Below are 57,358 nucleotides of genomic sequence, written 5' to 3' on the forward strand. Positions count from 1 at the left end.
GGCGGGCGCGGGCGCCCTCCAGCCAGTGGCGGCACACCTTCGCCAGCTCCTCGCCCCGCTCCCACAGCGCCAGCGACTCCTCGAGCGTCGTGCCGCCCGCCTCCAGGCGGCGTACGACCTCGATCAGCTCGTCGCGCGCCTGCTCGTATCCGAGTGCCGCCTCGGTCGCGCCCGCGCCCGCGCCGGCTCCCGAGTCCGCGCCGGGGCCCGTACCGGTGTCCGTGTCCGTCGTGTTGGCTGCCATGCGCACCACCCTAAGGGCGGGGTACGACACCGTCGGCGGTCACGCGCACGGCGAACTCGCCCTCCGCCACGCGCGCCCGCAGCTCCTCCTCCGGCGCGACCTCCTCCGGCGAGCGCACCACCGCGCCGTCCGCGCGCTGGAGCACGGCGTACCCCCGCTCCAGGGTCGCCGCCGGCGAAAGCGCCACCACGCGCGCGCGGGTGTGCGACAGCTCGGAGTCGGCCCGGTCCAGCAGGTGCCCCAGCACCCGGCGGCTGCGCGCCACCAGGGCGTCGACCTCCGCCGCCCGCTCGTCCACCATCCGCTGGGGGTGCTCCATCACCGGCCGGTGCAGCGCGTGCGCCAGGCCCCGCTCCTCGCGGTCCAGCAGGCCCCGCACCGTCCGCAGGGCCCGCTCCCGCAGCGCGTGCACGCGCTCCAGCTCCTCGCCGACGTCCGGCACGACCTTCTTGGCGGCGTCCGTCGGCGTGGACGCCCGCAGGTCCGCGACCAGGTCCAGCAGCGGCGAGTCCGGCTCGTGCCCGATCGCCGACACCACCGGCGTACGGCACGCGGCGACCGCCCGCACGAGCTGCTCGTCGGAGAACGGCAGCAGGTCCTCCACGCTGCCGCCGCCGCGCGCGACGACGATCACGTCGACGTCCGGCAGCCCGTCCAGCTCCTGGACCGCCTGGACGACCTGCGGCACCGCGTGCCCGCCCTGCACGGCGACGTTCCGCACCTCGAAGCGGACCGCCGGCCAGCGCCGCCGCGCGACCTCCAGCACGTCGCGCTCGGCCGCCGAGGCCCGGCCGCACACCAGCCCGATCAGCTGCGGCAGGAACGGCAGCGGCTTCTTCCGCTCCACCGCGAACAGCCCCTCCGCCCCCAGGGACCGCTTCAGCATCTCCAGCCGCGCGAGCAGCTCCCCGATCCCGACGGGCCTTATCTCCGCGGCCCGCAGCGACAGCTGCCCCCGCGGCGCGTACCACTCCGGCTTAGCGTGCACGACGACCCGCGCGCCCTCGGCGACGACATCCGCGACCGCGTCGAACACCTGCCGGTAGCAGGTCACGCTCACGGAGATGTCGTACGACGGGTCGCGCAGGGTCATGAACACGACCCCCGCGCCCGGCCGCCGCGACAACTGCGTGATCTGCCCCTCCACCCACACGGCGCCGAGCCGGTCGATCCACCCCCCGATGAGCCGCGACACCTCACCGACGGGCAGCGGAGCTTCGGCAGACGTATTCAGACCCATGCGAGCGAGCGTACGCGCCCGCACGGACAGCGCCGCGGCCACCGACGTCCGGAATCCGGGCCGCCGTTGACAGGTACACCGTCCTTCCGTGAAGCTCTGGCCTCATGCAGGCTTCCCGTGACCGCGCGGTCACGCTCGTGGAGCGCCGCCACGTCGACCTGGTCCGTGTCGCGAGCGCCATCTGTCGCCGCGCCCTCGTGCGCGCCTGACGCACCGCCGTCCCACCCTTCGCCTGCCGCCGGTATGAGGCGGTCGCCCTGCTGACGGCGCGCTGAATCCTCCCTCTCACCCTTTTCCAGCCCTTCCCGGGGCTGTCCCTCGCCGTGCGCCGCAGCGCCCTGTCATGCGCTGCGGACGCACCGCCGTGCCTGGAGACCCCATGACGTCCTCACCCACGCCGTCGCCCTCACCCACGCCCTCGCCCTCGCCCTCACCCTCGCCCTCCCTCTCACCCGGCCGCCCGAGCCTGTCCCGCCGCGCCCTCGGCGCCGCCGCCGCAGCCGCCGCGGCCGTCACCGTCGCCGGCCCGGCCGCGGGTGAGGCCGCGGGCGCGGAGCACACGCGCGAGCGGCCCTTCCGCGCCGCTGCCGGGAGGCGCTCCCCGCGCCCCAACATCCTCTTCATCCTGGGCGACGACCTCGGCTGGGCCGACCTGTCCTCGTACGGCGCCCGGCACATCAGGACACCGCACCTGGACCGGCTGGCCGCCCAGGGGCTGCGCTTCACCCACGCGTACGCCGGATCGTCCACCTGCTCGCCGACCCGCTTCAGCCTCTACACGGGCCGCTACCCGGGGCGTACGAAGGGCGGCCTCGCCGAGCCCATCGCGGACAGGTCCCAGGGCCTGGAGCCGACCCACCCGACGCTGGCGTCCCTGCTGCGCGCCGCCGGGTACCGCACCGCCCTCATCGGCAAATGGCACTGCGGCTACCTGCCCGACTACAGCCCCGTCCGCTCCGGCTGGGAGGAGTTCTTCGGGAACTTCGGCGGTGCCCTGGAGTACTACTCCAAGCTGGGCCTCGGCGGCGAGTACGACCTCTACGAAGGGGACGCGCAGTACAAGGACCTGCGCTACTACACCCGCATCCTGACGGAGCGGGCCGCCGAGTACGTCCTGCGGCCGGACCACGACCGGCCCTGGCTGCTCAACCTGAACTACACCACCCCCCACTGGCCCTGGATCGCCGACGGCGACACCGAGGCGAGCGCGGACCTCGTGCGGCGCATCAGGTCCGGGGACACCCGGGCCCTGTGGCACGCGGACGGCGGCTCGGTCGAGAAGTACGCGCAGATGGTGGAGGACCTCGACCGCTCCATAGGCACGGTCCTCGACGCGCTCCGGCGCTCCGGACAGGAGCGGGACACCCTCGTCGTCTTCGCCAGCGACAACGGCGGGGAGCGCTTCTCCTACACCTGGCCGCTGTCCGGCACCAAGGGCTCCCTCCAGGAGGGCGGCATCCGCGTCCCGACCCTCGTGCGCTGGCCGGCCCGTATCGACCCGCACCAGGTCACCGACGAGCCGGTCTTCTCCCCGGACTGGACGGCCACCCTACTGGAGGTCGCGGGTGCCCGCCCCCACCCCGCGTACCCCCTGGACGGGACGAGCCTCGCCGGCCACCTCCTGCACGGGCGGGAACTCCCGGAGCGGTCGCTGTTCTGGCGCGTACGGGGTGAACGGGCGCTGCGGCGGGGCGACTGGAAGTACCACCGCGGCAAGGACGGGCGGGACCGGCTTTTCCACCTCCCTTCGGACCAGCGGGAACAGGCGGACAGGGCGGCCGCCGAGCCCGCGCTCCTGGCCGACCTGCGGGCCCGGTGGGAGCGGATCGACGCGGGGCTCCTGCCGTACGCGCCCGCAAGCTGAACCGGGCGGCCCCGGGGCCCGGGCCACGGCCGCGAGGCCCTGGGCCCCGGGCCCGGGGGTGACTCCGGTCCCGAGACCCGGTCCCGGGACCCGGTCCCGAGGGCGGCCCCGGGGCCGCCCTCTACGCCGTCCTGTCCCGCCGCCCCCACTGCACCGCCAGCACCACCAGCCCCACCGCCAGCCACAACGCCCCCACCACCAGCGCCGACGTCGCCGCCTCCGCGATCACCGCCACCAGGATCGCGGCACCGACCACCGGCAGCACGACGTGTTTCAGCCAGTGCGGCGGCCGCCCCGTACCGCCCCTGCGTACCGCGAACCAGCCCACCACGCTCGCGTGCAGCAGGACGAACGCCGTCAGCGCCCCGATGTCCACCACCGACACCAGGTGGTCCATCCCGTCGTCCCGCCGCGCCGCCCACACCGCCGCCACCATCGTGACCACGGCCGCCACCGCCAGCGCCACCCGCGGCACCCCGCCGTCCGTACGCGCCAGCACCCGCGGCAGGCGCCGGTCGCGCGCCATCGCGAACAGCAGTCGGCCCGCCGCCGCCTGCCCCGCGAGCGCCGCGAAGGCCGCGCCGATCGCCTTGCTCGTCGCCACCAGGTCGTGCAGCCAGCCGCCCACCGACGCCTGCACGGCGTCGTAGAACGCCGACCCCTGCCGCCCGGGCTCCGCCGCCAGCCGCGCCGACGGCACCGGCTCCAGCAGCGCCACCAGGTACGTCTGCGCCACGAACAGCACGCCCGCCAGGGCCAGGCAGAACAGCACCGCGCGTGCCACCTTCCGCGAGCCCCCGGCCGCCTCCTCCGCGAACGACGCGATCGCGTCGAAACCCAGGTACGACAGCACCGCCACGGACACCGCCCCCAGCACCGCCGCCATCGAGAACCCCGCGTCCCCCGTCAGCGGCGACAGCCAGCCGCGCCGCGCCCCGTCCCGTACGAGCACCGCCACCGCCGCCACCACGAAGACGCCCAGCACCGCGATCTCCAGCGCCAGCACCGCGAAGCCCACGCGCGCGGCCGCCCGCACGCCCCACAGGTTGAGCAGCGTCGTGATCACCACGGCGAGCGCCGTCCACACCCACCGGTTCACGGACGGCACCAGCGCCTCCATCGCGATGCCCGCGAAGAGGTACGCGACCGCCGGGATCAGCACGTAGTCGAGCGCCGCCATCCACCCGGCGACGAACCCCGGCCCTTCCCCCAGGCCCTTGCGCGCGTACGTGAAGACCGACCCCGCCTGGGGCGCGACCCGCACCATCTGGGCGTAGCTGAACGCGGTGAACGCCATCGCGACCGTCGCCACGACGTAGACCAGCGCGACCGCTCCGCCCGACTTCGCGTCCAGGGTGCCGAAGACGCCGACCGGGGCCATGGGCGCGATGAAGAGCAGCCCGTAGACCACGAGGTCCCGGAACCCGAGCGTCCGCCGCAGCCCGCCGCCGCCGTGCCGCGGCTCCGCCTCCTGCGTACTGGTGCCGACCATGCCACCCAGTCTCCGTACGCGGCGGATCATGCGCCTGTCCGACGCGCCCTTACGATGGGACGCATGACTGCTGCTACGCCTGCCGCCCGCCGCGTCCTCCTCGCCGCCCCCCGCGGTTACTGCGCGGGCGTGGACCGCGCCGTGATCGCCGTCGAGAAGGCCCTGGAGCAGTACGGTGCGCCGATCTACGTACGGCACGAGATCGTGCACAACAAGTACGTGGTGCAGACCCTGGAGAAGAAGGGCGCCGTCTTCGTCGAGAAGACGGAGGAGGTCCCGCCCGGCTCGATCGTGATGTTCTCGGCGCACGGCGTGGCACCCGTCGTCCACGAGGAGGCGGCGGCCGGCCGGCTCGCCACCATCGACGCGACCTGCCCGCTGGTGACCAAGGTCCACAAGGAGGCCATCCGGTACGCGCAGGAGGACTTCGACATCCTCCTGATCGGCCACGAGGGCCACGAGGAGGTCATCGGCACGTCCGGCGAGGCGCCCGACCACATCACCCTGGTCGACGGCCCGGGCGACGTCGAGAAGGTCGAGGTCCGCGACCCGTCGAAGGTCGTCTGGCTCTCCCAGACCACCCTCTCCGTCGACGAGACGATGGAGACGGTGGACGCCCTGAAGGAGAAGTTCCCGCTGCTCGTCTCCCCGCCGAGCGACGACATCTGCTACGCGACGCAGAACCGCCAGCTCGCCGTGAAGCAGATGGGCGCCGAGGCGGACCTGGTCATCGTCGTCGGCTCGAAGAACTCCTCGAACTCCGTCCGCCTCGTCGAGGTCGCCCTCGGCGCGGGCGCGAAGGACGCCCACCTGGTGGACTTCGCCGACGAGATCGACGAGGCCTGGCTGGAGGGCGTCGGGACGGTCGGCGTCACCTCGGGCGCATCCGTCCCGGACGTCCTGGTCGAGGGCGTACTGGAGTGGCTGGCGCAGCGCGGCTTCGAGGACGTCGAGATCGTGAAGGCGGCCGAGGAGTCGATCACCTTCTCGCTGCCGAAGGAACTGCGGCGCGACCTGCGCGCCGAGGCGGCGGCGCTGGTGGCCGAGGCGGAGGCCCGCGCCGAGAAGCGGTGATTCGTGACGTGTCGGTGCCGCCCCGTAACGTTGAGTCCATGAACGTCTTCGGAGTGGACATCGGCGGGTCCGGGATCAAGGGCGCTCCCGTGGATCTGGAGCGCGGCGATCTGACCGAGGCCCGCCACAAAGTACTGACCCCGCAGCCCGCGACACCCGACGGTGTCGCGGGCTGCGTCGCCGAGGTGGTCGCCCACTTCGGGTGGTCGGGCCCGGTCGGCGTCACCTTCCCCGGCGTCGTCACCGGCTCGACGATCCGTACGGCGGCGAACGTCGACAAGGGCTGGATCGGCGTCGACGCGGCGGCCCTCATCCGCGAGCGGCTGGACGGCTCCCCGCCCGTGACGGTGCTCAACGACGCCGACGCGGCCGGCATCGCCGAGATGACCTTCGGGGCCGGGCGCGGCCGCAAGGGCACGGTGATCGTGCTGACCCTCGGCACGGGCATCGGCAGCGCGGTCTTCACGGACGGGCACCTGGTGCCCAACACGGAACTGGGCCACCTGGAGCTGGACGGCCACGAGGCGGAGAAGCGCGCCTCCACGAAGGTGAAGGACGACAAGGAGCTGAGCTGGGAGGAGTGGGCGCACCGGGTGCAGAAGTACCTGGCGCACGTGGAGATGCTCTTCTCACCCGAGCTCTTCATCCTGGGCGGCGGCGTGAGCCGCAAGGCGGAGAAGTTCCTGCCGCTGATCAAGCACGTCCGGGCGGAGCTGGTTCCCGCGCAGCTGCAGAACAACGCGGGCATCGTCGGCGCGGCGATGGCGGCCGCACAGCGCTGAGACGCAGGAGGCCCGGCGGGGAAGGCCCTCGCCGGGCCCGGTCCTCGCCGGGCCTGGTCCTCGCCGGGCCCGGCGTCGCCCGCGTCCGCCGCGGAGAGGTCCCGGGAGCCGGCTCTCCCGGGAGCCGGCTCGCCACCACCCGGGAGGGCGCCCGCCGCGGCCTGGCGCTACGGCGTGGTGCGGCGCTGCGCCATGCGCGCGGCGGCCGCCGCGCGCTGGCGCCGGCCCATCTCGCGCACCTTGCGCACGCAGGTGATGAGGCCCGCCACCAGCGTGCCGCCGTACAGCCACCCGGCGTGGACGGCGAGCGCGGTGACCACGGCCATGGTCCGGCCGCCGACGCCCCCGACGCCGCCCGCGATCGGTACGACGCCGACGGCGAAGGCGATGGGCACGCTGATCGGCGCCGTGACCAGGTCGGCCTCCCGTACCCACAGCGCGGTGAGCGCGCTGACGGGCAGGAAGAGGAGCCCGTACACCAGCGGCGAGCCGTCGAACAGCAGCCAGTCCAGACAGCCGACGACGAACATGGCCCCGGCGGCGAACAGCCCCGCGCCGAGCCCGGTCAGCCGTGGCCGGGGCAGCCGCCGCAGCGCGAGGACGAGGGGCGGCACCGGCCGGGGCCGGGTGCGGCGCACCGGCCCGCCGCGCGGCCGCTCCGGCCGGGCACCGGGACCGGGCCGTGGGCCCCGCCGTACCACCGGGCGGGGTGGCCCCTCGACGAGCGCACCCTGGGGCGGCGCGGCGACCGGGGGGCGCTGGCGCGGCCGCTGCCGGCGCCGAGGGGGACTGTTCCGTTGCTGCTCCACGTGGACAACGTAGGTCGCGAGCGGGCGGGAATCCGGCATCGGACACGCCGTTTATACGACCTTGGCCGAGAGTTCGCCCGGGCGACGCCCCCGCCGGCCGTCGCTGCCCGCCCCGGCGCGCCCGTAAACTGGGGGGTCGGCCCACCATCCACACTTCTAGGGAAGTCGCCAACGTGTCGCTCACGATCGGAATCGTCGGCCTGCCGAATGTCGGCAAGTCGACCCTGTTCAACGCCCTGACCAAGAACGACGTGCTGGCGGCCAACTACCCGTTCGCCACCATCGAGCCCAACGTCGGCGTCGTCGGTGTCCCGGACGCCCGCCTCACCAAGCTCGCCGAGATCTTCAACTCGCAGCGGGTCCTCCCGGCGACCGTCGACTTCGTCGACATCGCGGGCATCGTGCGCGGCGCGAGCGAGGGTGAGGGCCTGGGCAACAAGTTCCTGGCGAACATCCGCGAGTCCGACGCGATCTGCCAGGTCATCCGCGCCTTCAAGGACGAGAACGTCGTCCACGTCGACGGCAAGGTCTCGCCGAAGGACGACATCGAGACGATCAACACCGAGCTGATCCTCGCCGACCTCCAGACGATCGAGAAGGTCCTGCCGCGCCTCCAGAAGGAGTCCCGGATCAAGAAGGACGTCGCCCCCAAGGTGGCGGCGGTCGAGGCGGCCCAGGAGATCCTGGAGAAGGGCGACACGCTCTTCTCGCACGGCATCGTCCAGGGCTCCGAGAAGGCCGAGCTCCTCCACGACCTGCACCTCCTCACCACCAAGCCGTTCCTGTACGTCTTCAACGTCGACGAGGACGAGCTGGTCGACGAGGCCTTCAAGGAGGAGCAGCGCGCCCTGGTGGCCCCGGCCGAGGCGATCTTCCTCAACGCCAAGCTGGAGGCGGACCTCGCCGAGCTCGACGAGGAGGACGCCATGGAGCTCCTCCAGTCCGTCGGAGCCGAGGAGCCCGGCCTGGCGACCCTGGCCCGCGTCGGCTTCGACACCCTGGGCCTGCAGACCTACCTCACGGCGGGCCCGAAGGAGTCCCGCGCCTGGACCATCAAGAAGGGCGCGACGGCCCCCGAGGCGGCCGGTGTGATCCACACCGACTTCCAGAAGGGCTTCATCAAGGCCGAGGTCATCTCCTTCGACGACCTGGTCGCCACGGGCTCCGTCGCCGAGGCCCGCGCGGCGGGCAAGGCCCGCATGGAGGGCAAGGAGTACGTGATGCAGGACGGCGACGTGGTGGAGTTCCGCTTCAACGTGTGACGGGCTGACGCCATGATCGGCTGAGGTGCTGGTCAGACGGTGAAACCCCAGGTAAGGGGCCAGGTCTTAGGGTCTGGCCCCTTCCTTTTTCTCCGGCTGGATCAGTCTGTCTCCTGGCTGTGGGCATGGCTGCCGACCTGCGGGGGCCTGTCCAGGTCAGGTCAGGTGACGGGCGACGCGCACGCCATGAACCTGGCTTCGAGGACGGCCGCGCCCTGCGCTGATGAGTCGTACAGGGGGCGTTCATGGACGCGGACTCGTCCCGGCTGCCTCAGGGCGGTTGAATGCTCAGGTGGTGAACTGGGCACGGATGTACGACTGCTACGGGGACATCGATCGCGTCCCCGAGCTCCTGGCGCGCGTCGAGCGCGAGGACGACGCAGAGGCATGGGATGAGCTGGGTTACCGACTGGTCCTTGAGGGCGACTTGGTGTTCCCCGCCAGCTTCGCCGCACTGCCGCGTCTGGTGCGTCTCGCGTCGCGGAGCGCGCGGGCGCGCGGGCGCGCGGGCTGGCCGGGACGATCGTGCGGTGCGCGGCAGGGGGTCACGGGTGCGACGATCTGCTGGAGGGCTGCGCCGACGCGATCGCGGAGTTCCGTGAGCTGCTGGATCGGCACCTGCGGTCGCGGCCAGACGACTACGTCGCGACTTTCCTCTCCTTGCTCGCGGTGGAAGAGCAGTACCACTGGAGTGCGGTCCTGGGGGACTTCTCGGACGACTTCTACCAGGTCACCTGCCCTCACTGCGCTGCAGAGGTGACGATCGCCATCGGCGATTACGGGCGCTACTCAGCGATCCGGGATTGGCACCTCGGCGACGTGGACCGACGCGGACTCAGGCCGGCGTCCCCGGAAAGCCTTTCCGGCGTCGGTCGGCGGATGCGTGAGACTGCCGACCGCGATGGGGAAACCGTGCTCGCCGACGGGATCGCCCATCTCTTCGGCCATGCGGAATGTCCGCGCTGTGCCAGCGTCTTCAACATCGCGGATGAGTAAGCGTCTTCCCATCGCCCCGTCATGTGAGCGGTGCGTCGGGAGCGAGCGGCTCTCGGCGCGCACCCGGCCTCTGCCACTGCTTGGCCGCAGGGATTGGTCGAACTTCACGTGGCGCGACTTGCACAAGGCCCTCGTGAACGGCGTCCCGATCCACGAAGTGAGCCGCCGGCTCGGTCACCGGAACATCAAGACGATCGTCGACACCACGTCACTGACCTGACAGACATGCAGTCAGAAGGGGCCGGGAGACCCGGCCCTCCAGCAGGTTCCGGGCGGTCGGCACCCGCAGGGTGATCCCGGTGCGGCGTAGTTCTACCTCGAAGCCGCCGTCGGGCGAAGGCGGCGTGGCCTGGGCCGTCGGCTGGAAGCGTTCCAGGTGCAGCGCCCCCGGCGGCAGGAGGCGTTCGGTGCGGGTGCGTACCGCCTCCAGCAGGCCCTCGGGGCAGCAGCAGTAGACCACCGTGTCCGGCGGCAGGCCGGTCAGGGCCCGGTCCAGGTCCGGCAGGCCGTGGCTGTCCTGCGGCCACAGGATGACCTCTCCACCGCGCAGGGCGGCCAGCTCCGTGCGGAAGGCCATGGTGGAAACTGCCGCAACACCCGTAACGGCCAAGGCCACCGCACCCGGGCAGCGGGTGCGGTGGCCTTGGCCCGTCACGGCGAGAGGTCGGGGGCGTCAGCCCCAGATCGGCTCGTTGTTGTTGGTGGAGCCGGTGGAGTTGATGGAGGCGGTGGTCGCGAGCACCGGGCCGGTCTGCTGCTCCGCGGCGGCGGTCGTGCCGCCCAGAGCGACGAGGGCGAGGGCGGCAGCGGTGACGGTGGCGGCGACGGCGGCGCGAAGCATGCGGAATCCCTTATTCGCTAAGTGACGGGTCGTGACTGCCGGTGTTCCCCGGCGACACCGATACTGCCGTTGCGCCGGGCGCGCCGACAGGGAGATCGCCTGGCATGATCCGTCCAGGCACAACCGTGTCATCTGCGCCTCGTGGTCGGGCAGTTGGACCCGGGCCGCCGAGCTCAAGGCCGCGGTCGAGGCCGAGCGCGTACGAGCCGGGCGCCTCGCCTCGCGTCCCACCGGCGGACACTCAGCCCGCCCTCAACGCCGCGAGGAAGTCCAGCCTCGTCTCCAGCCGGGCCAGATCGCGGCCGGTGAGGTGCTCGATGCGGGCGATGCGGTGGCGCAGCGAGTTGACGTGCAGACGGAGGCGGGCGGCGCATTGGGTCCAGGACGCGTCGCAGTCGAGGAACGCCTCCAGCGTGGCCAGCAGGTCCGTTCGGTGGCGGCTGTCGTGGTCGCGCAGCGGGCCGAGGAGTCGGGTGGCGAAGGCGTGACGCGTCTCGGCCGGGATGAGGGGCAGCAGCGACAGGATGTGCGAGGTGAGGTCGTCGGGGCCGCGTACGGTCACGCGGTCCGGGCCGTCGGCGGCGACCCGCAGCGCGGTACGGGCCTGGTCGAGCGCGCGGCGGGCGTTCCCGGGGGCGGGCACCGGAGAGCTGACGCCGAGGGAGACGCTGCCCGTGGGGCCGAGCCAGCGGGTGAGCACCGCGGCGAGCTTCCGCTGCAGGGCGGCGCAGTCGAGGACCGGGTCGGGGGCCGCGCCCGGGCGCTCGGGCAACCGTACGAGGAGGACGGCCTGTTCGCCGTCGACGGTGCCGGCGACGTCCTCCGGCGGTACCAGCACCGGGCCGTCCTCGTGGATCAGGGCCTCCTCCAGCAGGACGCGCAGGGCGGCGGCGGGAACGGGGCGGACCGCGTCCCACTGCCCCTCGGCCACCACGAACTGGCTGCGCTGCCAGCGGTCGCGCCGGGTGACGACGCAGTGCGCGGTGCTGCGCAGCCGGATGGGCCACTCGTCGGGTGGGACGTCGCTGTACAGGAGGTCGAGGATGCGGCGGGCGAGGTCGCTGAGCACCGCCTTCTCCTGGTCGTGTACGGAGCGCGCGTCGGCGACCAGTTCGACGATCCGGTCGAGGAGTGCAGCGTCCGCCGCGGGCCACTGCGACGTGTCGGCGTCCACGACGAGCAGCCAGTCACCCAGCTCGGCGGCGTGCCCCTCGTCGGCCGATGGCGATGTCGATGCTGGTGCCGCCGACAGCGTCGCGGTGTCGCATACCGGCACGAGCGAGTAGAGCCGCTCGCCGAGCGCGACCCGATGGGGCGCCGCCTCGTGTGCGCGGCGCGCCGCGAGGTACCGGGAGGCCAGCGCCACCGCCGTCCTGGGCCGCAGCGCAGGGTGCGCCCCGGCGATCTGACGCCCGGTCGCGGACAGCACCCGCACGTCGAGGCCGAGGCTGGCGCGCAGGAGCTCCAGTACGGCGTCCGGGGCGCCCTGGTCGGTGAGGAGCCGGCGGTGGCGTTCGACCACGGAGGCGAGGTCGCCGCCGGGCCGGCGCTGCACACGGCGCAGGACGTGTTCGGTGATCGCGCCGAACGACGTCTCCGGTCGTACGGCGATGAGGGGAAGGCCGTGGCGCCGGCAGGCGCGTACGACGTCATCCGGTACGTACCCGTGTTCCACCTCGCCGGCGGCGAGAGCCGTGACGCCCGCGCGGTCGAGGATGCGTACGAAGGGCTCGGCGTCTCCGTCCGCCTGCCACCAGGCGAGCCCGGTGAGGACGAGTTCGCCGCCGGTGAGGAAGCGGCCGGGGTCGGCCAGGTCGATGGTCGGAACGGCGCGTATGGCTCGGTCGAGGACGCCGTCGTCGGCGTCCGGGCCCACGACGAGGAGCAGTCCCAGCTCCTCGATGCCCAGGAGTTCGCGTAGCCGCATGAGCGCCACTCTCTCATGCGGCGCTGCATGTCGGGCGGGAATCACCGCAGTTCACCGCGTTGAGACGGTGGGAAAGCACGGTCGTCCACAGGCGGCGGAGAAGTCGCTTCTGAGCGATCGGTGACTGCCTCCCCCCGGTCATCGCGCTGTCTACTTCTCCGCGTGCGGCCGACAGCGACTTCGGGCCCCCCTCTCGGGGCGGCGCCCGGACGAACGACTCGCCACGAACCACCCCAGAAGACCGACCAGGAGAGCCGCTCATGGAATTTCTTCGCCCCGCCGACTGGGCGGAGGCGCTCGCCGCGAAGGCCGAGCACCCCACGGCAGTACCGATCGCCGGTGGCACCGATGTGATGGTCGAGATCAACTTCGACCACCGCCGCCCCGAACACCTCCTGGACCTGGGCCGTATCGCCGAGCTCCGGGAATGGCACGTCGGCCGGGACACCGTCCAGTTGGGCGCCTCCGTGCCGTACACGCGGATCATGGAGGACCTCCGTGACGAGCTGCCGGGCCTGGCCCTGGCGTCCCACACCGTCGCCTCCCCGCAGATCCGCAACCGCGGCGGCGTCGGCGGCAACCTGGGCACCGCGTCCCCGGCCGGTGACGCCCACCCGGCGCTGCTGGCGGCGGGTGCCGAGGTGGAGGTGGAGTCCGTGCGCGGCTCCCGCTTCATCCCGATCGACGAGTTCTACACCGGTGTGAAGCGCAACGCGCTCGCCCCGGACGAGCTCATCAAGACGGTGCACATCAAGAAGGCCGACGGCCCGCAGCAGTACTCCAAGGTCGGCACGCGGAACGCCATGGTCATCGCGGTCTGCGCCTTCGGCCTGGCGCTGCACCCGGAGACCCGGACCGTGCGCACGGGCATCGGCTCCGCGGCTCCCACCCCGGTGCGGGCCAAGGCGGCCGAGGAGTTCCTGAACGCCGCGCTCGAAGAGGGCGGATTCTGGGACAACGGCAAGATCATCACCCCGTCGGTCGCCAAGCAGTTCGCGGAGCTCGCCTCCGCCGCCTGCAACCCGATCGACGACGTACGAGGCACCGCGAGCTACCGCCGTCACGCCGTCGGGATCATGGCCCGCCGCACGCTCGGCTGGACCTGGGAGCAGTACCGCAGCGGCACGGGCCGTGGCGTCGCGGAAGGAGTGGCGTAACCATGCGCGTCAATTTCACCGTCAACGGACGTCGGCAGGAGGCCGACGACGTCTGGGAGGGCGAGTCCCTCCTCTACCTCCTGCGCGAACGCGTGGGTCTGCCCGGTTCCAAGAACGCCTGCGAGCAGGGCGAGTGCGGTTCCTGCACGGTCCGCCTGGACGGTGTCCCGGTGTGTTCGTGCCTGGTCGCAGCCGGGCAGGTCGAGGGCCGCGAGGTCGTCACGGTCGAGGGCCTCGCCGACTACGCCGAACAGCGTGCCGCGCACGGGGGTCGCGGCACCCACCACGGCGAGGCGACCGAGGCGGTCACCGACGCGGCCACCGACACGCGGACCGGTTCCACCGGCGAGGGCAGTCCCTCCCCGCGTACGGCGCTCTCGCCGATCCAGCAGGCGTTCATCGACGCGGGCGCCGTCCAGTGCGGCTTCTGCACCCCGGGCCTGCTGGTCGCGGCCGACGAGATGCTGGAGCGCAACCCGTCCCCGACGGACGAGGACATCCGCGAAGGGCTCTCCGGCAACCTCTGCCGCTGCACCGGTTACGAGAAGATCCTCGACGCGGTCCGTCTGGCCGCGGCCCGCCGAGAAGGTCAAGGACTCCAGGAAGGCGTGGTCTGATCATGGCCGGCACCACCACGGGTATACCCACCAACGTCACCCAGCGCTCCCAGGCCAAGGGCGGTATCGGCGAGTCGACGCTCCGCCCCGACGGCACCCTCAAGGTCACCGGCGAGTTCGCCTACTCCTCGGACATGTGGCACGAGGACATGCTCTGGGGCCAGATCCTGCGGTCCACGGTCGCGCATGCCGAGATCGTGTCCATCGACACCTCCGAGGCCCTCGCGCAGGCCGGCGTCTACGCGGTGATGACGTACGACGACCTCCCGGCCCCGATGAAGTACTACGGCATGGAGTTCCAGGACACCCCGGTCCTCGCTCACGGCAAGGTCCGCCACCACGGTGAGCCGGTGGCCCTCGTGGCCGCCGACCACCCGGAGACGGCCCGCCGCGCCGCCGCGAAGATCAAGATCGAGTACCGGGAGCTGCCGCTCGTCACCGACGAGGCCTCGGCGACCGCTCCCGACGCCGTACTCGTCCACGAGAACCGCACCGACCACCACGCCGCGCACGTCCCGCACCCGAACATCGTGCACCGCCAGCCGATCATCCGCGGCAACGTGGAGGAGGCGCGCAAGCGCGCCGACGTGATCGTCGAGGGCGAGTACACCTTCGGCATGCAGGACCAGGCCTTCCTCGGCCCCGAGTCCGGTCTCGCCGTGCCCGCGGAGGACGGGGGCGTCGACCTGTACGTCGCCACCCAGTGGCTGCACTCGGACCTCAAGCAGATCGCCCCGGTCCTCGGCCTGCCCGAGGAGAAGGTGCGGATGACGATGGCCGGCGTCGGCGGCGCGTTCGGCGGCCGCGAGGACATCTCGATGCAGATCCACGCCTCCGTGCTCGCGCTCCGCACGGGCAAGCCGGTCAAGATCGTCTACAACCGCTACGAGTCGTTCTTCGGCCACGTCCACCGGCACCCGGCGAAGCTCTACTACGAGCACGGCGCCACCAAGGACGGCAAGCTCACGCACATGAAGTGCAAGATCGTGCTGGACGGCGGCGCCTACGCGTCGTCCACGGCCTCGGTCGTCGGCAACGCGTCGTCCCTCTCGGCCGGTCCGTACGTCATCGACGACGTCGAGATCGAGGCGATCGGCCTCTACACGAACAACCCGCCCTGCGGCGCGATGCGCGGCTTCGGCGCGGTCCAGGCGTGCTTCGCGTACGAGGCCCAGATGGACAAGCTCGCGGCGAAGCTGGGCATGGACCCGGTGGAGTTCCGCCAGCTTAACGCGATGGAGCAGGGCACGATCATGCCGACCGGCCAGCCGGTCGACTCGCCCGCCCCGGTCGCCGAACTGCTGCGGCGCGTCAAGGCCCGTCCGCTGCCGCCGGAGCGCCAGTGGGAGACCACGGCGGGCGCCGACGTCCGCGCGCTGCCCGGTGGTCTGTCGAACACCACGCACGGCGAGGGCGTCGTCCGCGGCGTCGGCTACGCGGTCGGCATCAAGAACGTCGGCTTCTCCGAGGGCTTCGACGACTACTCCACCGCCAAGGTGCGCATCGAGGTCATCAACGGCGAGGCCGTCGCCACCGTCCACACGGCCGCGGCGGAGGTCGGCCAGGGCGGTGTCACCATCCACGCCCAGATCGCCCGCACCGAACTCGGCGTCCAGCAGGTCACCATCCACCCCGCCGACACCCAGGTGGGCTCGGCCGGTTCGACCTCCGCGGCCCGCCAGACCTACATGACCGGCGGCGCCATCAAGAACTCCTGCGAGATCGTCCGCGAGAAGGTCCTGGAGATCGGCCGCCGCAAGTTCGGCACGTACCACCCCGCGTGGGCCACCGCCGAACTCCTCCTGGAGGGCGGCAAGGTCGTCACCGACGGCGGCGAGGTCCTCGCCACCCTGGTGGACGTCCTGGAGGACCAGGCCGTGGAGGTCGAGGAGGAGTGGCGTCACCGCCCGACCGAGGCGTTCGACCTGCGCACCGGCCAGGGCAACGGCCACGTCCAGTACTCCTTCGCCGCGCACCGCGCGGTCGTGGAGGTCGACACCGAGCTCGGCCTGGTCAAGGTCATCGAGCTCGCCTGCGCCCAGGACGTCGGCAAGGCCCTCAACCCGCTGTCCGTCGTCGGCCAGATCCAGGGCGGCACCACGCAGGGCCTGGGCGTGGCGGTCATGGAGGAGATCATCGTGGACCCGAAGACCGCGAAGGTGAGGAACCCCTCCTTCACGGACTACCTGATCCCCACCATCCTCGACACCCCGACCATCCCCGTCGACTACCTCGAACTGGCGGACCCGAACGCTCCGTACGGCGTCCGCGGCATCGGTGAGGCCCCGACCCTGTCGTCCACCCCGGCCGTCCTCGCGGCGATCCGGAACGCGACGGGCCTGGAGCTGAACAAGACGCCGGTCCGCCCCGAGCACCTCACCGGCACCCTGTAGAACCTCGGACAGCGAAGGGGGCCGGACTCACCCGAGTCCGGCCCCCTTTCCGCTACGTAACGTGAGCGCGGTCAGGAGCGCGCGGCCCGGGCGTGCTAGCCCTGCTTCTCCTGCTCCGCCTGCTTCGCCTTGAGGCGGGCGGCTTCCTTGCGGACCTCGGCCTGCGTGGCGCGCTCCTTCTGGAGCCACTCGGGGGACTCCTGCTTCAGCGCCTCGATCTGCTCCGTGGTGAGGGCCTCCGTCACTCCGCCGCGGGCCAGGCCCGAGATGGAGATGCCCAGCTTGGCGGCGACGACCGGGCGGGGGTGCGGGCCGTTGCGGCGCAGCTCGCGGAGCCATTCCGGGGGGTCGGTCTGGAGGGCGGTCAGCTCGTCGCGCGTGACGACACCCTCACGGAACTCGGCGGGGGTGGCCTCGAGGTACACACCCAGCTTCTTCGCCGCGGTAGCGGGCTTCATCGTCTGGGCGGTCTTGTGCGACGTCATGGGACCAAGGATATCGAGCATGCGCGCGACCGCCGACCACGCCCGGTAACCTGGCCGGGTGACAGGCTCGGAAGCACCTTCCCCGTTCCGGCTCGCGTACGTCCCGGGCGTGACCCCTGCCAAGTGGGTGCGGATCTGGCAGGAGCGCCTGCCCGACATCCCGCTGGAGCTCGTCGCGGTGCCGGCCGCCGAGGCCCCCGACGTACTGCGCCGGCGCGGCGCCGACGCCGGTTTCCTGCGGCTGCCGGTCGACGGGACGGATCTCAGCGCGATCCCGCTCTACACCGAGACGACGGTGGTCGTGGTGCCGAAGGACCACATCGTGGCGGCGGTCGAGGAGGTCTCCGCCGAGGAGCTGGCCGACGAGATCGTCTTCCACCCGCTCGACGACACCCTCGACTGGGAGCACCCCCCGGGCCGGCCCGCGATCGAGCGCCCCGCCACGACGGCGGACGCCATCGAGCTGGTGGCGGCGGGGGTGGGTCTGCTCTTCGTCCCGCAGTCGCTGGCGCGTCTGCACCACCGCAGGGACCTCACGTACCGGCCGGTCACCGGTGTTCCGCAGTCGCGCGTCGCCCTGTCGTGGCCGGAGGAGGCCACCACCGACAGGGTGGAGGACTTCATCGGGATCGTCCGCGGGCGGACCGTCAACAGCACGCGTGGTCGCGCCGCCGCCCCGGCCGCTCAGCCGAAGCAGCGCAAGCGCCCCGAGACGACGGGGGCCGGCGCACGGCGGAAGCCCACCCCCGGCAAGTCAACTGGAAAGTCGGCCGGAAAGGCGACGGGGAAGTCGGCCGGAAAGTCGGCCGGAAAGAGCGGCGCCAAGCGGGGCAAGCCCCGCCGCCGGCCGTAGCCGCTCGGGGGGAGCCGCCGGGGCGCCGGGGCGCAGGGGCGCTCAGACCGACAGCGGCACCTCGTGGATCTCGTCGGCCGCGTGGCCGGTCCGTTCGTGGATGCGCTTCACCGCGTCCGCCGAGGGGCCGGTGGACAGGCAGTAGACCGTGCCGGACTGCGGGTCGGCCCATGCCCTCTCGAAGTGGACGCCTTCCTCCTTCTCGATGGCGAGGTCCGCCTCGTGCGCCTCGCGCAGCTGCTCGGACGTGATGCCCTTCATTCCGCGGTGGACGTCCATGTACGTACCCATGGCTCCCGCACCTCCGGGGTCGTGGTTGTGGGCCTCACTTCCATGCTGCACCCGCAATCGGCCCCCTGCGCGCCGCGCCCGTGGGCTCGACAAGCAGGCTCGTTCGGCCACGTCTGGTTGCGCCGTACCAGGTCAGGGCCGAAGCGGGGGGCCGGACTCCGCATCGTGCACAGGCGTACGACCCCGGCGCGAGCACGCGTTCCGGTGTGGCGGCCGTATGGCGACCTTGTTACCGGCACGTCGGGACCCTTGTGCGATTCCTATGGATCAGCCAATCTTTCGCTCGGCGGTCAGGCACGGGACACACCCCGTACACGGCGGCGTTCATCCGTCACGTCGTTTGTCATGGGCACGTCCATGTCTGGGTGCCGCACCCCCACAGCAACGCACCACCCGATGAGGAGGACCCCTCACATGTCAGTGATGCGTACCTCGCGGCGAAGACTCGCCGCGGCCAGCGCCATAGCCGTCGCCTCCCTGGCGCTCGGCACCGCGTCCGCCCTGCCGTCCGCCGCGGCCGAGGTGGCACCGGAAGGCGTCATCCAGTACGCGGGCGCTCCCAACGCCGTCGCGGGCAGCTACATCGTCACCCTGGACGAGTCCGAGGCTCCCGCCGAATCCAAGGCGGGCCGCGCGGTCGCCGCGAAGTACGGCGCGAAGATCGAGAAGACGTTCACCTCGGCCCTCAACGGTTACGCCGTCGAGCTCTCCGAGGCCCAGGCGAAGAAGCTCGCCGCCGACCCGGCCGTCGACTCCGTCGTCCAGAACCGCGTCTTCAGCATCAACGGCACCCAGCCCTCGCCGCCCTCCTGGGGCCTGGACCGCATCGACCAGCGCGCCCTGCCGCTCAACCAGAGCTACACCTACCCCGAGCCGGCCGGGGAGGGCGTCACCGCGTACATCATCGACACCGGCGTACGCATCACCCACGGCGACTTCGGCGGGCGGGCCTCGTACGGCTTCGACGCCGTCGACAACGACAACACCGCGCAGGACGGCAACGGCCACGGCACGCACGTCGCCGGCACCGTCGCGGGCAACGCGTACGGCGTGGCCAAGAAGGCCAAGATCGTCGGCGTCCGCGTGCTCAACAACTCCGGCTCCGGCACCACCGCCCAGGTCGTCGCCGGCATCGACTGGGTGACCCGCAACGCCGTCAAGCCGGCCGTGGCCAACATGAGCCTCGGCGGCGGCGCCGACTCGGCGCTCGACACGGCCGTACGCAACTCCATCGCCTCGGGCGTCACCTACGCCATCGCGGCGGGCAACGACGGCCGCGATGCCTCCAGCACCTCGCCGGCCCGCGTCAGCGAGGCCATCACGGTCGGCTCCACCACCAACACCGACGCGCGGTCCAGCTTCTCCAACTACGGCTCCATCGTGGACATCTTCGCGCCGGGCTCCTCCATCACCTCCGCCTGGAACACCGGCGACACCGCCACCAACACCATCTCCGGTACGTCGATGGCCACCCCGCACGTCGCGGGCGCCGCCGCGCTGTACCTGGCCAACAACCGGACGGCGACCCCGTCCCAGGTCGCCTCGGCCCTGACCTCCGCCGCCACCACCGGCGTGGTCACCAACCCGGGCACCGGCTCCCCGAACCGCCTGCTGTACGTGGGTGACGGCGGTACGACGCCGCCGCCCGGCAAGCGGTTCGAGAACACCGCCGACTACGCGATCAACGACAACGCCACCGCGGAGTCGCCCGTCACCGTCTCCGGCGTCACGGGCAACGCCCCGGCCGCCCTCCAGGTGCCGGTGAACATCGTCCACACGTACATCGGTGACCTCCAGGTGCAGCTGATCGCGCCCGACGGCACCGCGTACACGCTGAAGGCGTACGGGACCGGCGGCAGCGCCGACAACATCAACACCACGTACACCGTCAACGCCTCCTCGGAGGTCGCGAACGGCACGTGGAAGCTGCGGGTGAGCGACAACGCGAACTACGACACCGGGAAGATCGACTCCTGGGCGCTGCAGTTCTGATGACCTGACGCTCCCGATCCACCGCACGTGAAGGGCACGTGAAGGGCGGCCGCCATCCCATGGCGGCCGCCCTTTCGTGCGTCGCGTCGCGTACGATGCCGCGCGCCCGATCACATGCTCGATTCCGTCCCCGATCCCGCCCCCGACAGGAGCACCGCACGCCGTGGAACCGTCCTCCCAGGGGTGGCCCCCGCCCCAGCAGCCCCACCCCGCCTACGGCATACCGGGTTACGGCCTCCCCGGGGCGCCCGGCCCGCTCCCGCCGCCCGTTCCCCCCATCAACGGGCTCTCCATCGCGTCCCTGGTCGTGGGCATCCTGTGCTGCATACCGCCGCTCGGCATGATCCTGGGGGCCATCGCCCTCGCCCGGATCAAGAAGAAGGGCGAACGGGGCAAGGGCCTGGCCATCGGCGGCATGATCATGTCCCTGGTCGGCACGCTGCTCGTGACGGCGGGGATCGCCAGCGGCGGCTTCCGCGAGGCCTACGACGGCTTCCGGAAGGGGGTGCGGGAGGCACAGAGCTCCCGCTCCACGTTCGACCTGCGCAAGGGGCAGTGCTTCGACCGGCCCGGCGGCGTGCGCGAGACCGAGGCGGCCGAGGTGCGGATCGTCGCGTGCTCCGAGCCGCACGACGGCGAGGTCTCCGGCTCCTTCACGCTCACCGGCTTCGGCAAGGAGTGGCCCGGCGAGAAGCGCATCGACGAGCAGGCCGAGGAGCGCTGCCAGCCGATCAGCGACGCGTACGCCATGGACTCCTGGGCGAGACCGGAGAACGCGTGGCTGTACTACTACCAGCCGAGCGAGGAGAGCTGGCGGTACGGCGACCGCGAGGTGACCTGCTCGGTCACCGCCGAGACCGGCAAGCTGACCGGGTCGGTCCGCGCGGACGCCACGACCCTCGACCCGCACCAGCTCGCGTACCTCCAGGCGCTGAACCCGATCGACACCGCCCTGATGGAGGAGCCGGAGGAGAGCGTCGAGGACGACCCGGAGGGGAACACCGCCTGGGCCGCCGACGTCGAGTCGACCCTGACGGAGTCGGTCGCCGCGCTGGAGAAGCACCAGTGGCCGGCCGCGGCCGACAAGGCCGTGACGGACCTCGTGGCGCAGCTGAAGACCGCCCGCGGGCACTGGAAGAAGGCGGCGGACACCTCGGACCCCGACGCCTTCTGGGAGTACTACACCGACGGGTACGACGCCCTTCCGTACGACCCGGGGCTCGAGGCGCGCACCGCGCTCGGGCTGGCGGACACCCCGCCGGACGCCCCCGACGAGGAGCCGGGGGACCCGGAGGGCTCCGACGAGCCCGGGGAGCCGGGGGAGTTGGAGGAATCGGAGGGATCGGCGCCGGGTTCCGGGGCGGGGACGGCCGTCTGAACGGCCGTCATCACTTTGGGTGAATCTCTGGCTCATGCTTGCGGCGCTCAACCGTCGGTTGCCACGCTGTAGCTGTCTGTCAAGCTGATGGGAGTGGCCCGTGACATTCGGTGAGCAGCCCGCCTATCTGCGCGTCGCGAGCGATCTTCGGGAGAAGATCGTCAACGGCTCGCTGCCGCCGCACACCCGGCTCCCCTCGCAGGCCCGCATCCGCGAGGAGTACGGGGTCTCGGACACCGTCGCGCTGGAGGCCCGCAAGGTGCTCATGGCCGAGGGCCTGGTGGAGGGCCGATCCGGCTCGGGGACGTACGTACGGGAGCGGCCCGTGCCGCGCCGGATCGCCCGCTCCGGCTATCGCCGGCCGTCCGGGGCCAGCCCCTTCCGGCAGGAGCAGGCGGACGAGGAGGCGCGCGGCACCTGGGAGTCCAGCAGCGAGCAGGAGCGCGCGAGCGCGGCCATCGCCGAGCGGCTCGGCATCGCGCCCGGCGAGCGCGTGATGCGCACGCGGTACGTCTTCCGGGAGGCCGGCGAGCCGATGATGCTCTCGACCTCCTGGGAGCCGCTCGCCGTCACCGGGCGCACGCCGGTCATGCTGCCGGAGGAGGGGCCGCTCGGCGGCTGCGGGGTCGTCGAGCGGATGGCCGCCATCGACGTCGTCGTGGACAACGTGGTGGAGGAGGTCGGCGCGCGGCCGGGGCTCGCGGAGGAGCTGCTGACCCTCGGCGGGGTGCCGGGGCACGTGGTGATGGTGGTGGAGCGGACGTACTTCGCGTCGGGGCGGGCCGTGGAGACGGCCGATGTGGTGGTGCCGGCCGACCGCTACCGGCTCTCGTACCACTTGCCCGTGCGCTAGACGGCCCGGTGTGCTGGCGGAGCGATGTGCTGACGGCCGGGCACCCTGACGGGCTTTCAGCCCTGGCGCAAGGGGCGCACTCAGCCGAGTGCGCCCCCTTTCTGTGTCGATTTCCTGGCCGGAACCGTATCTCTTTGTGAAAACCCGTATCCGCTGCGTAAAGGTCAGGCGTAGGCTCGGGCATATGCGGATTGCGGTTTCCTCGGCATTCTTGGAGATATGCCCGTCGGCGGGGGGAGAGGTGCGATGAGCGACAGCGGTGCGGTGCTCCCCTGGCTGGTCATTCGCCAGGACGACAACGGCAACCAGTACCGGGTGGGCAGGTGCGCCACCAGGGACGAGGCGCAGAAGCTCGCCGACAGCCTCGACCCGCGCGGGCGCGAGCAGATGTACTGGGTCGAGCGGGTGGGTCAGACGACGGTGTGACCACCTCACCACCCCCACCACCCCCTCAGCCCTCGGCCTGGCACGGGTTACGCTCCGGCGCATGACGGATCGTGTGGTCGTGGCCGGAGCCGTGTTCGACGAGGGGCGGCTGCTGGCCGCGCGCCGTAGCGCCCCTCCCGCGCTCGCCGGCCGCTGGGAGTTGCCCGGCGGCAAGCTGGAGCCGGGCGAGACGGCGCAGGAGGCGCTCGTACGGGAGCTGCGCGAGGAACTGGGCGTGGAGACCGAGCCCGTGGAGCGCGTGCCCGGCGAGTGGCCGCTGGCCCCGGGGTACGTCCTCCAGGTCTGGACGGCGCGGCTCCTCGCGGGGGAACCCCGGGCGCTCGAGGACCACGACGAGTTGCGGTGGCTGGGCCGCCATGAACTGGACAGTGTCGACTGGCTGGATCAGGACCGTCCCGCCGTCGCCGCGGCGGCGCGCCACTTCCCCGCGGAGAAGCCCTCCCGCCCCGGAGCCTGACACCCCGGCCCGCCCCGCGGCGGCGGCCCCCGCCCCGAACGGCTGACCGCCAAAGGCCCCCGCTGTACGCCGTTCGTGCCACCGTGCGCCCCCGGGAGCGATAGCGCGCCCCGAATATCGGGTATGTCCCGATTAACCCCCCAAAAATGGACGTGGGTCTGCCTCGCTCTGGGAAGTGGTCGGCGTGATCGACACCAAAGGCGAGTCCGTCGCCGAGTGGACCTTCCCGGCCGAGCTCGACGCCGTACGGACCGCCCGGCACGCCGTGCGCGAGACGCTGCGTGGCTGGGACCTGGAGGCGGCCGTCGGAGACGTGACGGTGCTGCTGGTGAGCGAGCTGGTGACCAATTCCATGCGGTACGCCGCCGGGCCCATCGGGGTCCGGCTGAGCCGGCCGCCGCACGGGGACGGGGCCCCCACCCTCACCGTGGAGGTCTCCGATCCGCTTCCGGATCCGCCCCTGACGCGGTCCGCCGGCCCCGACGAGGAAGGCGGCCGCGGGCTTCAGCTGGTGGCTTGTTCCGCCCGGCGCTGGGGGACCCGCCGCGGTCGCGCGGGCAAGACCGTGTGGTTCGAGCTGGCCCTGCCTGGTTAGAAGAGTGAAGGGACGATCACTTTTCGGGCAGGCTCAAAACGACCGAGACCACCCTGTGATCGTGAACGGCGTGCCGACGGGGGCCGTAGTGCTGAATACTGCGGGAATGGCCGGTCCGGTGCGGTGAGCTGGAGGGGACGGTCGCGTGAGCGAGATACCTGAGACGGCGAGCGGCGTCATGTGGCAGAGCAGCCCGCCCGGCTCGATCTACGACTACATCAGAGTCGCGTCCTTCTCGATAGGCCCCGACGGCCTGGTCGATCAGTGGAGCCTTCGCGCCGCCGAGCTGTTCGGCATCCCGGCCCGCGAGGTCAGGGGGAAGGACCCGGTCGAGGCCTTCATGCCCCCCGACCTGCGGGCACGCGGTCACCGCAAGGTCGCCGAGATCCTCGACGGCAAGGAGTGGACGGGTCTCGTCCCCTTCCGCATCCCCGGTGAGCGCGTCACGCGCGGCATAGCCGAGCTGTACGTGATGCCGAGCGAGACCGCGGACGGCGAGCGGGGCGCGCTGTGCATCGTCGTCGACGTCCGCGCCCTCCGACGGATCGAGACCGATCTCGCCGCGTCACAGGCGATTTTCGGTCAATCGCCTTTCGGGTTTCTCCTCTTCGGTACCGACCTGACGGTCCAGCGCGCCAACCGCCGCTTCGCCACCGTCTTCGGCGGCTCCGTCGACGACCACCGGGGCCGCACCGTCCACGACTACCTCCCGCGCCCCGAGGCGGAGCGGATGACCGCCGCGCTCAAGCGCGTCCTGCAGACCGGCGAGGCCGTCACCGACCTCCAGCTGACCGGCTCCGTGCCCGGCGGAAACGAGCACCGCCACTGGTCGATCAACCTCTACCGGGTGCACAGCGGCACCGGCCGCCCCATCGGGGTCGCCGGCCTCGGCACCGACGTCACCCGCCGCCAGATCGCCGCCCGCGAGGCCGCCAGCGCCCGCCGCAACCTCGCCCTCCTCAACGAGGCCAGCGCCCGCATCGGCAACAGCCTCGACCTGGAGACCACCGCCCGCGAGCTCCTCGACGTCGCCGTCCCCGGCTTCTGCGACCTCGCCTCCGTCGACCTCTACCAGGGGCTGCTCACCGGCGACGAGGCCCCGCCCGGCCGCGCCGCCGACGGGGGCGCCGACCTGCGTCGCGTCGCCTTCGCGAGCGCCGTCTCGGACACCCCGCTGGTCAGCCCGAGCGTCAACCCCGCCCAGGCACCCGGCTGCTGCGACACCGCGCCCATCGACGTCGGCGCCGTCCACCGCTACCCCTTCAACTCACCGTGCGCGACCGCCCTGCGCACCGGCCGCCCGCAGACCCTGCCGCCCGCCGACGGCAGCCTCGTCCAGTCCACCCTCGTGGTGCCGATGGTCGCGCACGACACCGTCGTCGGACTGGTCCAGTTCTCCCGTACGAAGGGCAGCGAGCCCTTCGGTGAACGCGACCGGGCCCTCGCCGTCGAGCTCGCCGCCCGCGCCGCCGTCTGCATCGACAACGCCCGGCTCTACCGCCGCGAGCACGAGCGCGCGCTGATCCTCCAGCGCAGCCTGCTGCCCCCCGGCGACCCCGAGGCCGCCGGCCTCGACATCGCCTGCCGTTACCTGCCCGGCAACACCGCCACCGAGGTCGGCGGCGACTGGTTCGACGTCATCGAACTGCCCGGGCACCGCACCGCGCTCGTCGTCGGCGACGTCATGGGCCGCGGACTGCGCGCCGCCGTCGCGATGGGCGAACTGCGCACGGCCGTGCGCACCCTGGCGCAGCTCGACCTGGAGCCGGCCGAGGTCCTCTCCCACCTCGACGAGATCGCCCGCGGCCTCGGCACCCCCACCGGTGCCGGCCGCGCCGGCCGCGGCACGGCGGAACGCTCCGAGGTCTACCTCGCCACCTGCGTGTACGCCGTGTACGACGCCGTCACCCGCCGCTGTACGTTCGCCAACGCCGGCCACCTCCCGCCGGTGCTGGTCGAACAGGGCGAGGAGGCGCTCCTCCTCGACGTACCGCCCGGCATGCCGCTGGGCGTCGGCGTCGGCGGCGAGCCCTTCGAGGAGGTCGAGATCGAGCTCCCCGAGGGCGCGCTGCTGGCCCTCTACACCGACGGGCTCGTCGAGTCCCGCGACCATCCGCTCGACGAGGGCCTGCGGGCCTTCCGCAGCGCGCTGACCGACCCGGAGCGCCCGCTGGAGGACGTCTGCGACCACGTCCTCACCACCCTGGACACCCGCCACGGCGAGGACGACATCGCCCTGCTCATGGCCCGCGTCCAGGGCCTGCCCGCCGAGGCGGTCGGCGACTGGCGCCTGCCGCGCGAGCCGCGCTCCGTCGGCCGCGCCCGCGAGCTGGCCCGCGCCCAGCTGACCGCCTGGGAGCTGGAGCCGCTCGTCGACACCGTGGAGCTGCTCGTCAGCGAGCTGGTCACCAACGCCCTGCGGTACGGCGAGGGCGAGATCCGCCTGCGCCTGCTGCGCGACCGCACCCTGGTGTGCGAGGTGTGGGACGCGGGTCTGGTCCAGCCGCGCCGCCGCCGCGCCCGCGACACCGACGAGGGCGGCCGGGGCCTCCAGCTCGTCGGCCTGCTCAGCACCTCCTGGGGCTCACGGCGCACACCGCGCGGCAAGACGGTCTGGTTCGACCTCCCGCTCCCGTCGGGCACGAGCCCCTCGGAACCGACGGTCGACCAGCTCCTGAGCATGTTCTGACCCGGGAAGGAGGCGTCAGGCCGCCGCCTTCAGCGCCGCCAGCCGCGCCTCGATCTCCGTGCGGCGGATGGCGAGGTCGGGCAGGTCCAGCCGTTCGAAGAGGCCGTCCAGGGACGACGCCGCGAGCTCCTGCTTGCCCAGCGCCTTGGCCTCCTCCCGGCGGACCTTGTCGTCGAAGCGGCTCAGCTCGCTCGTGGGGTCGAGGACGTCGATCGAGCGGACCACGTCCAGCTTCGGCGTACGGCTGACGGCGGTCGCGTCCGTCCGTACCCCTTCGAGCTCCGTCAGCTTCTGCCGCATCCGCTCCAGGCCGTCCCGCAGCGTCGCCACGAGCTCCCGCTGGGCCGTGATCGTCGGCTCGGCGGCCCGTGCGTCCTCCTCGGCCTGGAGCTGGTGGCCGAGGGCCACCTTCGCGAGGGTGTCGAACTTGTCCGCGAGGCCGCCGCGGTTCTCCCTGCGCAGGTCGTCCGCCTTGCGGCTCGCCTCGCGGGCCTTGACGCCCCACTCGTGGGCCGCCGTGACGTCCTCGCCGTGGTCCTGCTCCAGCAGCCGCAGGCCGTCGAGGGTGCTCTCCACCGCCCGCTCGGCCTCGGCGATGTGCGTGGAGTAGTCGCGGATCAGCTCGTCCAGCATCCGCCGCGGGTCCTCCGCCTGGTCCAGCAGGGCGTTGACGTCGGCCTTCGCCAGCTGGGCCACCCGGCCGAGGACGGTCTGCTTGGTGGTCATGGCACCTCTCCTCGATGACACCGGCCTCCCGTACGCGTACGGGAGGCCGGTACCCAGCGTCACACCTGTGAGGCTATGTCCCCTTCTGGGGCTTCGCGACCGGACGTCGGCCGATCTTGTTGCCGAGCCACACCAGCGGGTCGTACTTGCGGTCCACGGCCCGCTCCTTCAGCGGGATCAGGGCGTTGTCCGTGATCTTGATGCCCTCGGGGCAGACCTCGGTGCAGCACTTGGTGATGTTGCAGTAGCCCAGTCCGTGCTCGTCCTGCGCCGTCGCCTTGCGGTCCAGCCCGCTGTCGGCCGCCCCGTCCAGCGGGTGCATGTCGAGCTCCGCGATCCGCATCAGGAAGCGCGGCCCGGCGAAGGCCGTCTTGTTCTCCTCGTGGTCGCGCACCACATGGCAGGTGTCCTGGCACAGGAAGCACTCGATGCACTTGCGGAACTCCTGCGGACGGTCCACGTCCACCTGCTGCATCCGGTACTCGCCCGGCGCCAGCCCCTGCGGCGGCACGAACGACGGCACCTCGCGCGCCTTCTCGTAGTTGAAGGACACGTCCGTCACCAGGTCCCGCACCACGGGGAAGGCCCGCAGCGGCGTCACCGTGATCGTCTCGTCCTGCGAGAAGGTCGACATGCGCGTCATGCACATCAGCCGCGGACGTCCGTTGATCTCCGCACTGCACGAGCCGCACTTGCCCGCCTTGCAGTTCCACCGCACCGCCAGGTCCGGGGCCTGGGTGGCCTGGAGCCGGTGGATGATGTCGAGCACGACCTCGCCGTCGTTGACCTCGACGGTGAAGTCCTTCAGACCGCCGCCGGCCGTGTCGCCCCGCCACACCCGGAAGCTCGCGTCGTACGTGGTCACTCGTAGAGCTCCTCTTCGGCGAGGTACTTGACCAGCTCCTCCTTGTCGAAGAGGGCGAGCAGGTCGGTACGGATGGGCTCGGTCGTCGTGCGTTCCAGGGTGATCCGCCCGCGCGCGGAGTCCGGCGCCGCGAGCTTGCACAGCAGGTTGATCCGCCGCCACTCGCGGTCCATGCCCGGGCAGTCCTCCCGGGTGTGGCCGCCGCGGCTCTCCCGGCGCTCCAGCGCCGCGCGCGCCACGCACTCGCTGACCAGCAGCATGTTGCGCAGGTCCAGGGCGAGGTGCCAGCCGGGGTTGAACTGCCGGTGGCCCTCGACGACCGCCCGCCGGGCCCGCCGGTGCAGCTCGGCGAGGGTGCGCAGGGCCTGCGCCATCTCCTCCTCGCGGCGGATGATGCCGACGAGGTCGTTCATCGTCTGCTGGAGCTCCTGGTGGAGCGTGTACGGGTTCTCCGGCACCTCGCCGGGCTCCAGGCCCCCGGCGCCGGACTCGGTGCCGAACGGCCGCAGCGCCTCGGCCGCCGCCGCGTCCACCTGCGCGGTGTCCACCTGCGGGCGCTCGCCCAGGCCGGCCGCGTACTCCGCCGCGTACAGCCCGGCCCGGCGGCCGAAGACCAGCAGGTCGGAGAGGGAGTTCCCGCCGAGCCGGTTGGAGCCGTGCATGCCGCCCGCGACCTCGCCGGCGGCGAACAGGCCGGGGACGCCGACCGCCGCGGCCGTGTCCGAGTCGACGGCCACGCCGCCCATCACGTAGTGGCAGGTCGGGCCGACCTCCATCGGTTCGGCGGTGATGTCGACGTCCGCCAGCTCCTTGAACTGGTGGTACATCGACGGCAGCCGCCGCTTGATGGTCTCGGCCGGCATGCGCGTCGACACGTCGAGGAACACCCCGCCGTGCGGGGAGCCGCGCCCCGCCTTCACCTCGGCGTTGATCGCGCGGGCGACCTCGTCACGGGGGAGCAGCTCGGGCGGACGCCGGTTGTTGTCCGGGTCCTCGTACCAGCGGTCGCCCTCCTCCTCCGACTCGGCGTACTTCTCCTTGAAGACGTCCGGGACGTAGTCGAACATGAACCGCTTGCCGTCGCTGTTGCGCAGCACGCCGCCGTCGCCGCGTACGGACTCGGTGACGAGGATGCCCTTCACGGAGGGCGGCCAGACCATGCCGGTGGGGTGGAACTGGACGAACTCCATGTTCACCAGCGGCGCGCCCGCCAGCAGCGCCAGCGCGTGGCCGTCGCCGGTGTACTCCCAGGAGTTCGAGGTGACCTTGAAGGACTTGCCGATGCCGCCGGTCGCGAGGACCACGGACGGGGCCTCCAGGACGAAGAAGCGGCCGGACTCGCGCTCGTAACAGAACGCCCCGGAGACGCGGCCGTCCTCCTTGAGGACGCGGGTGACCGTGCACTCCTGGAAGACCTTCAGTCGTGCCTCGTAGTCCCCGAAGCGCTCCTTGTCCTCCTGCTGGAGGGAGACGATCTTCTGCTGGAGCGTACGGATGAGCTCCAGGCCGGTCCGGTCGCCGACGTGCGCGAGGCGCGGGTATTCGTGGCCGCCGAAGTTGCGCTGCGAGATCCGGCCGTCCTTGGTGCGGTCGAAGAGCGCGCCCCAGGTCTCCAGCTCCCACACCCGGTCGGGGGCCTCGCGCGCGTGCAGCTCGGCCATGCGCCACTGGTTGAGGAACTTGCCGCCGCGCATGGTGTCGCGGAAGTGCACCTGCCAGTTGTCACCGGCGTTGGCGTTGCCCATGGAGGCGGCGATGCCGCCCTCCGCCATCACGGTGTGGGCCTTGCCGAACAGCGACTTGCAGACCACGGCCGTACGGGCGCCCCGCTCGCGCGCCTCGATGGCGGCCCGCAGCCCCGCCCCGCCGGCGCCGACCACGACGACGTCCCACTGCTGCCGTTCCGCTTGCGTCATCAGAAAAACCTCGGATCCTCGAAAGCGCCCGTGGCGAGCAGGTACACGTAGAAGTCGGCGAGCGCGACGCTCAGCAGCGACGCCCAGGCCAGCTGCATGTGACGGGCGTTCAGCTTGCCGACCCAGCCCCACAGCCGGTAGCGCACCGGATGCTTCGAGAAGTGCTTCAGCCGGCCGCCGACGATGTGCCGGCAGGAGTGGCAGGAGAGGGTGTACGCCCAGATCAGCGCGATGTTGACGAGGAAGACCAGCGTCCCCAGGCCCATGTGCCCCCACGCGTACGACGCGTCGCGGAAGGCGAGCACGGTGTCGTACGTGAGGATCCCGGCGACCGGCAGCGCGGCGTAGAAGAAGTACCGGTGGATGTTCTGCAGGATCAGCGGGAAGCGGGTCTCGCCGGTGTACTTCTTGTGCGGCTCGGCGACCGCGCACGCCGGGGGCGACGCCCAGAAGCCCCGGTAGTACGCCTTGCGGTAGTAGTAGCAGGTCAGCCGGAAGCCCAGCGGGAAGATCAGGATCAGCAGGGCGGGGGAGAGGCCCCACCAGCTGCCGAAGATCTCCCAGTTGGGGCCGTCCTTCATCGGCGCGCAGTTCTCGGCGAGGCACGGCGAGTAGAACGGCGAGACGTACGGGGCGGCGTAGTAGTCGCTGTTGGCGAAGGCGCGCCAGGTGGAGTAGACGATGAACGCCAGGAGTCCGGCGGCCGTGGCGGCCGGTGCGAGCCACCAGCGGTCGGTGCGGAGGTGGCGGGGCGCGATGGCGGCGCGGGTGGCGCTGTGCACGCCGGTGCGCGAGGGGGCCGCCGGTTCGGTGTGTGGTTGTTGGGTCCCTGTGGCCAACGGGGTCTCCTAGGACGGGCCAGTGGTGGGCGAGTGTGCCGACCCCCGGTCCCGTCAGGGGGCGCGCCGGCCCCGGGCGCCCAGACCCTCGTCGTCCGTGTCGATCCAGAGGGACGAGTCGTACGGGTCGTCCGAGATGGTCACCAGGCCCTCCGGCCGGCCGACGGCCGCCGGCGTCCCCTCGCGCTGCTGCGTGAGGTTCTGCTCCAGCCGGATGATCGAACGGGCGAGCTCTTCGAGATTCCGCTTGACCTCGGTCAAATCGTCCTGAAGTGCCATGGATTACCCTCACTTCGCTCTCGCGGGGGTGGCAAAGGGGTGGCAAACACGCGCCTGCGAGTGTTGCGCGTCACATCGCCCGTTGGGAAGCCGCGTGCACGGATTCCACTCTTCTGGAGGCACCGTTGGGCCGCCCGGGTGGCATTTCGCGAGCAGTGCCGCCGTGTCGCCGCCGCGGGCCCGGCCGTGTGGTTTTCAGTGTAGGGGCAATAGGTCTGATCATCTCTAAATTCCACAAAACAGGACGAAGAGGTATAAGACATGTCCCACCTCGGCGCTCCTCTCCGGTCCGTCGCCCTCCTCACCGGGGGCGTCATCGCCGCCTCCGTCCTCACCCTGACCGGATGCGCCTCCGGCGACGAGGAGAGCACCGCGCGGCCCGTCCCCCAGGACATCGCCCCCGCCGCGCGCGACCGGATCGCCGACGGCGGGACGCTGCGCTGGGCCGTCGACACCGTGCCGGCCACGCTCAACGCCTTCCAGGCCGACGCCGACGCCACCACCTCCCGCATCGCCGGGGCCGTGCTGCCCGCCCTCTTCACCCTCGACGACCGCGGCCGCCCGCAGCGCAACCCCGACTACCTCGAATCGGCCGAGATCATCGAGACCGAGCCCAAGCAGGTCGTCCTCTACAAGCTCCACCAGCAGGCGGTCTGGAGCGACGGCCGCGAGATCGGGGCCCCCGACTTCGCAGCCCAGTGGCGCGCGCTCAGCGGCAAGGACTCCGCGTACTGGACCGCCCGCAACGCCGGGTACGAACGCATCGAGAAGATCGAGCGCGGCGCGAGCGACCTGGAGGTGCGGGTCACCTTCAACAAGCCGTACGCCGACTGGCGCGCCCTGTTCACGCCGCTCTACCCCAAGGACGTCACGGGCAAGCCGGACACCTTCAACGACGGCGCCCGGACGCGGCTCCCCACCTCCGCCGGACCCTTCCGCCTGAAGGCCGTCGACACCGACGCCGGCACGGTCACCCTCGTACGCAACACGCGCTGGTGGGGAAAGCCCGCCAAGCTCGACACGCTCGTGCTGCGCGCCGTCCCGCGCACCGGGCGCGCCGCCGCGCTCGCCGCCGGGGCGGTGGACCTGGCCGAGATCGACCGTGCGACGGCCGACCGGATCGCGCTCGCGGCGAAGGAGGGCAAGGGCGGCAAGGAGGGCGCGGCCGGCGCCGCGGCCGCCGCAGGCCCGCCGGCCGCCGCGGGCCCCGCGTCCGCCGCCCTCCCGCCGTCCGCCGCGCTGAAGTCCTGGGCGCTGGCGTACGGCTCCGACGAGGTCACGGCCGCGCGAGCCCAGGCGGCGCGCCTCAAGGAGCGGCAGGCGGCCGCGGCGCAGGCCGCCGAGCGCGAGGCGCTGCGCGGCTTCACCGTCCGCAAGTCGCTGGAGCCCGCCTACACCCAGCTCGCGCTGAACGGCGAGTCCGGGCCCCTCGCGGACGAGCGGGTGCGCCGGGCCGTGGCCCGGGCGCTGGACCGGCGGGAGCTCGCCGAGGCCGTGCTGAAGCCGCTGGGGCTGCCCGCGCACCCGGTCGGCAGCCACCTCGCACTGGCGGGCCAGTGGGCGTACGCGGACAGCAGCGGCGCCCTGGGCGAGCAGGACACCGAGGAGGCCCAGGCGCTGCTGGCGGACGCGGGCTGGACCCCGGGCGGCGCGGCCCGCAGGCCCGCCGCGCCGAAGGACGGTACGAAGGCGGGCGCCGAGGCATCCCCGGGCACGCCGCGCGCCGCGTCCCTGCCGGGAGCCCGCACGGCCGCGCACACCCAGGGCGCCCCGGACCGGCCCTCGAACGACGGCCTCTACATCGTGGGCGACGACAAGTCGCCCCGCGGCGACGACGGCACCCACATCCTGGCCCCCGCCCCCGTCGAGGCGGTCCGGGGCGCGCTGCTGCGACAGGCGGCCGCCGTCGGCGGGACCGACGACGCCGAGAACCCCGGCAAGGCGGACACCTCCGACCAGGCCGACAAGGCGAAGGGCGGCGTCCCCGGCGCGTACGCCCCGCGCGGCACCGCCGCGCCCGGGCCCGCCTCGCCGTCCGCGAAGGCGGCGGGCGGGCCGCTCGGCAAGGACGGCAAGGAGCTGACCCTGCGGTTCGTCCTGCCGTCCGGGCCCGGCTCGGAGGCGCTGCGGACCGTCGGCGCCAAGATCACCGGGATGCTGGACCGGATCGGGATCCGCACCCACATCGTCAAGGTCTCCGACGAGAGCTACTTCAAGGACCACATCGCCGCCGGCGACTACGACCTCGCCCTCTACTCCTGGCCCGCCACCGCCTACCCGGCGACCGACGGGCGGCCGATCTTCGCCAAGCCGCAGCCGGCCACGGACGGGTCCCTGCTCGTGGAGCAGAACTACACCCGGGTCGGCACGGACCACATCGACCAGCTCTTCGACCAGGCGGCCGCCGAGCTCGACGAGAAGGCGGCGCGGGAGCTGGTGAAGCAGGCCGACGCCCGGATCTGGGCCGCGGCCGGCTCCATCCCGCTCTACCAGCGGCCCCAGCTGGTCGCGGCCCGGCCGCACGTGGTCAACGCCGGGGCCTTCGGCTTCGCGACGCCCCGCTACGAGGACATCGGCTTCCGGCGGAAGTGACGACGCCGCGTACACCGACTGTGTAAAGAGCAGGTCAAGCTCAGAATCCGCTCAAGTCGCTTGCCCACCGGACACCCCGGTGGGCAAGCTCACGTCCGGCCCCCGCAGGCCCTCCTCACCAGCACCCCCCAGTGCCGCACACCAGCTCCACCAGACACATGTTCGCGCTTCCCGAATGGGCCGGGAAGCCGCTTCCGCGTGTGCCCCGTACCATGGAACACAGCCGTGGCGCGACCGCCCGGCGGGCGTACGAGGACCAAGAGACGCCGCACCCACGATTTTGAGAGAAGCGCCAGCCACTTATGCCCACGCGCCACGACATCCGTAACGTCGCCATCGTCGCCCACGTCGACCACGGCAAGACGACCATCGTCGACGCCATGCTCAAGCAGGCCGGTGCCTTCGCCGCGCACCAGCTCGACTCGGTCGACGACCGCATGATGGACTCGAATGACCTGGAGCGTGAGAAGGGCATCACGATCCTCGCCAAGAACACGGCGGTGAAGTACCACCCCAAGGACGGCGGGGCGCCCATCACCATCAACATCATCGACACCCCCGGCCACGCCGACTTCGGCGGCGAGGTCGAGCGCGGTCTGTCGATGGTGGACGGCGTGGTGCTGCTGGTGGACGCCTCCGAGGGTCCGCTGCCGCAGACCCGCTTCGTGCTCCGCAAGGCCCTCCAGCGCCGGATGCCGGTCATCCTCTGCATCAACAAGACGGACCGCCCGGACTCCCGCATCGACGAGGTCGTCAACGAGACGTACGACCTCTTCCTGGACCTGGACGCGGACGAGGAGCAGATCGAGTTCCCGATCGTCTACGCCTGCGGCCGCGACGGCATCGCCTCGCTGACCAAGCCGGAGGACGGCACCGTCCCGGCCGACTCCACCAACCTGGAGCCGTTCTTCTCCACCATCCTGGAGCACATCCCGGCCCCGGTGTACGACGAGGAGGCCCCCCTCCAGGCCCACGTCACCAACCTCGACGCCGACAACTTCCTCGGCCGCATCGCGCTGCTCCGCGTCGAGCAGGGCGAGCTGCGCAAGGGCCAGACGGTCGCGTGGATCAAGCGTGACGGCTCGATCTCGAACGTCCGCATCACCGAGCTGATGATGACCGAGGCGCTCACCCGCAAGCCGGCCGAGGTGGCGGGCCCCGGTGACATCTGCGCCGTCGCCGGTATCCCCGACATCATGATCGGCGAGACGCTGGCCGACCCGGAGAACCCGATCGCGCTGCCGCTGATCACGGTCGACGAGCCGGCGATCTCGATGGTCATCGGTACGAACACCTCGCCGCTGGTCGGCCGCGGTGCCACCGGCAAGGGCGCCGACAACAAGGCCGCCGTCAAGGACCGCAAGGTCACCGCCCGCCAGGTGAAGGACCGCCTGGACCGCGAGCTCATCGGTAACGTCTCGCTGCGCGTCCTGGACACCGAGCGCCCCGACGCCTGGGAGGTGCAGGGCCGCGGTGAGCTGGCGCTGGCCATCCTGGTCGAGCAGATGCGCCGTGAGGGCTTCGAGCTGACCATCGGCAAGCCGCAGGTGGTCACCAAGGAGATCGACGGCAAGGTCCACGAGCCCGTCGAGCGCATGACCATCGACGTGCCCGAGGAGCACATGGGCGCCGTCACGCAGCTCATGGGCGTCCGCAAGGGCCGCATGGACAACATGTCCAACCACGGCTCCGGCTGGGTGCGCATGGAGTTCGTCGTGCCGTCCCGCGGCCTCATCGGCTTCCGTACCGAGTTCCTGACCCAGACGCGCGGCACGGGCATCGCCCACTCCATCCACGAGGGCCACGAGCCGTGGTTCGGCACCCTGCAGACCCGTAACAACGGTTCGCTGGTGGCCGACCGCTCCGGCGCGGTCACCGCCTTCGCGATGACCAACCTCCAGGAGCGCGGCGTCCTCTTCGTGGAGCCGGGCACCGAGGTGTACGAGGGCATGATCGTCGGTGAGAACTCCCGCTCCGACGACATGGACGTCAACATCACCAAGGAGAAGAAGCTCACCAACATGCGGTCGTCCTCGGCCGACTCCTTCGAGGCGATCGTCCCGCCGCGCAAGCTCTCGCTGGAGCAGTCGCTGGAGTTCTGCCGCGACGACGAGTGCGTCGAGGTGACGCCGGAGGCCGTCCGCATCCGCAAGGTGAACCTGGACCAGCGCGAGCGCGCCCGCGCCGCCTCGCGCGCCAAGCACGGCTGACCGAGCCGCGGTACGGCTGAGCCGTACGTCCTTGTACCGAACGGCCGTTGGGGTTTCGACCCCGGCGGCCGTTCGGCGTTCCCGGGCCGGGAAGATGGGGCGGAGGGCGGGAGCGGACCGGAGAGGGGCCCTCCGGACGAGTCCTAGGGCTGCGGACGCGCCCGCGTCAATGCCTTTTCCCTGCCGAAGCGTCCGCATATCGACCGTCGCTCTCCGGAACGTGGTCTAACGGTCCGTTTCGCGGGTGTCTGTCTGGACTCACTTTGTCCGGATTTCGGGCTTCGGGGTCTTGGCGATGTTGTCAAAACGAGACCCTTTAAGTGTGGTTTACGGCCCGGCTGTACTTAATAGTTGGCTCCATTGAGCTCGGGTCAATGGGTCACGCACTGTGGGGAGTGCGCCGACTCACGAGCACACCGGGGTACTTGGGGATCTCGCCGTCAGGGGTGTCGGCGGGATGCCGCGTATCCCTGTTGCGGTAACAAGTGAACTCATGAGGAGGACCCCATGCGTGGTGCCATAAGCACCGATCGGGTCGTGTCTGCGGTAGTGATCCCCACGGGGGCGGAACGACCGTGACAAGTCCAGCGCAGACCGAGGGCGCTGAAGCGTCCGCCGTCTTGGAAGTAGTTGCCCCGTCGAAGGACGAGGCGTCGTCGGCCAAGGACCCCGCCGGGCTCTCTCCCGGGCAGTTGATGTGGCGTCGATTCAAGCGTGACCGCACCGGAGTCGTCTCCGCTGTGATCGTCATCTTCTTCTTCGTCATCGCTCTCCTCGCCCCGCTCATCGCGAAGGTGTACGGCAAGAACCCGTACACCCTCTACGGGCAGGAGACCATCGGACTCCTCGACGAGTTCTCCATCCCGACCGGGTCGTTCGGCGGTATGTCCGGCGAGTTCTGGTTCGGTATCGAGCCCATCCTGGGCCGTGACGTGTTCACGCAGCTGCTCTACGGCATGCGTACGTCCATCTACACGGCTCTGGCCGCGACGATCCTCATGGTCGTCGTCGGCGTGGTGATGGGCCTGGTAGGCGGGTACTACGGCGGGAAGGTCGACTTCTGGCTTGGGCGGTTCACCGACTTCCTGCTCGGTTTCCCCAGCCAGCTGTTCTTCATCGCGTCGATGCCCGTCGTCGTGGCCGCGTTCGTCAACCCCGAAGAGGAGACGCCCACGGCGTTGCGCGCAGGCGCGATCATCGTGGTCCTCTCCTTCCTGGGTTGGATGGGCCTGTCACGGCTGATCAGGGCCGCGACCCTCTCCCTGCGCGAGCGGGAGTTCGTCGAGGCCGCGAAGATCGCGGGCGCTTCTCCCTGGCGGATCATCCGCAAGGAGCTGCTGCCCAACTTGGTCACCCCGATTCTCGTGCAGGCGACGCTCATGCTGCCCGCCACGATCCTGTCGGTGGCCTTCCTGTCCTATGTGGGTGTCGGCTTCGTCGAGCCCACTCCGGACTGGGGCCGGATGTTCGCCATCGGTGCGGACATCTACGAGCAGGACCCCGCGTACATGTTCTTCCCCGGGGTCGCCATGGTCATCTTCGTCGTGGCCTTCAACCTGCTCGGTGACTCGGTACGCGACGCGTTCGACCCGAAGTCCGGTCGCTGACGTCATACCAGCGGGATAGCTGTCACCTCGCCGCGCACCTGCGGCGTACCCGGACAGCACAGTTGGATCACTACTGACAGATAGGTACTCATCACCATGAGCATCTTTGGCACGCGCGCGGCACGTGCTGCCGTGGTCGTCCTGGCGGCCGGCTCGCTGGCGCTGACCGGTTGCAGCAGCAACAACGGCAACGGCAAGGGCGAATCCCAGTCCAAGGGACACAGCAAGGAGGACGCGGCCAAGCAGGCCGCGGCCGTCTCCTTCGGTGACGCCAAGGCGTCGACCGGCCCGGCGGCGGAGGTCCCGGGCGCCAAGCCCGGCGGCACGATCAACGTCTACCAGACGGACGACTTCTCCCACCTGGACCCGGCGCAGACCTACGTGAGCGACGGCCGTGCCCTCGGCCGCCTCCTCCACCGCGGTCTGACGCAGTACCAGGAGGACGACAACGGCAAGCTCACCGTCGTCGGTGACATCGCCACCGACTCCGGCAAGACCACCGACGGCGGCAAGACCTGGACCTACACCCTCAAGAGCGGTGTGAAGGACCAGAACGGCACCGAGATCACCTCGGCCGACGTCCGCCACACCATCGAGCGCCTGTACGCGCCGTTCGTCACCGACGGCCCGGTCTACCTGCAGAACTGGCTGTCCGGTGAGGGCACCACGTACCGCAAGGCCCTGCCCGACGGCCCGTACAAGGGCAAGCACCTGCCCGACACGGTCCTCGCCACGCCGGACCCGAAGACGGTCGTCTTCAAGTTCAAGGAGCCGCAGGCGGACCTCCCGCAGGCGCTGGCCATGGTCGGCTACTCCATCGTGCCGCAGAAGGCCGACACCAAGGAGAAGTACGACACCGCCCCCAGCTCCCTCGGCCCCTACAAGATCGCCGAGTTCAAGCCGGGCAAGTCGATGAAGCTCGTCAAGAACCCGCACTGGGACCCGAAGACCGACTCGGTCCGTCACCAGTACGTCGACGGCTTCGACATCGCCTTCAACCTGGACGACGAGGCCCAGACCAAGGCGATCCTCGCGGACCGCGGTGAGGCCCAGAACGCCATCCAGCTGACCGGCACGGTCGCCACGACCCAGGTCCGCAACGTCATCTCCAACCCGGACGCGAAGAAGCGCACCATTCAGGGCTACCAGCCCTACGTCTGGCAGCTGAACTTCAACCTCGACCGGATGAAGGACAAGAAGGTCCGCGACGCCATCGCGCTGGCGATGCCGAACGCGAACGTCTTCCAGCCTGACGGCGGCGCGTACGGCGGCGAGATCGCCACCGGCCTGATCGCCCCCACCGTGCCGGGCTTCGAGAAGGACTACGACCCGTTCGGCAAGCTGAAGAAGCCGCTCGGTGACGTCGAGAAGGCCAAGAAGCTGATCAAGGAGGCGGGCGCCGAGGGCAAGAAGGTCGTCTACGCCTACGCCAACACGCCGAAGCGTCAGCAGCAGGCCGTGGTCATCGAGAACGCGCTCACCAAGATCGGTCTCGACGTCCAGAAGAAGGAGATCGACGGCGCCACCTGGTACGAGCAGGTCGGCAAGGTCGACAACGGTCTCGACCTCTACATGACCGGCTGGGGCCAGGACTGGCCGTCCATGTCCACGGTCATCCCGCCGCTGTTCGACGGTACGCAGCTGCAGGACGGTTCGTCGGTGTACTCCCACATCAACGACCCGAAGGTGAACGCCGAGATCGCCCGCATCAAGAAGATCACGGACCCGGCCGAGGCCCAGAAGGCGTGGACCGAGCTGCACCACGACATCGTGGAGCGCATCAACCCCGCGGCTCCGCTGTACTTCACCAAGTCGCTGCAGATCCAGGGCTCCAACGTGGGCGGTGCGCGCTACTCGCACGAGATGAGCGTCATCGACATCACGCGCCTGTACCTGAAGAAGTAACGACAGCTCAGGCAGGCCGGTTTTCCGGGGGTGTGTGCCCGGCGGAGCGCACACCCCCGGAAAACCCCGGCCCCCGCACGACCCCTCACAGCCGCCGTCCTGAGAGCAGCGACCAGCCATGCTTCGATTCCTTCTGCGCCGGACGCTCGGCGCAGTCCTGATCCTCTTCTTGATCAGCGCCTTCACGTTCTTCATGTTCTTCGCCATCCCGCAGGACCCCGCCCTGCTGGCCTGCGGCAAGAACTGCACGCCTGACGCGCTGGCCATCATTCACAAGAACCTGGGCCTGGACCAGCCTGTGCCGGTGCAGTTCTGGGCGTACATGGTCGGCATCTTCGCCGGACGCGAGTTCTCGGTCGGCTACTGCGCGGCCCCCTGCTTCGGTGTCTCCTTCGACAACCAGCAGATGGTGTGGGACACGATCATCGACCGTCTCCCGCTGACGGTGTCGCTCTCGCTCGGCGGCCTCGTCGTCTTCCTGACGGTCGGCCTCGCCGCCGGCATGATCGCCGCCTGGCGCAGGGGCACCGCCGTCGACAAGATCTTCAGCGGCGGCTCGCTGGTGCTGTCCTCGATGCAGATCTACTTCCTCGGCCCGGTGGTGCTCGGCATCTTCGTCTACAGCACGGGCTGGCTCAACAAGCCGAAGTACGTGCCGTTCAGCGAGAGCCCCGGCGGCTGGTTCATGGGCCTGCTGATCCCCTGGCTCGTGATGTCGGTGATCTTCACGGCCAACTACACGCGTATGGCCCGCTCGACCATGATCGAGCAGCTCCAGGAGGAGCACGTCCGCGCCGCCCGCGCCAAGGGCATGTCGGGCCGCTTCGTCTTCTTCCGTTACGCGTGGCGCGGCTCGCTCATCCCCATCGTCACCATCCTCGGCATGGACCTGGGCGCGTTGTTCGGCGGCGCCATGGTCACGGAGCTCACCTTCGGCCTGGCGGGTATCGGCCGCCTCGCCCGTGACTCGGTCGTCGACAAGGACCTGCCGCTGACCATGGGCGTGATGGTCTTCAGCGCCGCCCTCATCCTTCTGTTCAACATCATCGTGGACGCCTTGTACGCCATCATCGACCCGCGCGTGCGTCTGTCCTAGGAGAACGACCGTGACCACACTCACCAAGACCGAGGACGCCCCGGCCCCGACCGAGCCGGACGCGTTCCTGTCGGTGCGCGACCTGCGTGTCCAGTTCTCCACCGAGGACGGCATCGTCAAGGCCGTGGACGGGCTCTCCTTCGACCTCCAGCCGGGCAAGACCCTGGGCATCGTCGGCGAGTCGGGCTCCGGCAAGTCGGTGACCAACCTGTCCATCCTGGGCCTGCACAACCCGCGCTCCACCACGATCACCGGCTCCATCGAGCTGGACGGCGAGGAGATCACCGACGCCCCGACCAAGCGGCTGGAGACGCTGCGCGGCAACAAGATGGCGATGATCTTCCAGGACGCGCTGACCGCCCTGTCGCCGTACTACACGATCGGCCGCCAGATCTCGGAGCCGTTCCGCAAGCACACCGGGGCCAGCAAGAAGGAGGCCCGCGACCGGGCCATCGAGATGCTCGGCAAGGTCGGCATCCCGTCGCCCGAGACGCGCGTCGACGACTACCCGCACCAGTTCTCCGGCGGTATGCGCCAGCGCGCCATGATCGCCATGTCGCTGGTCTGCAACCCCGCGCTGCTCATCGCCGACGAGCCCACCACGGCCCTCGACGTGACCGTGCAGGCGCAGATCCTCGACCTGCTCAAGGACCTCCAGCAGGAGTTCGGCTCCGCGATCATCCTGATCACCCACGACCTCGGCGTCGTCGCCAACATGGCCGACGACCTGCTGGTGATGTACGCCGGCCGGGCCGTGGAGCGCGGTTCCGTGCGCGAGGTGCTCAAGGCGCCCCAGCACCCGTACACCTGGGGTCTGCTCAGCTCCATGCCCCGCCTGTCCGGAGACGTCAACGAGCCGCTGCGCCCGATCCCCGGCTCTCCGCCGAGCCTGCTGAACCCGCCGCCCGGCTGCCCGTTCCACCCGCGGTGCGAGTTCCGGGACCTGGTCGAGGGGGACCGCTGCGTGACCGAACGCCCGCTGCTGCCCGCGGGACGGGGCTCGGCGTGCCACATCGCGCCCGAGCGGAAGCAGCAGGTTTTCATCGAGACGATTCAGCCCCGGCTGGGCTGACGACCGGCGACTGGGGCTAAAGACCATGAGCGAGAACAACACCACCAAGGCCGCCGGCGAAGCGGTGCCGCAGCAGCGCGACCGGTCCTCGGCCGAGCCGCTGCTGGTGACCAAAGGACTGACCAAGCACTTTCCGATCATGGGGGGCTTCCCCATCAAGCGGAAGGTGGGCGCGGTCCAGGCCGTCGACGGCGTGGACCTGACCGTCTACCCCGGCGAGAGCCTGGGCCTGGTCGGCGAGTCGGGCTGCGGCAAGTCGACCACCGGCAGGCTCCTCACCCGCCTGCTGGAGCCGACCGGCGGCACCATCACCTACCGCGGCCAGGACATCACGTACGCCAAGCGCAAGCAGCTGGCGCCGATCCGGTCCGAGATCCAGATGATCTTCCAGGACCCGTACGCGTCGCTGAACCCGCGGCAGACCGTCGGCACGATCATCTCCGGGCCGATGGAGATCAACGGCATCAACCCGCCCGGCGGCCGTGAGAAGCGCGTCCGGGAGCTGCTGGAGATCGTCGGGCTCAACCCCGAGCACTACAACCGCTTCCCGCACGAGTTCTCCGGCGGCCAGCGCCAGCGCATCGGCGTGGCCCGGGCGCTCGCCCTGGAGCCGAAGCTGATCGTCGCGGACGAGCCGGTCTCCGCGCTGGACGTCTCGATCCAGGCGCAGGTCGTCAACCTGCTCCAGGACCTGCAGCGGGACATGGGCATCGCGTTCGTGTTCATCGCGCACGACCTCGCCGTCGTACGCCACTTCTCCGAGCGCGTGGCCGTGATGTACCTGGGCAAGGTGGTGGAGGTCGCGGACCGCGACTCGCTCTACAACCGCCCGCGCCACCCGTACACGCACGCCCTGCTGTCGGCGGTGCCGGAGGCGGACCTCGACACCGAGCGCCGGGAGCGCATCCGCCTCTACGGCGACGTGCCGTCCCCGATCATGCCGCCGTCCGGCTGCCGCTTCCGTACGCGGTGCTGGAAGGCGCAGGACATCTGTGCGAGCGAGGAGCCGCCGCTCGTCCAGGTGGAGGGCAACCGCGACGGCCACCTGACGGCGTGCCACTTCCCGGAGGAGCCGACGACCGAGGCGCGCGGCGAGGACATCGTCCTCGACCCGGCGCTGGCCGCCCTGGAGGCGGAGGCGACGCCGAAGAAGACGGTGTAGCGCCACGGCGCAGCGCCGCACTCCGGCGCCGTACGCACCCGAGGGACCCGCACCGCCGCACCCGCGGCGGGACGGGGCCCTTCGCGTGCCCCCGCCACTCCTGCGGACGCGATGGGCGTGCGGGCCCGCCCGGTATGCGGTGGTATGTGGGTCCAGGCCGGGACCGAGGACGGAGGCCCGGGGACCGACGACCCCCCACGGGAGGCACCCCATGCGCGGAGCCACGCACGTCAGGTCGGCCGCATGCGCCGTGGCCGTCGCCCTCGCGGCGACCGCCTGCGGCGGAGGCGCCGCCGGCGGTGGCGCCGACGGGATCGTGCGCTCCTCCTGGGGCGACCCGCAGAACCCCATCGAGCCGGCCAACACCAACGAGGTCCAGGGCGGCAAGGTCCTCGACATGGTCTTCCGCGGTCTCAAGCGGTACGACCCCGAGACCGGCGAGGCGCGCGACCTGGTGGCCGAGAAGATCGAGACGACCGACTCGAAGAACTTCACCATCACCCTCAAGCCCGGCTGGACCTTCAGCAACGGCGAACCCGTCACCGCCCGCTCCTTCGTCGACGCCTGGAACTACGCGGCGCACATCGACAACAAGCAGAACAACGCGCCCTTCTTCAGCGACATCGCCGGCTACGACGACGTCCACCCCACCTCCGGCGCCCCCCGGGCCAAGACGATGAGCGGACTGGTCGTCAAGGACGACCGCACCTTCACCGTGACGCTCAAGGACACCTTCTCCAGCTGGCCCGAGACCCTCGGCTACCACGCGTTCGTCCCGCTGCCCCGCGCCTTCTTCACCGACCACGACGGCTGGCTGGACAAGCCGGTCGGCAACGGCCCCTACGCCGTGGAGTCGTACCAGAAGGGCTCCGCCATGAAGCTGCGCCGCTGGGACGGCTACCGGGGCCCCGACAAGGCGCGCAACGGCGGCGTGGACCTCGTCGTCTACACCGACAACAACACCGCCTACACCGACCTGATGGCGGGCAACCTCGACCTCGTCGACGACGTCCCCGCGCAGCAGTTGAAGAACGCCGCGAACGACCTCGGCGACCGCTACATCAACCAGCCCGCCCTCATCCTCCAGACCCTCGCCTTCCCGATGTACCGGCCGGAGTGGGCCAAGCCCGGCATGGAGAAGGTCCGCCGCGGCCTGTCCATGGCCATCAACCGCGACGAGATCACCCGGCAGATCTACCAGGGCACGCGCACGCCCGCGAAGGACTGGACCTCCCCGGCCCTCGGCCGCGAGGGCGGCCACACGCAGCTGTGCGGCGACACGTGCGCGTACGACCCGGCCCGGGCCAAGAAGCTCATCGAGGAGGGCGGCGGCCTGCCCGGCGGACGGCTGACGCTCACCTCCAACGTCGACACCGGCTCGCACCGCGCCTGGATGGACGCCGTCTGCAACAGCGTCAACAACGCGCTGGACAAGGGGCCCGTCTGCACCGTCGACCCCGTCGGCACCTTCGCCGACTACCGCAACCGCACCACGACCTTCCGGATGTCCGGCCCCTTCCGCTCCGGCTGGCAGGCCGACTACCCGCTCATCCAGAACTTCCTCCAGCCGCTGTACTACACCGGCGGCTCCGCCAACCACGGCAAGTTCAGCGACCAGCGGTTCGACGCGCTCGTCGACAAGGCCAACCGCACGACCGACCAGGCCCAGGCGGTCAAGGACTTCCAGGCCGCCGAGCGGATCCTCGCCGAGCAGATGCCGGTCATCCCGCTCTGGTACCAGAACGGCAGCGCCGGCTACTCCGAGCGCCTGTCCGACGTGGCCCTGAACCAGTTCAGCGTCCCGGTCTACGACCGGATCAAGGTCAGCTGACGCCCGCGCGAGCATTCCGCCCGAACCGCGCCCGACGACGACCGGAGCTCCCATGGGACGCTATGTGATCCGGCGGCTGCTCCAGATGATCCCGGTGTTCATCGGCAGCACCTTCCTCATCTTCTTCATGGTGTACGCCCTCGGCGACCCGGTCGCCGCGCTCTTCGGCGACCGCGAACCCGACCCCGCCACCGCCGCCCGCATCCGCGCGGAACTCCACCTCGACGAACCCCTGTGGAAGCAGTACCTGCTCTACATGGGCCAGATCTTCCGCGGCGACTTCGGCACCGCCTTCAACGGCCGCCGCGTCACCGAACTGATGGCCTCCGCCTTCCCCGTCACCCTCCGCCTCACCCTCGTCGCCATCGTCATCGAGGTCCTCATCGGCATCACCCTCGGCGTCGTCAGCGGCCTCAAGCGCGGCCGCCCCCTCGACACCGGCCTGCTCGTCCTCACGCTCGTGGTGATCTCCGTCCCCACCTTCGTCTCCGGCTACCTCCTCCAGTACCTCCTCGGCGTGCAGTGGGGCTGGGTGCGCCCCTCGGTCTCCCCGGACGCCCGCTTCGACGAACTGCTCCTGCCCGGCACCGTGCTGGCGCTGGTGTCCCTGGCGTACGTCACCCGCCTGAGCCGTACGTCCATCGCCGAGAACATCCGCGCCGACTACGTCCGCACCGCCATCGCCAAGGGCCTGCCCCGCCACCGGGTCATCACCCGGCACGTGCTGCGCAACTCGCTCATCCCCGTCGTCACCTTCATCGGCGCCGACATCGGCTCGCTCATGGGCGGTGCCATCGTCACCGAGCGGATCTTCAACATCCACGGCGTCGGCTACCAGCTCTACCAGGGCATCCTCCGCAACAACGCGCCCACGGTCGTCGGCTTCGTGACGATCCTGGTCATCGTCTTCCTGGTGGCGAACCTGCTCGTCGACCTGCTGTACGCGGTCCTGGACCCGAGGATCCGTTATGCCTGAACCCGCACGCGACCGGTTCGACGCCGTCGCCCCGACCGGCGCGGGCGGCGCCATGGACCTCGCCGTCGCCGAGGCCGGCACGCTCGGGGCCGACGACCGCCGCCCCCGCTCCCTGTGGAGCGACGCCTGGCACCAGCTGCGCCGCAACCCCGTCTTCGTCGTCTCCGCCCTCCTCATCGTCTTCCTCGTCCTGATCGCCCTCTGGCCGCAGATCCTCACCTCCGGCGACCCGCTGCGGTGCGACCTGTCCAAGTCACAGCAGGGCCCGGCGCCGGGTCACCCGTTCGGGTACGACACCCAGGGCTGCGACGTCTACACCCGTACGGTGTACGGCGCGCGCGCCTCCATCACCGTCGGCGTGTGCGCCACCCTCGGCGCCGCGCTGCTGGGCAGCCTGCTCGGCGGGCTCGCCGGCTTCTTCGGCGGCTGGTCGGACGCGCTGCTGTCGCGCACCGCCGACGTGTTCTTCGGCATCCCCGTCGTCCTCGGCGGCCTGGTGTTCCTCTCCGTCGTCACCAGCTCCACCGTGTGGCCCGTGGTCGGCTTCATCGTGCTGCTCGGCTGGCCCCAGGTCGCCCGCATCGCCCGCGGCGCCGTCATCACCGCCAGGGAGCACGACTACGTCCAGGCCGCGCGGGCGCTCGGCGCGGGCAGCGGACGCATGCTGCTGCGCCATGTCGCTCCCAACGCCGTCGCGCCCGTCATCGTCGTGGCGACCATCGCGCTGGGCACGTACATCGCCCTGGAGGCCACGCTGTCCTTCCTGGGCGTCGGCCTGCGCCCGCCGACCGTCTCCTGGGGCATCGACATCTCGAACGCCGCCCCGCAGATCCGCAACGCCCCGCACATGCTGCTCTGGCCGGCCGGAGCCCTGTCCCTCACCGTGCTCGCCTTCATCATGCTCGGCGACGCCGTGCGCGACGCCCTCGACCCGAAGCTGCGCTGATCCCCAGGAGCCGCCGCCATGTCCGACACCCTGCTGGAGGTACGCGACCTGCGCGTGGAGTTCCGTACCCGCGACGGGATCGCCAAGGCCGTCAACGGCGTCTCGTACGCGGTCGACGCCGGCGAGACCCTCGCCGTGCTCGGTGAGTCGGGCTCCGGCAAGTCCGTCACCGCGCAGGCCGTCATGGGCATCCTCGACACGCCGCCGGCCCGGATCACGGGCGGCGAGATCCTCTTCAAGGGCCGCGACCTGCTCACCCTCAAGGAGGACGCCCGGCGCCGGATCCGCGGCGCCGAGATGGCGATGGTCTTCCAGGACGCCCTGTCGGCGCTCAACCCGGTGCTCACCGTGGGCGACCAGCTCGGCGAGATGTTCGTCGTCCACCGGGGCATGTCCAGGCGCGACGCCCGCGCCAAGGCCGTCGAGCTGATGGACCGGGTCCGCATCCCGGCGGCCCGCGAGCGGGTCGGGCAGTACCCGCACCAGTTCAGCGGCGGCATGCGCCAGCGCATCATGATCGCCATGGCGATGGCGCTGGAACCGGCCCTCATCATCGCCGACGAGCCCACCACCGCCCTGGACGTCACCGTCCAGGCCCAGATCATGGAGCTCCTCGCCGAGCTGCGGCGCGACCTCGGCATGGGACTGATCCTCATCACCCACGACCTCGGCGTCGTCGCCGACGTCGCCGACCGGATCGCCGTCATGTACGCGGGCCGGATCGTCGAGACCGCGCCCGTCCACGACCTCTACCGGGCCCCCGCCCACCCCTACACCGCCGGGCTGCTCGACTCGATCCCGCGCCTGACCGACAAGGGCAGGGAGCTGTACGCCATCAAGGGCCTGCCGCCGAGCCTGCTGGACATCCCGCCCGGCTGCCCCTTCCACCCGCGCTGCCCGCGCGCCCGCGACGTGTGCCGCATCGACGAACCGCCGCTCCACGAGGTGTCCGACGAGCGGGGCAGCGCCTGCCACTTCTGGAAGGAGACCCTCCATGCCGCCGATTCTTGAGGTGCGCGGGCTCGTCAAGCACTACCCCCTCACCCGGGGCGTCCTGTTCAAGAAGCAGACCGGCGCCGTCAAGGCCGTCGACGGCGTCGACTTCACGCTGGACGCGGGGGAGACGCTCGGCATCGTGGGGGAGTCCGGCTGCGGCAAGTCCACCCTCGCCCGGATGCTCGTCAGCCTCGAACGGCCCACGGCCGGGCGGATCCTGTACAAGGGCGAGGACATCACCCGGCTCTCCGGCCGCGCCCTCAAGGCCGTGCGCCGCAACATCCAGATGGTGTTCCAGGACCCGTACACCTCCCTCAACCCGCGCATGACGGTCGGCGACATCGTCGGCGAGCCGTACGAGATCCACCCCGAGGCCGCACCGAAGGGCGACCGGCGCCGCCGGGTGCGCGAACTGCTCGACGTCGTCGGCCTCAACCCCGAGTACATCAACCGCTACCCCCACCAGTTCTCCGGCGGCCAGCGCCAGCGCATCGGCATCGCGCGCGGCCTCGCCCTGCGCCCCGAGGTCATCGTGGCCGACGAACCGGTGTCCGCCCTCGACGTCTCCGTACAGGCGCAGGTGATCAACCTGCTGGAGCGCCTCCAGGACGAGTTCGGCCTGAGCTACGTCTTCATCGCGCACGACCTGTCGATCGTGCGGCACATCTCCGACCGGGTCGGCGTGATGTACCTCGGCAGGATCGTCGAGACCGGCACCGACACCGAGATCTACGACCACCCCACGCACCCGTACACCCAGGCCCTGCTGTCGGCGGTGCCGGTGCCCGACCCGGCGGCGCGGGCGTCGCGGGGTGAGCGGATCCTGCTCACGGGTGATGTGCCGTCCCCCGCCGACCCTCCCTCCGGGTGCCGCTTCCGCACCCGCTGCTGGAAGGCGCGCGACACCTGCGCCGTGGAGGTGCCGCCGCTGGCCGTGCCGGTGCCGCTGGCGCACCGGGAGGGCCCGGCGCGGCACGACTCGGCCTGCCACTTCGCGGAGGAGAGGCGGGTGGTGGCGCCGGGGCCACGCGCCTGACGGCCGTTCAGGGCTTAACAGCCGGGTAACGGCGCGGACTTCGCTCCGATATACGGACACGCCAGCCTGGAGAACGTACGGCCGTGCGGGTGCCGTGGACCGGCCGGGGCGCAGTGATCTCGCCCCGGCCGGTCGCCTTCTCAGGCCAGGTTCAGCGACCGCTTCAGGAAGTCCACCTGGAGCAGCAGCAGGTTTTCGGCCACCTGCTCCTGCGGCGTCATGTGCGTCACGCCCGTGAGCGGCAGCACCTCATGGGGCCGGCCCGCCGCCAGCAGCGCCGACGACAGCCGGAGCGTATGGGCCATCACCACATTGTCGTCCACCAGACCATGGATGATCATCATCGGCCTGGCCGGCTCCTGCGGCGCCACCAGACCGTCGTCGCCCACCAGCGAGTTCGCCTCGTACACCTCCGGTGCCTCCTGCGGCATCCCGAGGTACCGCTCGGTGTAGTGCGTGTCGTACAGGCGCTGGTCGGTCACCGGCGCCCCCACCACGCCCGCGTGGAACACGTCCGGCCGCCGCAGCACGGCGAGACCGGCCAGCAGGCCGCCGAACGACCAGCCCCGGATCGCCACCCGGTCCAGGTCCAGCGGGAAGCGGTCCGCCAGCCCGTGCAACGCCTCCACCTGGTCGTCCACCGTCAGCGTCAGCCGGTCCTTGACCGCCTTCTCCCAGGCGGGCGAGCGCCCCGGCGCGCCCCGCCCGTCCGCCACGATCACCGCGAACCCCTGGTCGGCGAACCACTGCGACGTCAGGTGCGCGTTGTGCGCGGCCAGCACCCGCTGCCCGTGCGGCCCGCCGTACGGGTCCAGGAGCACCGGCAGCGGCCCGTCGCCCTCCTCGTACCCGCGCGGCAGCAGCACGGCGCACGGGATGCGGTGCGGGCCCGACTCGGTGAGCGTCAGGCGCGGCGACAGCACCGGCGTCTCGGCGTACGACGCGATCTCCGCCACCGGCTTGCCGTCGCGCAGCACCCGCACGGTCTGCCCCGGCGCGCCGGGCCGCGACGACGCCAGGACCGTCACCGCGCCGCACCGGACCGCCGAGTGCACCCCCGCGCCCTCGGACAGTCTTTCGACGCCGAGTTCATTGACCCGGTACACATGAATCTCGCCAATTTCCGGATCCGGCCCGGGCGCCTCCTCGCCCGCCGACGCCTGGACGAGTACATCGTTGTCGCCGACGTCCAGCACGGCCCGCAGCTGCGTCTGCGCCCCGGTCAGCGCGCGGTCGCCGACCGCCAGCACCCGGGCCCCCGCCTCGTCCGCGATCCGCACCAGCCGGCCGTCCGGAGCCCAGGCGGGAACCCCCGGCAGCAGCTCCAGCCACACCGGGTCCTCGTCCACGTGCACCGTCCGCGTCGCCCCGGAGACCGTGTCCACCGCCAGGTACGCCTGCGTCCGCTGGTCCCGCGCCTGCACCAGCAGCAGCGGAGCCCCCGCCGACGACCAGTGCACCCGCGCCAGGTACGGGTAGCGCGCCCGGTCCCACTCCACCTCCGTACGGGACCCGTCCAGCCCGAAAAAGCACAGCCGTACGTCGGCGTTGGCCGTGCCCGCCGCCGGATAGGCCACCTCGGCCGGCCGCCGCTCCGGATGCGCCGGGTCCGAGATCCACCAGCGCTGTACGTCGCTGTCGTCGACCCGCGCGACCAGCAGGCGGTCCGACTCCGGCGCCCACCAGAAACCGCGCGAGCGGCCCATCTCCTCGGCCGCGACGAACTCCGCGAGCCCGTAGGTGACGTGCGCGTCCTCCGGTTCCGCCAGGGCCCGGTCGCCCTCCCCGTCCGCGCCGGTCACCCGCAGCGCGCCCTGCGCCACGTACGCGATGTGCCGGCCGTCGGGGGAGGGGCGCGGGTCGATCACCGGCCCGCGCGCGGTCAGTTCGCGCGCCGTCCCGGCGCGCAGCTCCGCCGCGAACAGGCGTCCGGACAGCGCGAACGCCGCCAACTCCACCGCGCCGTCCACCGCGTAGCCGACGATGCCGCCCGCACCCTCCCGGCTGCGCTCGCGGCGCGCCCGCTCCTCCGGCGGCAACTGCTCCTCGGCGCCGCCGAGCAGCGCCTCCGGGTCGGCGGCGAGGCGCTCGCGCGGCTCGCCCTCGAGGTCGAGCAGCCACAGCTGGTGGGCGCGGTGGGTGGAGTCGGGGGAGCGGAGGAAGACGACCCGGTGACCGTCGGGTGAGACGGTGAACGCCCGGGGTGCGCCGAGGGTGAAGCGCTGGGTCCTGGCGTACTGACGGGGGAACGAAAGCTGTTGCCTTGAGGTCTGTTGCCTGGAGGTCATGCGTCCGAAACTAGCGGTCGTGCGCCCCCATGTGCTGCCGTGCACCGATCGATGCGTGAGATCGGATAGTTATGATCCGTACGGCCAGATGGGTATGTACCCTCCGGCACATGCGCGCTGCCCGGTCCGACGTGAATATCTATGGAGGTGAACCGCCGTGGCACTCTCGATTTCGGTGGTTGTGCTGCTGGCGATCGTCGTCTTCCTGCTGATCAAGAAGTCGGGGCTGAAGGGCGGGCACGCGGCCGTCTGCATGCTGCTCGGCTTCTACCTGGCGAGCTCCTCCATCGCGCCCACCATCAGTGAGCTGACCACCAACGTGGCGGGCATGATCGGCGGGATCAAGTTCTAGGGTGTCCGTATGACGGAACTGCCCTCCCGTCGTCTGCTCCTGGTGCACGCGCACCCCGACGACGAGTCGATCAACAACGGCGCCACGATGGCCAAGTACGCGGCCGAGGGAGCCCAGGTCACCCTGGTGACCTGCACACAGGGCGAGGAGGGCGAGGTCATCCCGCCCGGCCTCGCCCATCTCGCACCCGACCGGGAGGACCGGCTGGGCCCTCATCGCGTCGGCGAACTGGCCGCCGCGATGAAGGAGCTCGGCGTCACCGACCACCGCTTCCTGGGCGGACCCGGCCGCTTCCGCGACTCCGGGATGATGGGCGCCCCGCAGAACCACCGCGACGGCGCCTTCTGGCACACGGACGTGGACGACGCCGCGCCGTACCTGGTCGAGGTCATCCGCTCCGTACGGCCTCAGGTGCTCATCACGTACGACCCCGACGGCGGCTACGGCCACCCCGACCACATCCAGGCCCACCGCGTCGCCATGCGCGCGGCCGAACTCGCCGCCGAACCCGCCTACCGGCGCGACCTCGGCGACCCCCACGAGATCGCCAAGATCTACTGGAACCGGGTGCCGCGGGCGGTCGCCGAGGAGGGCTTCGCACGGCTGCGCGCGGCCGGCGCCTTCCCGGAGGTGGCGGCGGTCGAGGACGTACCCGGTCTCGTGGACGACAGGCTCGACGACGCCCTCGTCACGGCGGAGATCGACGGAAGCGCGTACGCGGAGCGGAAGGCGGCCGCGATGCGGGCGCACGCCACGCAAATCACCGTGGAAGGCGCGTTCTTCGCGCTGTCGAACAAGCTGGGCCAACCCCTCTTCACCACGGAGTACTACCAGTTGGTGCAGGGCCGCTCCGGCGCGCCCGCCGGGGAGCGGGAACGCGACCTGTTCGCGGGGCTCTCGGGGCTTGCAGCGCTCCCTGGGCGCGCGGGGCACGCGGAAGGGACCGGGGCGTGAGCGCCGCACGCGCCGCCTCGTACGCAGGCCTCGCCGTCCTCGGCTTCCTGGTGGGCGTCGCGGGCTCGCTGGTCCAAGGCGCCTGGGTACCGGGCGGGTTGCTGCTCGCGCTGGCGGGCACCGCCGGCCTCTTCTACGGCGCCCTGCGCCTCACCGGCACCCCGGTGGGCGTGGGGGCGGCCGGGGCCGGTTGGCTCGTCGCCGTCCTGCTGCTGAGCCGCGGCCGCCCGGAGGGCGACGGGGCCTTCGCGGGCGGCGTCGTCGAGCTGGTCTACCTGCTGGGCGGGATGGCGGTCGCTGTGATCTGCGCCACCATGGTGCGGGTGCCGCCATCGGGCGGCCCGAGCGGCCGACTTGGCGTGTGACGTGCCCGGACCCGCCGGACTTCGTCCGGAATGACCGTTCCGGTTCTCCCGGCCACGGGGTACGTCCCGGCGGCGGCCAGTATGGTGGTGCGCGCCGCCGGGCGCCCGCGGGTGTGAGTGCGGGCGGCGGAGCCAACCGGGAGAACCTGCTTTGAGTCGTGAAACTGACAGTTCGTCCTCCGGCCCCCAGGGGCGCGGCGGAGCCGCGTACCCCTCGGGTACACCGCCGTACGGATCGCGCCAGTACGACGCTCCGGAGGAGGCGGCCCGGGCCGTCGCGGAGCCGGACGAGCCCAGGACCGAAACCACGCTGACGACGCGCATCCGGATCAACATCCCGGGTTCGCGGCCGATCCCGCCGGTCGTCATGCGCAAGCCGATGAGCGAGGCGGACGCCGGGGCCGGGACCCCGGCGGACGCGGCGGCGCCGGAGCCCGCCGGGGACGCGCCGCAGGCGCGCTCCCAGGCCCCGTCGCAGGGCCAGGCGCAGGCACAGGTCCCGTCACAGGGCCAGGCGCAGGGCCAGACGCAGGGACAGGCTCCGGCGCAGGACAAGCCGGCGAGCGACTGGTTCGCCCCGCGCAAGCCCCCCGCGCCCGCCCCCGAGCCCGCCGCCCCCGCGCCTCAGGCGCCCGCACCCGAGGCGCCCGCGTCGGCCCTCCGGGACCTCGTGGGAACGGTGGACGCGCCGGCGTACGGCCCAGGGCGAGGCCCCGGCCAGGGCGGCGGCCCCAGCGGGCCGACCACCGGCCCGGCGACCGGCTCCATGAACACCGTCCCGCGCATGTCGGACGACACCGCCGTACTGACACCGCAGAAGCCGGCCCCCGAGCCCGCGGAGCACGCCTACGCCCCGGCGCCGGGTCCGGTTGCTCCGGCTCCGGGTCCGGTGGGTCCGCCGCCGGGCGGGCACGTCTCCGGGGACACGCTGACCAGCGGCCTCCCGGTGATCCCCGCCGACCACGGCGCCCCGTCCCCGTCCCCCTCGCCGTTCCCGGTGACGGGCCCGGCCCAGGTGGCCGCGCCCCACGCCACCGCCGAGCCCGCCGCCGCCCCGGCGCCCGCGCGGCCGGCCCCCGCGGCCGCCCCGGTCCCGAAGAAGAAGGGCCGCTCCAAGCTGGTCCTGCTCGGCGCGGGCGTCGTGGGCCTGGCCGGTGTGGCGTACGGCGCCGGCCTGCTCCTCAACCACGCCGAGGTCCCGAAGGGCACCACGGTCCTCGGCGTCGACATCGGCGGCGGTACGAAGGAGGAGGCGGTCCAGAAGATGGAAGCCGCCTTCGGCAAGCGCGCCACCGCCCCGCTCCAGCTGTCCGTGGGAGGCGAGAAGGAGGAGCTGGCCCCGGACAAGGCGGGCCTCTCCCTGGACGCCGAGGAGACGGTCCGCGCGGCCGCGGGCAGCGACTACAACCCCGTCTCCGTCATCGGCTCCCTCTTCGGCGCCGAGCGCGCGGCCCAGCCGGTGTTCCCGGTCGACGAGGAGAAGCTCGGCGTCGCCCTGACCGACCTGGCGGGCGCCTCCGGCTCGGCCACCGAGGGCACGATCACCTTCCAGCCGAACAAGCCCGTCGCGGTCCCGGGCAAGGCCGGCAAGTCGCTCGACGTCGCGCGCTCGATGATCTCGGTGCGCGACGCGTACCGTGCCCAGGTCGAGACGGGCAAGGAGAACGTCGTCGAGCTCCCCGTCACCACCAAGCAGCCGACGATCACCCAGGCCGAACTGGACCGGGCGATGAACGAGTTCGCCAAGCCGGCGATGTCCGGCCTCGTCACGATCAAGGCGGGCGGCAAGCAGATCCAGTTCGGCCCGGGCCGCTCGCTGCCGAAGATCCTCTCCATGAAGCCGGTCAACGGCCGCCTGGTCGAGGTCTACGACAAGAAGGCGATCAACGACCTGCTGGACGGGGTCTTCGACGGCGTCATGATCACCAAGGCGGACGGCAAGCAGCACCAGGTCTCCGCCGACGACGTCGCCCACGCCCTCCAGACGGCCCTGCTGGGCAAGACCCCGGCGGAGCGCACGGAGGAGATCGACCTCGACGGCGAGGGCTGACCCTCACGTACGCGGAAGAGCCCCCGCCCGGATCGGGCGGGGGCTCGCTGCGTCTTCGCGGCGCGAGGGGCGCTCTCACAGGATGTCGGCGTTCGGCGTGAACGTGTGAGGCCCGTCCGCCAGGTCGCCGACGTAGCAGGACGCGACCTCGCCCGTCAGCACCCCCACCAGGAAGCCGGCGTACGTCAGGGCGTGGTGCTCCCACTCCGGCCCTCGCCCTTCGTTGAGCAGCACCGTCCACTCCGCGGGCTCCTGCCCCGGCCCGGCGAGCCAGTACAGGTAGTGGCCGGCGCCCTCGACGTAGGCCCAGGGGATCACCCGTGCGCCCTCGGCCTGGAGTGCGGCGGGCTGGGGCTCGCCGAGGGACCAGAGCCTGGCCAGTGCGTCATGGCATGCATCGGCCTGGGCGAGGAGGTCGTAGTCCTCGTCGGAGCAGCCCGGCTCGAGCACCCAGATGGTCTCGTCGAAGACCCCGCCGCCGTACGTCTCGATGATCCGCTTGTAGTCGTCGGGCAGCGGACTGCCGAGTGCGGCCTCGACAGGCGCCCAGTCGGGGCTCCGGCGGGTCGAGGGGGGAGGCACGAGAGCGGTGAGCCGGGCGAGGGAAGGGTGCGTCATCGTCTCTTCTCGGGCAGGTCGGCCGCGACAGGCCCGAACGCCTCCCCGAGAGTGGGCGGTTCGGTCCACTGAATGCTTATGCGAAGAGCGTTTCATGTGCCCGAGGAGCCGATCAACTCGCCCGCGGGCTGGGGGAGTCCCTCACTCGCGCGAGTGGATCCCCGCGTCCAACGAGCGCAGCGTCGCGAGCCGTTGAGGCGCCGCCGTGGCGGTGGTCCGAAGCTTTGGCCGGTCACGACGACAGGCAGGCAGAGAGGTCCGCATGTCCACGATGGTTTCCCCTCCACGAAGAGCGCCGGGACGAGCCGCGAGAGACCGCCGGCCCCGGCGCCTCGCACGCATGGGGGCCGCGATCGCCGCGGCCCTCGCCCTCGTGCTGGCCGTGCCCGAGAGCGCGCTGGCCGCGCCGGGCGACCTCGATCCCACGTTCAGCGGCGACGGCAGGGTCCTCACCGACTTCGGCGGCGAGGAGGAGGCCGTCGGCGTGGCGCTGCAGTCCGACGGCGGGATCGTCGCCGTGGGCACCGACATGTCGGACGGCGCGGGCAACTTCGCGCTGGCCCGCTACCGCCCGGACGGCAGTCTGGACACCGGCTTCGGGGACGGCGGCCGGGTGGTCACCGACGTCTCCGGCGGCGGTGGCGACGCCGCCAACGCGGTGGCGGTGGCACCCGACGACAAGATCGTCGTCGTCGGACGCACCGAGAACCTCGAACAGGGCGGCTGCTGCTGGTTCACGGTGGTCCGCTACCACCCGGACGGCACCCTCGACACCGGCTTCGGGGACGGCGGCGTCGTGATCGCCGACTTCGGCTCCGGCGGCGCGGACGACGCCACCGCCGTGGGCGTGCAGCTCGACGGCCGGATCGTCGCCGCGGGATCGACCGGCGGCCGCGTCGCGCTCGTACGCTACCTGCCGGACGGCACCCCCGACCCGGGCTTCGGCGGCGACGGTACGGTCATCACCGACTTCGGCTCACAGGTCGGGGCCACGGCCCAGGACCTGGTGCTGTACCCGGACGGCCGGATCGTCATCGCCGGGTACATCGGGCTGGACATCTCCTTCGACTTCCTCGTGGCCCGCTACCTCCCGGGTGGCGCCCTCGACCCCGGGTTCGGCGACTGCGCCCTCCTGTGCGGGACCGTGACCACCGACTTCGGCCAGGCGGAGTTCGCCCACGGGGTGGCGCTGCAGCCCGACGGCGGCATCGTCGCCGTGGGCACCAGCGACGGCAGCACGGCCATGGCCCGTTACGACTCCGACGGCGACCTCGACCCCGGCTTCGGCAACGGCGGCAGGGTGCTCACCTCCGGCGTCCAGGCCTACGACGTGGCGGCGCAGCCCGACGGCCGGATCGTCGTCGTCGGCTTCACGAACGGGAACTTCCTGGTGGCCCGCTACAACCCGGACGGCAGCCCGGACACCGGGTTCGGCACCGGCGGCAGGGTCACCACCGACTTCGGCGGCGCCGACGCCGCCTACGCGGTGGCGCTGCAGCCCGACGGCCGGATCGTCGCCGCCGGCCGCGGCGGGCCGAACGCCGACTTCGCGCTCGCCCGCTACCTCGGCGGCGGGGGCGACGTACCGCCCCCGCCCCCGCCGCCCACCCGCGTGGACCTCTCCGTCACCAAGTCCGGCACCGGCACCGTCAGCCTGGGCGACCGGGCCACCTACACCGTGACGGTCACCAACTCCGGCAGCTCCACCGCGCCGGCGACCGGCGTCACCCTGACCGACACCCTCACCGGGGCCGGCGCGACCCTGGTGTCGGCGACCTCCCCCCAGGGCAGCTGCACCCTCCCGACGGCCACCCGCGCCGAGTGCACGCTGGGGACCCTGGCCCCCGGCACGAGCGCCACGGTCACGGTGGTGGCCGAACCGCGGTCCACCGGCACCCTGACCGACACCGCCACGGTCGACGCCACCACCGAACCCGAC

The 57,358-nt window shown here is 71.6% G+C and carries 50 protein-coding genes (2 of these 50 cut by a window edge); 34 read left to right on the top strand and 16 right to left on the bottom strand.

From position 1 onward, the window contains the following. Together ACZ42X_RS04775 and xseA are read right to left on the bottom strand one after the other, a co-directional pair. Positions 1-244 carry the 5' portion of an exodeoxyribonuclease VII small subunit gene (locus ACZ42X_RS04775; RefSeq protein ID WP_468284341.1) on the bottom strand. 47 nt of this gene lie to the left of the window's left edge, so only the first 244 of its 291 coding nucleotides appear in the window; its start codon is at positions 242-244; its stop codon lies beyond the left edge, outside the window. Between the two features lie 10 nt (positions 245-254). Continuing rightward, complete coding sequence (gene xseA, locus ACZ42X_RS04780) at positions 255-1,484, bottom strand: exodeoxyribonuclease VII large subunit (protein WP_468284343.1); 1,230 nt, start codon at positions 1,482-1,484, stop codon at positions 255-257. 104 nt (positions 1,485-1,588) lie between these two features. Between xseA and ACZ42X_RS04785 the strand changes: the two genes are divergently transcribed. Both ACZ42X_RS04785 and ACZ42X_RS04790 read left to right on the top strand, forming a co-directional pair. Beyond that, positions 1,589-1,693, top strand: coding sequence for a putative leader peptide (locus ACZ42X_RS04785; protein ID WP_355367749.1), 105 nt, complete (start codon positions 1,589-1,591; stop codon positions 1,691-1,693). Between the two features lie 170 nt (positions 1,694-1,863). Further along, complete coding sequence (locus tag ACZ42X_RS04790; RefSeq protein WP_468284345.1) at positions 1,864-3,348, top strand: sulfatase family protein; 1,485 nt, start codon at positions 1,864-1,866, stop codon at positions 3,346-3,348. Between the two features lie 121 nt (positions 3,349-3,469). Here ACZ42X_RS04790 and ACZ42X_RS04795 read toward each other — a convergent pair whose 3' ends face one another. Then, positions 3,470-4,840 carry an APC family permease gene (locus ACZ42X_RS04795; RefSeq protein WP_468284347.1) on the bottom strand — a complete coding sequence of 457 codons (1,371 nt, stop codon included), beginning with the start codon at positions 4,838-4,840 and terminating at the stop codon, positions 3,470-3,472. 54 nt (positions 4,841-4,894) lie between these two features. Here ACZ42X_RS04795 and ACZ42X_RS04800 point away from each other — a divergent pair, with 54 nt between their 5' ends. Then, positions 4,895-5,914 carry a 4-hydroxy-3-methylbut-2-enyl diphosphate reductase gene (locus ACZ42X_RS04800; RefSeq protein ID WP_468284349.1) on the top strand — a complete coding sequence of 340 codons (1,020 nt, stop codon included), beginning with the start codon at positions 4,895-4,897 and terminating at the stop codon, positions 5,912-5,914. A 38-nt stretch (positions 5,915-5,952) separates the two neighbouring features. Next, positions 5,953-6,696: a polyphosphate--glucose phosphotransferase gene (ppgK, locus tag ACZ42X_RS04805; RefSeq protein ID WP_468284351.1), complete on the top strand. Its 744-nt coding sequence runs from the start codon at positions 5,953-5,955 to the stop codon at positions 6,694-6,696. A 167-nt stretch (positions 6,697-6,863) separates the two neighbouring features. On the opposite strand, the gene ACZ42X_RS04810 is transcribed toward ppgK, so the two are convergent. After that, positions 6,864-7,505 carry a DUF6542 domain-containing protein gene (locus ACZ42X_RS04810; protein WP_468284353.1) on the bottom strand — a complete coding sequence of 214 codons (642 nt, stop codon included), beginning with the start codon at positions 7,503-7,505 and terminating at the stop codon, positions 6,864-6,866. 173 nt (positions 7,506-7,678) lie between these two features. Between ACZ42X_RS04810 and ychF the strand changes: the two genes are divergently transcribed. Next, entirely contained in the window at positions 7,679-8,767 is a 1,089-nt protein-coding gene (ychF, locus tag ACZ42X_RS04815) for a redox-regulated ATPase YchF (protein ID WP_468284355.1), read from the top strand. Between the two features lie 525 nt (positions 8,768-9,292). Further along, a complete protein-coding gene (locus ACZ42X_RS04820; protein ID WP_468284357.1) occupies positions 9,293-9,763 on the top strand; it encodes a hypothetical protein in 471 nt (156 codons plus the stop codon). A 208-nt stretch (positions 9,764-9,971) separates the two neighbouring features. Here ACZ42X_RS04820 and ACZ42X_RS04825 read toward each other — a convergent pair whose 3' ends face one another. From ACZ42X_RS04825 to ACZ42X_RS04835, 3 genes are all read right to left on the bottom strand, one after another. Beyond that, the gene (locus ACZ42X_RS04825; RefSeq protein ID WP_468284359.1) at positions 9,972-10,340 is read right to left on the bottom strand and encodes a hypothetical protein; all 369 of its coding nucleotides are present in this window, start codon (positions 10,338-10,340) and stop codon (positions 9,972-9,974) included. Positions 10,341-10,436: 96 nt separating this feature from the next. Further along, positions 10,437-10,604, bottom strand: coding sequence for a hypothetical protein (locus ACZ42X_RS04830; RefSeq protein WP_468284361.1), 168 nt, complete (start codon positions 10,602-10,604; stop codon positions 10,437-10,439). Positions 10,605-10,845: 241 nt separating this feature from the next. Continuing rightward, positions 10,846-12,531 (bottom strand): PucR family transcriptional regulator, encoded by a 1,686-nt coding sequence (locus ACZ42X_RS04835; protein WP_468284363.1) that lies wholly within the window; start codon positions 12,529-12,531, stop codon positions 10,846-10,848. Positions 12,532-12,791: 260 nt separating this feature from the next. Here ACZ42X_RS04835 and ACZ42X_RS04840 point away from each other — a divergent pair, with 260 nt between their 5' ends. The 3 genes from ACZ42X_RS04840 to ACZ42X_RS04850 are packed head-to-tail and all read left to right on the top strand — an operon-like array spanning position 12,792 to position 16,698. Next, positions 12,792-13,688 (top strand): FAD binding domain-containing protein, encoded by an 897-nt coding sequence (locus ACZ42X_RS04840; RefSeq protein WP_468284365.1) that lies wholly within the window; start codon positions 12,792-12,794, stop codon positions 13,686-13,688. 2 nt (positions 13,689-13,690) lie between these two features. Further along, positions 13,691-14,305, top strand: coding sequence for a (2Fe-2S)-binding protein (locus tag ACZ42X_RS04845; protein ID WP_468284367.1), 615 nt, complete (start codon positions 13,691-13,693; stop codon positions 14,303-14,305). A 2-nt stretch (positions 14,306-14,307) separates the two neighbouring features. Then, entirely contained in the window at positions 14,308-16,698 is a 2,391-nt protein-coding gene (locus tag ACZ42X_RS04850) for a xanthine dehydrogenase family protein molybdopterin-binding subunit (RefSeq protein WP_468284369.1), read from the top strand. 95 nt (positions 16,699-16,793) lie between these two features. Here ACZ42X_RS04850 and ACZ42X_RS04855 read toward each other — a convergent pair whose 3' ends face one another. Continuing rightward, a complete protein-coding gene (locus tag ACZ42X_RS04855; protein WP_468284371.1) occupies positions 16,794-17,183 on the bottom strand; it encodes a DUF5997 family protein in 390 nt (129 codons plus the stop codon). A gap of 58 nt (positions 17,184-17,241) precedes the next feature. Here ACZ42X_RS04855 and ACZ42X_RS04860 point away from each other — a divergent pair, with 58 nt between their 5' ends. Continuing rightward, positions 17,242-18,036, top strand: coding sequence for a LysR family substrate-binding domain-containing protein (locus tag ACZ42X_RS04860; protein WP_468284374.1), 795 nt, complete (start codon positions 17,242-17,244; stop codon positions 18,034-18,036). Between the two features lie 42 nt (positions 18,037-18,078). On the opposite strand, the gene ACZ42X_RS04865 is transcribed toward ACZ42X_RS04860, so the two are convergent. Continuing rightward, on the bottom strand, positions 18,079-18,327 hold the full coding sequence (locus tag ACZ42X_RS04865; RefSeq protein WP_468284376.1) for an SCO4226 family nickel-binding protein: 249 nt from the start codon (positions 18,325-18,327) through the stop codon (positions 18,079-18,081). A gap of 414 nt (positions 18,328-18,741) precedes the next feature. Between ACZ42X_RS04865 and ACZ42X_RS04870 the strand changes: the two genes are divergently transcribed. The 7 genes from ACZ42X_RS04870 (at position 18,742) to ACZ42X_RS04900 (ending at position 26,738) form a co-directional block, all read left to right on the top strand. Next, entirely contained in the window at positions 18,742-20,319 is a 1,578-nt protein-coding gene (locus ACZ42X_RS04870) for a S8 family peptidase (protein WP_468284378.1), read from the top strand. Between the two features lie 163 nt (positions 20,320-20,482). After that, a complete protein-coding gene (locus ACZ42X_RS04875) occupies positions 20,483-21,697 on the top strand; it encodes a DUF4190 domain-containing protein (protein WP_468284380.1) in 1,215 nt (404 codons plus the stop codon). Between the two features lie 100 nt (positions 21,698-21,797). Then, entirely contained in the window at positions 21,798-22,550 is a 753-nt protein-coding gene (locus tag ACZ42X_RS04880) for a GntR family transcriptional regulator (RefSeq protein WP_468284382.1), read from the top strand. A 246-nt stretch (positions 22,551-22,796) separates the two neighbouring features. Further along, positions 22,797-22,976 carry an SPOR domain-containing protein gene (locus tag ACZ42X_RS04885; RefSeq protein WP_468284384.1) on the top strand — a complete coding sequence of 60 codons (180 nt, stop codon included), beginning with the start codon at positions 22,797-22,799 and terminating at the stop codon, positions 22,974-22,976. 61 nt (positions 22,977-23,037) lie between these two features. Then, positions 23,038-23,454, top strand: a complete 417-nt coding sequence (locus ACZ42X_RS04890; RefSeq protein ID WP_468284386.1) for a (deoxy)nucleoside triphosphate pyrophosphohydrolase — start codon at positions 23,038-23,040, stop codon at positions 23,452-23,454. 175 nt (positions 23,455-23,629) lie between these two features. Beyond that, entirely contained in the window at positions 23,630-24,049 is a 420-nt protein-coding gene (locus ACZ42X_RS04895; protein WP_468284388.1) for an ATP-binding protein, read from the top strand. A gap of 178 nt (positions 24,050-24,227) precedes the next feature. Next, positions 24,228-26,738 (top strand): SpoIIE family protein phosphatase, encoded by a 2,511-nt coding sequence (locus ACZ42X_RS04900; RefSeq protein ID WP_468285580.1) that lies wholly within the window; start codon positions 24,228-24,230, stop codon positions 26,736-26,738. A 15-nt stretch (positions 26,739-26,753) separates the two neighbouring features. Here the strand turns inward: ACZ42X_RS04900 and ACZ42X_RS04905 are convergent, their stop codons facing one another. The 5 genes from ACZ42X_RS04905 to ACZ42X_RS04925 form a co-directional block, all read right to left on the bottom strand. Continuing rightward, positions 26,754-27,464, bottom strand: a complete 711-nt coding sequence (locus ACZ42X_RS04905) for a PspA/IM30 family protein (RefSeq protein WP_468284390.1) — start codon at positions 27,462-27,464, stop codon at positions 26,754-26,756. Positions 27,465-27,537: 73 nt separating this feature from the next. Then, entirely contained in the window at positions 27,538-28,329 is a 792-nt protein-coding gene (locus tag ACZ42X_RS04910; protein ID WP_468284392.1) for a succinate dehydrogenase/fumarate reductase iron-sulfur subunit, read from the bottom strand. Beyond that, the gene (locus ACZ42X_RS04915) at positions 28,326-30,245 is read right to left on the bottom strand and encodes a fumarate reductase/succinate dehydrogenase flavoprotein subunit (RefSeq protein ID WP_468284393.1); all 1,920 of its coding nucleotides are present in this window, start codon (positions 30,243-30,245) and stop codon (positions 28,326-28,328) included. The genes ACZ42X_RS04910 and ACZ42X_RS04915 overlap by 4 nt, the downstream gene beginning before the upstream one ends. Then, positions 30,245-31,084: a hypothetical protein gene (locus ACZ42X_RS04920; protein ID WP_468284394.1), complete on the bottom strand. Its 840-nt coding sequence runs from the start codon at positions 31,082-31,084 to the stop codon at positions 30,245-30,247. Before ACZ42X_RS04920 ends, ACZ42X_RS04915 begins: the two co-directional genes overlap by 1 nt. A 54-nt stretch (positions 31,085-31,138) precedes the next feature. After that, positions 31,139-31,363, bottom strand: coding sequence for a hypothetical protein (locus ACZ42X_RS04925; RefSeq protein WP_468284395.1), 225 nt, complete (start codon positions 31,361-31,363; stop codon positions 31,139-31,141). A gap of 261 nt (positions 31,364-31,624) precedes the next feature. Here ACZ42X_RS04925 and ACZ42X_RS04930 point away from each other — a divergent pair, with 261 nt between their 5' ends. The 12 genes from ACZ42X_RS04930 to ACZ42X_RS04985 all read left to right on the top strand — a co-directional run bounded on the left by ACZ42X_RS04930 (position 31,625) and on the right by ACZ42X_RS04985 (position 48,792). After that, positions 31,625-33,955 (top strand): ABC transporter family substrate-binding protein, encoded by a 2,331-nt coding sequence (locus ACZ42X_RS04930; protein ID WP_468284396.1) that lies wholly within the window; start codon positions 31,625-31,627, stop codon positions 33,953-33,955. 302 nt (positions 33,956-34,257) lie between these two features. Next, the gene (gene typA / locus ACZ42X_RS04935) at positions 34,258-36,165 is read left to right on the top strand and encodes a translational GTPase TypA (protein ID WP_356643115.1); all 1,908 of its coding nucleotides are present in this window, start codon (positions 34,258-34,260) and stop codon (positions 36,163-36,165) included. Positions 36,166-36,785: 620 nt separating this feature from the next. Next, entirely contained in the window at positions 36,786-37,772 is a 987-nt protein-coding gene (locus tag ACZ42X_RS04940; RefSeq protein WP_468284397.1) for an ABC transporter permease, read from the top strand. Positions 37,773-37,868: 96 nt separating this feature from the next. After that, on the top strand, positions 37,869-39,677 hold the full coding sequence (locus tag ACZ42X_RS04945; protein WP_468284398.1) for an ABC transporter substrate-binding protein: 1,809 nt from the start codon (positions 37,869-37,871) through the stop codon (positions 39,675-39,677). A gap of 118 nt (positions 39,678-39,795) precedes the next feature. After that, on the top strand, positions 39,796-40,773 hold the full coding sequence (locus tag ACZ42X_RS04950; RefSeq protein WP_468284399.1) for an ABC transporter permease: 978 nt from the start codon (positions 39,796-39,798) through the stop codon (positions 40,771-40,773). A gap of 10 nt (positions 40,774-40,783) precedes the next feature. Continuing rightward, complete coding sequence (locus ACZ42X_RS04955) at positions 40,784-41,845, top strand: ABC transporter ATP-binding protein (RefSeq protein WP_468284401.1); 1,062 nt, start codon at positions 40,784-40,786, stop codon at positions 41,843-41,845. 25 nt (positions 41,846-41,870) lie between these two features. Continuing rightward, the gene (locus ACZ42X_RS04960; RefSeq protein ID WP_468284403.1) at positions 41,871-43,007 is read left to right on the top strand and encodes an ABC transporter ATP-binding protein; all 1,137 of its coding nucleotides are present in this window, start codon (positions 41,871-41,873) and stop codon (positions 43,005-43,007) included. Between the two features lie 211 nt (positions 43,008-43,218). Next, complete coding sequence (locus ACZ42X_RS04965) at positions 43,219-44,838, top strand: peptide ABC transporter substrate-binding protein (RefSeq protein ID WP_468284405.1); 1,620 nt, start codon at positions 43,219-43,221, stop codon at positions 44,836-44,838. A 52-nt stretch (positions 44,839-44,890) separates the two neighbouring features. After that, positions 44,891-45,814: an ABC transporter permease gene (locus ACZ42X_RS04970; protein WP_361419670.1), complete on the top strand. Its 924-nt coding sequence runs from the start codon at positions 44,891-44,893 to the stop codon at positions 45,812-45,814. Beyond that, positions 45,807-46,760, top strand: a complete 954-nt coding sequence (locus ACZ42X_RS04975) for an ABC transporter permease (RefSeq protein ID WP_468284407.1) — start codon at positions 45,807-45,809, stop codon at positions 46,758-46,760. The genes ACZ42X_RS04970 and ACZ42X_RS04975 overlap by 8 nt, the downstream gene beginning before the upstream one ends. 18 nt (positions 46,761-46,778) lie before the next feature. Further along, positions 46,779-47,771: an ABC transporter ATP-binding protein gene (locus ACZ42X_RS04980; protein WP_361419664.1), complete on the top strand. Its 993-nt coding sequence runs from the start codon at positions 46,779-46,781 to the stop codon at positions 47,769-47,771. Further along, positions 47,755-48,792, top strand: coding sequence for an ABC transporter ATP-binding protein (locus ACZ42X_RS04985; RefSeq protein ID WP_468284409.1), 1,038 nt, complete (start codon positions 47,755-47,757; stop codon positions 48,790-48,792). Before ACZ42X_RS04980 ends, ACZ42X_RS04985 begins: the two co-directional genes overlap by 17 nt. 140 nt (positions 48,793-48,932) lie before the next feature. On the opposite strand, the gene ACZ42X_RS04990 is transcribed toward ACZ42X_RS04985, so the two are convergent. Continuing rightward, entirely contained in the window at positions 48,933-51,080 is a 2,148-nt protein-coding gene (locus ACZ42X_RS04990) for a prolyl oligopeptidase family serine peptidase (RefSeq protein ID WP_468284411.1), read from the bottom strand. Between the two features lie 157 nt (positions 51,081-51,237). On the opposite strand from ACZ42X_RS04990, the gene ACZ42X_RS04995 reads away from it, so the two are divergent. The 4 genes from ACZ42X_RS04995 to ACZ42X_RS05010 all read left to right on the top strand — a co-directional run bounded on the left by ACZ42X_RS04995 (position 51,238) and on the right by ACZ42X_RS05010 (position 54,801). Continuing rightward, positions 51,238-51,432 carry a hypothetical protein gene (locus ACZ42X_RS04995; protein WP_355364084.1) on the top strand — a complete coding sequence of 65 codons (195 nt, stop codon included), beginning with the start codon at positions 51,238-51,240 and terminating at the stop codon, positions 51,430-51,432. 9 nt (positions 51,433-51,441) lie between these two features. Further along, a complete protein-coding gene (mshB, locus tag ACZ42X_RS05000) occupies positions 51,442-52,386 on the top strand; it encodes an N-acetyl-1-D-myo-inositol-2-amino-2-deoxy-alpha-D-glucopyranoside deacetylase (RefSeq protein WP_468284414.1) in 945 nt (314 codons plus the stop codon). Further along, positions 52,383-52,751, top strand: coding sequence for a DUF6113 family protein (locus tag ACZ42X_RS05005; RefSeq protein WP_468284416.1), 369 nt, complete (start codon positions 52,383-52,385; stop codon positions 52,749-52,751). Before mshB ends, ACZ42X_RS05005 begins: the two co-directional genes overlap by 4 nt. Positions 52,752-52,902: 151 nt before the next feature. Further along, positions 52,903-54,801 carry a peptidoglycan binding domain-containing protein gene (locus ACZ42X_RS05010; protein ID WP_468284418.1) on the top strand — a complete coding sequence of 633 codons (1,899 nt, stop codon included), beginning with the start codon at positions 52,903-52,905 and terminating at the stop codon, positions 54,799-54,801. Between the two features lie 75 nt (positions 54,802-54,876). On the opposite strand, the gene ACZ42X_RS05015 is transcribed toward ACZ42X_RS05010, so the two are convergent. Next, positions 54,877-55,419, bottom strand: a complete 543-nt coding sequence (locus tag ACZ42X_RS05015) for an SMI1/KNR4 family protein (protein WP_468284420.1) — start codon at positions 55,417-55,419, stop codon at positions 54,877-54,879. 340 nt (positions 55,420-55,759) lie between these two features. Between ACZ42X_RS05015 and ACZ42X_RS05020 the strand changes: the two genes are divergently transcribed. Continuing rightward, positions 55,760-57,358, top strand: the 5' portion of a protein-coding gene (locus ACZ42X_RS05020) for a CARDB domain-containing protein (RefSeq protein WP_468284422.1). 387 nt of this gene lie beyond the right edge of the window; only the first 1,599 of its 1,986 coding nucleotides appear in the window; it begins with the start codon at positions 55,760-55,762; the stop codon falls past the right edge of the window.

It is taken from the genome of Streptomyces sp. NPDC030862, from assembly GCF_055571835.1.

Coding starts and splice junctions, on each gene's coding strand:
- ACZ42X_RS04845 (WP_468284367.1), top strand. CDS start 13,691: ATGCGCGTCAATTTCACCGTCAACGGACGTCGGCAGGAGGCCGACGAC.
- ACZ42X_RS04990 (WP_468284411.1), bottom strand. CDS start 51,080: ATGACCTCCAGGCAACAGACCTCAAGGCAACAGCTTTCGTTCCCCCGT.
- ACZ42X_RS04795 (WP_468284347.1), bottom strand. CDS start 4,840: ATGGTCGGCACCAGTACGCAGGAGGCGGAGCCGCGGCACGGCGGCGGC.
- mshB (WP_468284414.1), top strand. CDS start 51,442: ATGACGGAACTGCCCTCCCGTCGTCTGCTCCTGGTGCACGCGCACCCC.
- ACZ42X_RS04870 (WP_468284378.1), top strand. CDS start 18,742: ATGTCAGTGATGCGTACCTCGCGGCGAAGACTCGCCGCGGCCAGCGCC.
- ACZ42X_RS04925 (WP_468284395.1), bottom strand. CDS start 31,363: ATGGCACTTCAGGACGATTTGACCGAGGTCAAGCGGAATCTCGAAGAG.
- ACZ42X_RS04840 (WP_468284365.1), top strand. CDS start 12,792: ATGGAATTTCTTCGCCCCGCCGACTGGGCGGAGGCGCTCGCCGCGAAG.
- ACZ42X_RS04850 (WP_468284369.1), top strand. CDS start 14,308: ATGGCCGGCACCACCACGGGTATACCCACCAACGTCACCCAGCGCTCC.
- ACZ42X_RS04825 (WP_468284359.1), bottom strand. CDS start 10,340: ATGGCCTTCCGCACGGAGCTGGCCGCCCTGCGCGGTGGAGAGGTCATC.
- ACZ42X_RS04985 (WP_468284409.1), top strand. CDS start 47,755: ATGCCGCCGATTCTTGAGGTGCGCGGGCTCGTCAAGCACTACCCCCTC.
- ACZ42X_RS04830 (WP_468284361.1), bottom strand. CDS start 10,604: ATGCTTCGCGCCGCCGTCGCCGCCACCGTCACCGCTGCCGCCCTCGCC.
- ppgK (WP_468284351.1), top strand. CDS start 5,953: ATGAACGTCTTCGGAGTGGACATCGGCGGGTCCGGGATCAAGGGCGCT.
- ACZ42X_RS04835 (WP_468284363.1), bottom strand. CDS start 12,531: ATGCGGCTACGCGAACTCCTGGGCATCGAGGAGCTGGGACTGCTCCTC.
- ACZ42X_RS04930 (WP_468284396.1), top strand. CDS start 31,625: ATGTCCCACCTCGGCGCTCCTCTCCGGTCCGTCGCCCTCCTCACCGGG.
- ACZ42X_RS04905 (WP_468284390.1), bottom strand. CDS start 27,464: ATGACCACCAAGCAGACCGTCCTCGGCCGGGTGGCCCAGCTGGCGAAG.
- ACZ42X_RS04915 (WP_468284393.1), bottom strand. CDS start 30,245: ATGACGCAAGCGGAACGGCAGCAGTGGGACGTCGTCGTGGTCGGCGCC.
- ACZ42X_RS04960 (WP_468284403.1), top strand. CDS start 41,871: ATGAGCGAGAACAACACCACCAAGGCCGCCGGCGAAGCGGTGCCGCAG.
- ACZ42X_RS04785 (WP_355367749.1), top strand. CDS start 1,589: ATGCAGGCTTCCCGTGACCGCGCGGTCACGCTCGTGGAGCGCCGCCAC.
- ACZ42X_RS04885 (WP_468284384.1), top strand. CDS start 22,797: ATGAGCGACAGCGGTGCGGTGCTCCCCTGGCTGGTCATTCGCCAGGAC.
- ACZ42X_RS04800 (WP_468284349.1), top strand. CDS start 4,895: ATGGGACGCATGACTGCTGCTACGCCTGCCGCCCGCCGCGTCCTCCTC.
- xseA (WP_468284343.1), bottom strand. CDS start 1,484: ATGGGTCTGAATACGTCTGCCGAAGCTCCGCTGCCCGTCGGTGAGGTG.
- ACZ42X_RS04975 (WP_468284407.1), top strand. CDS start 45,807: ATGCCTGAACCCGCACGCGACCGGTTCGACGCCGTCGCCCCGACCGGC.
- ACZ42X_RS04945 (WP_468284398.1), top strand. CDS start 37,869: ATGAGCATCTTTGGCACGCGCGCGGCACGTGCTGCCGTGGTCGTCCTG.
- ACZ42X_RS04965 (WP_468284405.1), top strand. CDS start 43,219: ATGCGCGGAGCCACGCACGTCAGGTCGGCCGCATGCGCCGTGGCCGTC.
- ACZ42X_RS04790 (WP_468284345.1), top strand. CDS start 1,864: ATGACGTCCTCACCCACGCCGTCGCCCTCACCCACGCCCTCGCCCTCG.
- ACZ42X_RS05015 (WP_468284420.1), bottom strand. CDS start 55,419: ATGACGCACCCTTCCCTCGCCCGGCTCACCGCTCTCGTGCCTCCCCCC.
- ACZ42X_RS04865 (WP_468284376.1), bottom strand. CDS start 18,327: ATGGGTACGTACATGGACGTCCACCGCGGAATGAAGGGCATCACGTCC.
- ACZ42X_RS04970 (WP_361419670.1), top strand. CDS start 44,891: ATGGGACGCTATGTGATCCGGCGGCTGCTCCAGATGATCCCGGTGTTC.
- ACZ42X_RS04855 (WP_468284371.1), bottom strand. CDS start 17,183: ATGACGTCGCACAAGACCGCCCAGACGATGAAGCCCGCTACCGCGGCG.
- typA (WP_356643115.1), top strand. CDS start 34,258: ATGCCCACGCGCCACGACATCCGTAACGTCGCCATCGTCGCCCACGTC.
- ACZ42X_RS04890 (WP_468284386.1), top strand. CDS start 23,038: ATGACGGATCGTGTGGTCGTGGCCGGAGCCGTGTTCGACGAGGGGCGG.
- ACZ42X_RS04950 (WP_468284399.1), top strand. CDS start 39,796: ATGCTTCGATTCCTTCTGCGCCGGACGCTCGGCGCAGTCCTGATCCTC.
- ACZ42X_RS04900 (WP_468285580.1), top strand. CDS start 24,228: ATGTGGCAGAGCAGCCCGCCCGGCTCGATCTACGACTACATCAGAGTC.
- ACZ42X_RS04980 (WP_361419664.1), top strand. CDS start 46,779: ATGTCCGACACCCTGCTGGAGGTACGCGACCTGCGCGTGGAGTTCCGT.